Source organism: Stenotrophomonas sp. YJH_SMC_69 (assembly GCF_059370495.1).
In genome coordinates, this window is sequence record NZ_JCAFTS010000009.1 from 1 (window position 1) to 57,671 (window position 57,671).

At 68.1% G+C, this 57,671-nt stretch carries 44 protein-coding genes (1 of these 44 running past the window's edge); 24 read left to right on the plus strand and 20 right to left on the minus strand.

Annotation, left to right across the window (positions count from 1 at the left end; genetic code table 11):
- The 4 genes from AC5P8F_RS15340 to AC5P8F_RS15355 form a co-directional block, all read right to left on the minus strand.
- A partial coding sequence (locus tag AC5P8F_RS15340; RefSeq protein WP_495228509.1) for an RHS repeat domain-containing protein occupies positions 1-3,285 on the minus strand: 3,285 nt, incomplete at its 3' end.
- A 317-nt stretch (positions 3,286-3,602) separates the two neighbouring features.
- Positions 3,603-4,958 (minus strand): Gfo/Idh/MocA family protein, encoded by a 1,356-nt coding sequence (locus tag AC5P8F_RS15345; protein ID WP_075076247.1) that lies wholly within the window; start codon positions 4,956-4,958, stop codon positions 3,603-3,605.
- Between the two features lie 65 nt (positions 4,959-5,023).
- Positions 5,024-7,999: a TonB-dependent receptor domain-containing protein gene (locus AC5P8F_RS15350; protein WP_495228511.1), complete on the minus strand. Its 2,976-nt coding sequence runs from the start codon at positions 7,997-7,999 to the stop codon at positions 5,024-5,026.
- A 134-nt stretch (positions 8,000-8,133) separates the two neighbouring features.
- Positions 8,134-11,493: a TIM-barrel domain-containing protein gene (locus tag AC5P8F_RS15355; protein ID WP_495228512.1), complete on the minus strand. Its 3,360-nt coding sequence runs from the start codon at positions 11,491-11,493 to the stop codon at positions 8,134-8,136.
- 322 nt (positions 11,494-11,815) lie between these two features.
- Between AC5P8F_RS15355 and AC5P8F_RS15360 the strand changes: the two genes are divergently transcribed.
- From AC5P8F_RS15360 to AC5P8F_RS15385, 6 genes are all read left to right on the plus strand, one after another.
- Positions 11,816-12,970, plus strand: coding sequence for an SIS domain-containing protein (locus AC5P8F_RS15360; protein WP_046433031.1), 1,155 nt, complete (start codon positions 11,816-11,818; stop codon positions 12,968-12,970).
- On the plus strand, positions 12,963-13,901 hold the full coding sequence (locus tag AC5P8F_RS15365) for an ROK family protein (RefSeq protein ID WP_197556618.1): 939 nt from the start codon (positions 12,963-12,965) through the stop codon (positions 13,899-13,901). Before AC5P8F_RS15360 ends, AC5P8F_RS15365 begins: the two co-directional genes overlap by 8 nt.
- Before the next feature lie 16 nt (positions 13,902-13,917).
- Complete coding sequence (locus AC5P8F_RS15370; protein ID WP_478488887.1) at positions 13,918-15,252, plus strand: D-tagatose-bisphosphate aldolase, class II, non-catalytic subunit; 1,335 nt, start codon at positions 13,918-13,920, stop codon at positions 15,250-15,252.
- Positions 15,253-15,285: 33 nt separating this feature from the next.
- Positions 15,286-16,062, plus strand: a complete 777-nt coding sequence (locus AC5P8F_RS15375) for a DeoR family transcriptional regulator (RefSeq protein ID WP_014038836.1) — start codon at positions 15,286-15,288, stop codon at positions 16,060-16,062.
- Positions 16,059-17,174 carry an N-acetylglucosamine-6-phosphate deacetylase gene (nagA, locus tag AC5P8F_RS15380; protein WP_046433040.1) on the plus strand — a complete coding sequence of 372 codons (1,116 nt, stop codon included), beginning with the start codon at positions 16,059-16,061 and terminating at the stop codon, positions 17,172-17,174. Before AC5P8F_RS15375 ends, nagA begins: the two co-directional genes overlap by 4 nt.
- 192 nt (positions 17,175-17,366) lie before the next feature.
- A complete protein-coding gene (locus AC5P8F_RS15385) occupies positions 17,367-19,145 on the plus strand; it encodes an MFS transporter (protein ID WP_049442013.1) in 1,779 nt (592 codons plus the stop codon).
- Between the two features lie 52 nt (positions 19,146-19,197).
- Here AC5P8F_RS15385 and AC5P8F_RS15390 read toward each other — a convergent pair whose 3' ends face one another.
- The 6 genes from AC5P8F_RS15390 to AC5P8F_RS15415 form a co-directional block, all read right to left on the minus strand.
- Positions 19,198-19,668: a SecDF P1 head subdomain-containing protein gene (locus AC5P8F_RS15390; protein ID WP_032957521.1), complete on the minus strand. Its 471-nt coding sequence runs from the start codon at positions 19,666-19,668 to the stop codon at positions 19,198-19,200.
- Positions 19,665-20,216, minus strand: coding sequence for an HdeD family acid-resistance protein (locus tag AC5P8F_RS15395; RefSeq protein ID WP_014648758.1), 552 nt, complete (start codon positions 20,214-20,216; stop codon positions 19,665-19,667). The genes AC5P8F_RS15390 and AC5P8F_RS15395 overlap by 4 nt, the downstream gene beginning before the upstream one ends.
- A 58-nt stretch (positions 20,217-20,274) precedes the next feature.
- A complete protein-coding gene (locus AC5P8F_RS15400; protein WP_049442014.1) occupies positions 20,275-20,970 on the minus strand; it encodes a ComF family protein in 696 nt (231 codons plus the stop codon).
- A 93-nt stretch (positions 20,971-21,063) separates the two neighbouring features.
- A complete protein-coding gene (locus tag AC5P8F_RS15405; RefSeq protein ID WP_495228516.1) occupies positions 21,064-22,404 on the minus strand; it encodes a chloride channel protein in 1,341 nt (446 codons plus the stop codon).
- Between the two features lie 123 nt (positions 22,405-22,527).
- Positions 22,528-23,088 carry an HAD family hydrolase gene (locus AC5P8F_RS15410; protein WP_197607933.1) on the minus strand — a complete coding sequence of 187 codons (561 nt, stop codon included), beginning with the start codon at positions 23,086-23,088 and terminating at the stop codon, positions 22,528-22,530.
- Positions 23,089-23,203: 115 nt separating this feature from the next.
- Positions 23,204-23,767 carry a DUF3658 domain-containing protein gene (locus AC5P8F_RS15415; protein WP_049442015.1) on the minus strand — a complete coding sequence of 188 codons (564 nt, stop codon included), beginning with the start codon at positions 23,765-23,767 and terminating at the stop codon, positions 23,204-23,206.
- Positions 23,768-23,927: 160 nt separating this feature from the next.
- On the opposite strand from AC5P8F_RS15415, the gene bioB reads away from it, so the two are divergent.
- The 5 genes from bioB (at position 23,928) to bioC (ending at position 28,766) form a co-directional block, all read left to right on the plus strand.
- Positions 23,928-24,971 (plus strand): biotin synthase BioB, encoded by a 1,044-nt coding sequence (bioB, locus tag AC5P8F_RS15420; RefSeq protein WP_014648762.1) that lies wholly within the window; start codon positions 23,928-23,930, stop codon positions 24,969-24,971.
- Between the two features lie 67 nt (positions 24,972-25,038).
- Positions 25,039-26,262, plus strand: a complete 1,224-nt coding sequence (bioF, locus tag AC5P8F_RS15425; protein WP_014648763.1) for an 8-amino-7-oxononanoate synthase — start codon at positions 25,039-25,041, stop codon at positions 26,260-26,262.
- 18 nt (positions 26,263-26,280) lie between these two features.
- Positions 26,281-27,060 carry a pimeloyl-ACP methyl ester esterase BioH gene (bioH, locus tag AC5P8F_RS15430; protein WP_049442018.1) on the plus strand — a complete coding sequence of 260 codons (780 nt, stop codon included), beginning with the start codon at positions 26,281-26,283 and terminating at the stop codon, positions 27,058-27,060.
- Between the two features lie 29 nt (positions 27,061-27,089).
- Positions 27,090-27,869: an SDR family oxidoreductase gene (locus AC5P8F_RS15435; RefSeq protein ID WP_014648765.1), complete on the plus strand. Its 780-nt coding sequence runs from the start codon at positions 27,090-27,092 to the stop codon at positions 27,867-27,869.
- Between the two features lie 12 nt (positions 27,870-27,881).
- Complete coding sequence (gene bioC / locus AC5P8F_RS15440; protein ID WP_014648766.1) at positions 27,882-28,766, plus strand: malonyl-ACP O-methyltransferase BioC; 885 nt, start codon at positions 27,882-27,884, stop codon at positions 28,764-28,766.
- A 77-nt stretch (positions 28,767-28,843) separates the two neighbouring features.
- On the opposite strand, the gene AC5P8F_RS15445 is transcribed toward bioC, so the two are convergent.
- Complete coding sequence (locus tag AC5P8F_RS15445; RefSeq protein WP_032957535.1) at positions 28,844-29,488, minus strand: YdcF family protein; 645 nt, start codon at positions 29,486-29,488, stop codon at positions 28,844-28,846.
- Entirely contained in the window at positions 29,473-30,435 is a 963-nt protein-coding gene (locus AC5P8F_RS15450) for a pyridoxal-phosphate dependent enzyme (RefSeq protein ID WP_014648768.1), read from the minus strand. Before AC5P8F_RS15450 ends, AC5P8F_RS15445 begins: the two co-directional genes overlap by 16 nt.
- Before the next feature lie 160 nt (positions 30,436-30,595).
- Between AC5P8F_RS15450 and AC5P8F_RS15455 the strand changes: the two genes are divergently transcribed.
- Both AC5P8F_RS15455 and mnmG read left to right on the plus strand, forming a co-directional pair.
- The gene (locus tag AC5P8F_RS15455) at positions 30,596-31,087 is read left to right on the plus strand and encodes a hypothetical protein (RefSeq protein ID WP_032957537.1); all 492 of its coding nucleotides are present in this window, start codon (positions 30,596-30,598) and stop codon (positions 31,085-31,087) included.
- A 547-nt stretch (positions 31,088-31,634) separates the two neighbouring features.
- Positions 31,635-33,524, plus strand: coding sequence for a tRNA uridine-5-carboxymethylaminomethyl(34) synthesis enzyme MnmG (gene mnmG / locus AC5P8F_RS15460; RefSeq protein ID WP_227864355.1), 1,890 nt, complete (start codon positions 31,635-31,637; stop codon positions 33,522-33,524).
- A gap of 112 nt (positions 33,525-33,636) precedes the next feature.
- Here mnmG and smeC read toward each other — a convergent pair whose 3' ends face one another.
- From smeC to smeA, 3 genes are read right to left on the minus strand one after another with little or no spacing between them, the layout of a single operon-like run.
- Positions 33,637-35,052 carry a multidrug efflux transporter outer membrane subunit SmeC gene (gene smeC, locus AC5P8F_RS15465; RefSeq protein ID WP_262225235.1) on the minus strand — a complete coding sequence of 472 codons (1,416 nt, stop codon included), beginning with the start codon at positions 35,050-35,052 and terminating at the stop codon, positions 33,637-33,639.
- Entirely contained in the window at positions 35,049-38,198 is a 3,150-nt protein-coding gene (gene smeB, locus AC5P8F_RS15470) for a multidrug efflux RND transporter permease subunit SmeB (protein WP_262225233.1), read from the minus strand. Before smeB ends, smeC begins: the two co-directional genes overlap by 4 nt.
- A gap of 12 nt (positions 38,199-38,210) precedes the next feature.
- Entirely contained in the window at positions 38,211-39,407 is a 1,197-nt protein-coding gene (gene smeA, locus AC5P8F_RS15475) for a multidrug efflux RND transporter periplasmic adaptor subunit SmeA (RefSeq protein WP_197575366.1), read from the minus strand.
- A gap of 128 nt (positions 39,408-39,535) precedes the next feature.
- Between smeA and baeS the strand changes: the two genes are divergently transcribed.
- From baeS to AC5P8F_RS15525, 10 genes are all read left to right on the plus strand, one after another.
- The gene (baeS, locus tag AC5P8F_RS15480; RefSeq protein ID WP_049442029.1) at positions 39,536-40,927 is read left to right on the plus strand and encodes a sensor histidine kinase efflux regulator BaeS; all 1,392 of its coding nucleotides are present in this window, start codon (positions 39,536-39,538) and stop codon (positions 40,925-40,927) included.
- A complete protein-coding gene (locus tag AC5P8F_RS15485) occupies positions 40,924-41,613 on the plus strand; it encodes a response regulator (protein ID WP_014648775.1) in 690 nt (229 codons plus the stop codon). The genes baeS and AC5P8F_RS15485 overlap by 4 nt, the downstream gene beginning before the upstream one ends.
- Positions 41,614-41,748: 135 nt before the next feature.
- The gene (locus AC5P8F_RS15490; protein ID WP_262225228.1) at positions 41,749-42,570 is read left to right on the plus strand and encodes a nucleotidyltransferase domain-containing protein; all 822 of its coding nucleotides are present in this window, start codon (positions 41,749-41,751) and stop codon (positions 42,568-42,570) included.
- A gap of 141 nt (positions 42,571-42,711) precedes the next feature.
- Positions 42,712-43,242, plus strand: coding sequence for a gamma carbonic anhydrase family protein (locus tag AC5P8F_RS15495; protein WP_075075641.1), 531 nt, complete (start codon positions 42,712-42,714; stop codon positions 43,240-43,242).
- Positions 43,243-43,365: 123 nt separating this feature from the next.
- A complete protein-coding gene (locus tag AC5P8F_RS15500) occupies positions 43,366-44,055 on the plus strand; it encodes an RDD family protein (protein ID WP_014648778.1) in 690 nt (229 codons plus the stop codon).
- The gene (locus AC5P8F_RS15505) at positions 44,052-45,044 is read left to right on the plus strand and encodes a stage II sporulation protein M (protein ID WP_014648779.1); all 993 of its coding nucleotides are present in this window, start codon (positions 44,052-44,054) and stop codon (positions 45,042-45,044) included. The genes AC5P8F_RS15500 and AC5P8F_RS15505 overlap by 4 nt, the downstream gene beginning before the upstream one ends.
- Positions 45,034-46,650, plus strand: a complete 1,617-nt coding sequence (locus AC5P8F_RS15510; protein WP_227864353.1) for a DUF4129 domain-containing protein — start codon at positions 45,034-45,036, stop codon at positions 46,648-46,650. Before AC5P8F_RS15505 ends, AC5P8F_RS15510 begins: the two co-directional genes overlap by 11 nt.
- Positions 46,647-47,831, plus strand: coding sequence for a DUF4350 domain-containing protein (locus tag AC5P8F_RS15515; RefSeq protein ID WP_049442036.1), 1,185 nt, complete (start codon positions 46,647-46,649; stop codon positions 47,829-47,831). The genes AC5P8F_RS15510 and AC5P8F_RS15515 overlap by 4 nt, the downstream gene beginning before the upstream one ends.
- Positions 47,828-48,814: an AAA family ATPase gene (locus AC5P8F_RS15520; protein ID WP_014648782.1), complete on the plus strand. Its 987-nt coding sequence runs from the start codon at positions 47,828-47,830 to the stop codon at positions 48,812-48,814. The genes AC5P8F_RS15515 and AC5P8F_RS15520 overlap by 4 nt, the downstream gene beginning before the upstream one ends.
- Positions 48,811-50,109 (plus strand): DUF58 domain-containing protein, encoded by a 1,299-nt coding sequence (locus AC5P8F_RS15525; RefSeq protein ID WP_014648783.1) that lies wholly within the window; start codon positions 48,811-48,813, stop codon positions 50,107-50,109. Before AC5P8F_RS15520 ends, AC5P8F_RS15525 begins: the two co-directional genes overlap by 4 nt.
- 338 nt (positions 50,110-50,447) lie before the next feature.
- Here the strand turns inward: AC5P8F_RS15525 and AC5P8F_RS15530 are convergent, their stop codons facing one another.
- The 3 genes from AC5P8F_RS15530 to AC5P8F_RS15540 are packed head-to-tail and all read right to left on the minus strand — an operon-like array spanning position 50,448 to position 52,865.
- The gene (locus AC5P8F_RS15530) at positions 50,448-51,107 is read right to left on the minus strand and encodes a hypothetical protein (protein ID WP_032957033.1); all 660 of its coding nucleotides are present in this window, start codon (positions 51,105-51,107) and stop codon (positions 50,448-50,450) included.
- Positions 51,107-52,285 (minus strand): glutathionylspermidine synthase family protein, encoded by a 1,179-nt coding sequence (locus AC5P8F_RS15535; protein ID WP_032957032.1) that lies wholly within the window; start codon positions 52,283-52,285, stop codon positions 51,107-51,109. Before AC5P8F_RS15535 ends, AC5P8F_RS15530 begins: the two co-directional genes overlap by 1 nt.
- Before the next feature lie 7 nt (positions 52,286-52,292).
- The gene (locus AC5P8F_RS15540; RefSeq protein ID WP_495228521.1) at positions 52,293-52,865 is read right to left on the minus strand and encodes a DUF1190 domain-containing protein; all 573 of its coding nucleotides are present in this window, start codon (positions 52,863-52,865) and stop codon (positions 52,293-52,295) included.
- A gap of 409 nt (positions 52,866-53,274) precedes the next feature.
- Between AC5P8F_RS15540 and ilvD the strand changes: the two genes are divergently transcribed.
- Positions 53,275-55,113, plus strand: coding sequence for a dihydroxy-acid dehydratase (ilvD, locus tag AC5P8F_RS15545; protein ID WP_032959069.1), 1,839 nt, complete (start codon positions 53,275-53,277; stop codon positions 55,111-55,113).
- 105 nt (positions 55,114-55,218) lie between these two features.
- Here ilvD and dinG read toward each other — a convergent pair whose 3' ends face one another.
- Entirely contained in the window at positions 55,219-57,321 is a 2,103-nt protein-coding gene (dinG, locus tag AC5P8F_RS15550) for an ATP-dependent DNA helicase DinG (protein WP_049442037.1), read from the minus strand.
- Positions 57,322-57,488: 167 nt separating this feature from the next.
- Positions 57,489-57,671: the 3' portion of a hypothetical protein gene (locus AC5P8F_RS15555; RefSeq protein ID WP_014648789.1), read on the minus strand. 171 nt of this gene lie beyond the right edge of the window; only the last 183 of its 354 coding nucleotides appear in the window; its start codon lies off the right edge, out of view — the gene reads right to left on this strand; the stop codon is at positions 57,489-57,491.

The window sequence follows — 57,671 nt, forward strand, 5'->3', positions numbered from 1 at the left end:
CTGGCGGCCGTTGCCGTAGGTCCAGCCGGTCGCCGGGCCGAAGGCCGCATAGGTCACGTTGTTCACCACGATCTGGCGCGCCTGGCCGGGGCGGGTCAGGCCGATCTGGCTGATGCGGCCCTGGGTATCGCGCACGTAGTCGGCCACGCTGCCGTCGGGGTAGGTCAACGCAGTCAGGCGACCCGACTTGCTGTAGGCATAGCGCAGTGTGCTGGCCACACCATTGACGGTCTGCACCTTGCGGGTGACCTGGCCGAAGCGGTCATGGCAGTACTGGGTGCTGCCATTGGCATGCAGCACCTGCCCCAGGCGTCCCTTGGCAAAGCGCTCGTCGGTGGCACAGACCGCTGGCGCCACGTCATAGCTGTAGCCCACGTCCAGATTGGGGTCCGGGTAGCCAATGCCGATCAGGCGGTTGAGTGCATCGTAGTGATAGGTAGCGGTGACGCCGCGCGCATCGGTGGCCGTCTTGCGATTGCCTGCCGCATCCACGGTGAAGCTGCTGGCGCCACTGTCCGGGCTGACCTGGCCGGTCAGGTCACCGAAACCGTTGTAGGCATAGGTGGTATGCAGGCCCTTCGGGTCAGTGACCTGGGTGACCTGGTCCAGCGCGTTGTACTGACTGCGGATCTCCGCCGCGACGCCACCCACATCCTGCAGGGACTGGGCCAGTCGGTTGAGCGGGTCGTACTGCTGGCTGGTCACGCGCTGCAGGGCGTCGGTCACGGTCTGCGGGTTGCCGTTGGCATCGTAGGCGAAGCCGGTGGCGTGATTGCCTGCGTCCTTCAATGCGGTCAGCTGGCCAAGCGTGTTGAAGGTCCGTGCCAGGGTCCGGCGCAGGGTGCCGCCAGTGTCCAGCGTGTCCTCCTTGAGGCGGTTGCCGGCGTTGTCCAGCGCATAGTGAATGGTGTTGCCGCTGTTGTCCGCAATATCGGTCAAGCGCTGGGCGGCGTCATAGACATAGGTGACACTGCTGCCGTCCGGCTCGGTGACCTGCTGCACCTGGCCGGTCGGCCAGTAGCTGATCTGGGTCACCCGGTCCTCGGCTGTGGTGGCACCGCGCACGGTGACCGAGGTCGGCCAGCCACGGGCATGGTAGGTGTAGGCGGTGATCACGCCATTGGCATCCTTCGCCGACAACGGCCGCCCGAGTGCGTCGTAGGCCAAGGTCTCGACCGTCTGGCCCAGCGCATTGGTCACACTGCGCAGGTCACCCTTGCGATAACTGCAGGCACCATTGGTCGCGCATCCCGCGTCGTCCGCGGTGTAGTAGGCATAGGTGGAGATATCCGCCACATCACTGCGTGGGCCATCCACGCTACGCAGCAGTCCCACCAGCGGGCACTCCGGCCCTTCGGCCTCACAGTAGGTCTGCGTGGTGATGCGGGTATCACCGGTCACCCTGTCGCGCACGGTGATGGTGGTTGGCTGGAGGCGCGCATTGCGTGCGATGCGGACCTCACGGTTACCGACGGTCTGCTGCACCAGCCGATTGCTGTCCATGGCCACGCGCGTTTCGCTGACGCGCTGATCCGGAGTACCGGCCGCTTCGGTGGTGGTGGTCACGCTGACGGCGCCTGCGGCAGCATCGCTTGCCTCGGCATAGGCGTAGCTGGTGACGACACCACGGCGATCGGTCACCGACTGCAGCCGACGCCGGAAATCGGTGCCCTCGGGCAGATAGGAGCGAGTGATGCTGCCGTTGCTTTCGGTGATGCCATTGACCTTGCGCGGAAGGCCGCTGGTACCGCTGGCGGTCAATGCGTACGTACTCTGCTTGCCCAGTGCGTCGGTGACGATGGTGGTGCCTGCCGGGGTGTACTCCAGGCGCACGCCATCAATGCCCACGTCGGCTTGACTGCAATCACCGGAATGGCGGCTGCAGCTGACCCGCCCCTTGGCGTCATAGCCAAACCAGCTGTAGCGCCGGGTGTCTTCGGCGGTCACGCCCGTCAGGTAGCCCGGGAAACGTGTGTCCTCATAGTGGTATGTACGGCTGGCGCCGTCTGCATAGGTCGCGGTGATCAGTTCCCCGGCCGGAGAATAGGCGTAGCTCACCACAGGCTGGCCGGCGATCACCAGGGCCGAGATCAGTGAATCGTCGCCCGGCGCGAGGTACTGGACATCCACGCGCCGACCGGTAGAATGGGTGATGCTGAGCAGGCGGCCGCGGCTGTCGTGTGCATAGGTCAGCGAAGTACCGTCTTCGAAATCACGGCGCTGCATCAAGCCATCAGCATCAAAATAAATGCGCTCTTCGGCACGTGAAAGTTGCCAGTTGGTGCCCTGCTGGACCGCGCGATCGCCGCTTCCGTCCATGGCTTCGTAGCTTGCCCCCACTTTCTGGAATGCGGTCTGCCCGCCATCGGCGCCGATCAGCCCAACTTTCAGTTCGGAGCTGGGAGGGAAGGTGGAATCGTCTACGCCTGTGGTAAGCCGCAGATTGTGGGAATGGGTCCAGCCCGTACCCAACGCGCCACCCGCCGTGCTCGTCAGGGAGTGATAGTGGCGTTGGAAGCTCACCCATCCAAGGTTGAAATCCGGCTCAGGCTGGGATTTATCGCCAGTGGTCGGATCACACGGGTTACCAACAGGACACTGCTGCGGCGGCAGCGGCCCGCTTGTGTAGGAGAGCATGGGCGACATGTGCGGCTCGTCCTGCTGGACCAGAGAGCACATCTGCAGGGCCTCATTCCACGTCAGGGACGGTCGATTCGGACAAAGCGCCGTTCTGGCCCGGCGCACATGCTCCCACCCCACTATCGACGAGCATTCTTGAGTGCTCTGATGATAGAAGTTCAAGGTGTAATGGAAATCCTTCTCCTCGTTGGTCACGCTACCGTCGTCGCCCCTGCCAAGTCCAAGGAGCTCCACCCAAGGATCCTCCGTGAGTGAAGTCGCCGGGCACTGCGGGTCGCTGACGCGGGTAGCGAGGATCACGCTACGAATCTGATCTTCGGAGGAGTACTCCTGCCCTGAGTGGATGTAGACCCAGTCGGTAGTAACGATCTTCTCGGGTCTCACCCGGTAATCGTAGATGACCTTCTTTCCAAGGACGCGTTGGCGTTTGACATGCCAATTGAAGGGTTTGTCCTTTTCGTACTGGGAAAAGAGCGACTTGATGTCCTTCTGCACCGCCGCTTCGGTGGCTCGCGGCTGGCCCATCGACAGGTAGCTCTCCCACTTCTTCTGCACCTCCTGCGCCTGCGCAGCCCAAGGAGCCAAGCTCCCCAGCGCGATCATCGCCAGTGCGGCACACGAAATGGTCTTCAGTCGTTCCAACATCCCTGTTCTCCTTCCTGGACGAACACAGCTCCGGCGGGAACGAGAACGTGGGGCAGCTGCCTCACCACGTCATGCTTCGGATCGTCCCTGGTCCGGAATGCGGCCATGACCGCACGGGGAACGTTATCTCCGATGTGGTTTACACATTCAAGTCAGAAACTGTGGAGTGGGTCGGATTTCAGAGTTTTCTGATAAAGCGAGCGACCGACCGAACAAGCAGCCGGGCGTGGGCTCGGCTCTACAAGGCGAATGCTTCCAGAAACGGAAACACCGGGCAGTGCCCGGCGTCTCCGTCACAGCGTGGAAGGGTGTAAACCTCAATACTTACCGTCGAACGCGAAGATCGGCTTGCGCGTCTTCCACGCACCAGCAGTAAAGTCCGGGAACTCCAGCGTCTGGAAGCTGTTGGCGATCGACTGCTCGCTCAACGGGGTGATCGCACTCCAGGTCACCGCGTCGTAGATGTCGATCGGCATCGGTGCCTTGGCCTTCAGTGCTTCAACAAATGCATGGATGACGAACCAGTCCATGCCACCGTGGCCGGCGCTGGCGGCGGTGTCGGCATTCTGCTTCCACAGCGGGTGTTCGTACTCATCCTGGTACTTCTTGAACTCCTCCCACTGGTGCGGCGGGCTGCGGCCTTCGATGTGGATCGAATGGTTGACGTCCATCCACAGGCCCTTGGTGCCCTGCACGCGGAAGCCCATCGAGTACGGGCGCGGCAGCGAGGTGTCGTGCTGCAGCAGGATGGTCTCGCCGTTCTCGCAGGCCAGCGTGGTGGTCACGATGTCGCCGAGCTTGAACTTCACCTTGGTGCTGGGGTGGGTGGTGCCGCCACTCTTGGCCACGGTGTATTCGTGCAGGCCGCGTGCCTTGGTCGCGAAGGCGTTGATGTGGGTGAAGCGGTTGCCACGGTTGATGCCGGTGTACATCGCGCACGGGCCGATGCCGTGACTGGGATACAGCTCGCCGTTGCGCTCCACCGAATGCTCGGTGCGCCAGCGTGCTTCGCTCCAGCCCTTGGGACCGAACTCCACGCCGCTGTCGTAGGGCTGGTTGGGATCGCCGGAATTGAACTTCACGCCGCGCAGGTCGTGCTGGTAGCCGGCCTGCAGATGCACCAGTTCGCCGAACAGCCCCTGGCGCACCATCTGCAACGCCGCCATCACGTCGCGACGGTAGCAGACGTTCTCCAGCAGCATGTACGGGGTGCCGGTGCTCAGCTGGGTCTTCAGCACGTCCCAGTGGTCCTGCAGGGTGATGCCGGCCACCACTTCGCAGCCGACGGCCACGCCGGCCTGCATCGCGGCTATCGACATCGGTGCGTGGTATTCCCACGGCGTGGCGATGATCACGCCATCGATGCCCTTCTGTTCCAGCAGGCGCTTCCACGCGTTGGTGTCGCGGTCCTGGCCATAGGTCTTCGGCGCGGGCTTGCCGGCCTTCGCCACCATCTCTGTGGCACGGCCCAGCATGATCGGCTCGATGTCGCACAGGGCAACCACTTCGACGTCGTCGCGACGCACCAGTTCCTTCAGCAGCACCAGCCCGCGCATGCCGGTGCCGATCATGGCCAGGCGCACCTTGCGCCCGCGTGCCCAGGCGGGGGTCTGAGGCAGCAGGCTGCTGGCGGCGACAGCGGCGCTGGCCGCGATGAATTCCCTACGCTTCATGGCAAACATCTCTCCTCTTGGCAGCGTGCCGGCCGCAGCCGGCACGCCAGGTCACGCAAACGGAATTACTTGAACCGGTAGCCGATGGTCACACTGTAACCACGGCCGAAGATGGTTGCGTAGTCACTGGAGTCACCCAGGAAGCTGTTCGGATCGTAGAACGGCAGGCGGTTGAACAGGTTCTTGACGGTGAAGCTCAGGTTCCACGCATCGTCCGGGCGCCAGGTGACGCTCATGTTGGCGGTCCACCACGACGGTGCACCATCGCACTTGCTCTTCTGCAGGGCCAGGTAGCCGCCGGTGCAGGTTTCCTTGTTGTTGCTCTCTTCGTCGATCTGGTCGGTGGCCCACTTGGTGCCGCCCACGTAATTGACGAACATGCTGGTGGTCACCTGCTTGTAGGTCCAGTCGGCATTGAGCGTGGCGCGCAGGCGCGGATTGTTGTAATAACCCACCACGTCGCCGTAGTACCAGCCGTTCTCGGCGTCCATGTAGAAGCGGTTGCGGTTGGCGATGGTGGCGGCCAGGCCGATGTTCAGGTTGCCCCAGTCGCCCAGCGAGAAGCGGCTGCGCGCATCGATGTCGAAGCCGTCGATCAGGGTCTTGCCGCGGTTCTTGTACTGGCCGACCACGCTGGCCACGTTGCCGGCGGAGTAGCCCGGCAGAGTGGCCGGGCAGCTCACGCCGCTGGCCGGATCGGCGCACATTGCCGCCAGCTGGGCCAGGTTGGCACGGTCACTGTCGGTGATCGGCGAGCGCGACATCGAGATGATGTCTTCCATGCGGCGATAGTCCGGCGCGACGATTTCATTGTTGCGGTAGATGAACCAGTAGTCGGCCGACACCGACAGCCAGCTGGCCGGCTCGTAGACGAAGCCGAGGGTGGCGATCTTCGCCTTCTCCGGCTTCAGGTCCTTGTTCGGCTGGGTCATGCGCGCCACGGTGCGGCTGCAGTCGACGTTCAGCAGGGTCTTGCCGAGGTCGACGTCACCCGGCCGCTGCGACTTCAGCAGCAGGTTGGCGATGGCGTTGGTCTCGCCGCAGCGCAGTTCGTCACGGAAGCCACCGAGCTGGGCGAACACGCCGCCGTTGCCGGACTCGGCCAGGCTCGGCGCGCGGAAGCCGGTGGAATAGGTGCCGCGCAGCATCAGCTGATCGAACGCCTGGTACTTGAAGCCGATCTTCGGCGCGATGTTGGCGCTGAAGTTCGGGTACTTGTCCACGCGCACCGCCGCATCCAGTTCCAGCTTGTCGGTGATCGGCGCCACGGTCTCGGCGAACAGCGCGTAGGTGTTGCGCTTGCCGTCGAACCACGAGCCGCCCTGCTGGGTGATCAGGCCATTGGCCGCATCGGCGTTGCCCGGGGTGTAGAAGGTCTCACGGCTGGCGTTGAAACCGAACGCGGCGCGCATCTCGCCGGCCGGCAGCTGGAACAGCGGGCCTTCGATCTTGCCGTCCAGGGTGTGCAGGCGGGTCCACGACTGGATGTCGAAGGTCGGGAACGCTTCACGGATCAGCGCGGCGTTGGCGTCGCTGATCTCGCCGAACTTGTACGCCGGATGGTCGGAGATGATCACCCGACCGGTACCTGGATCGATCGTGTACGGGCCGAAGGCCTTCTCGAAGCCCTTGGTGTTGACGTTGATCGTCTGGTAGGTGGTGGAGTGGGTACCCGCGCTGGCGAAGGCGGTTTCCCAGTTCCAGTCACCCCGGTTGCCACGCGCACCGGCCAGCACGCGGTAGCTCTTGTCGGTATTGCGCTGGCCGAAGTAGTTCGGACCGGCATCCTGCAGCAGGTAGTTCAGGCCAACCACCCCGCCCATCATGGCCTTCAACTGCGGACTGGCATGGTTGTATTCGTTGTTGGGGCCCAGGAACGGGTACAGGAACTGGTTGACGGTGTTGCCGGTGTTGCGCGAGAACCAGCTGGTCGGGTTGCCGGTCGTGGTGCCATAGGTGCGCGGCGTGCCGCCGTTGGCGCGCAGGTCGATGTCGGTATAGGTCGCCTCGGCGAAGATCTCGGTGTTGTCACCGACCAGGAAGGTGCCGTTGAGGTAGGCGGTGTTGCGCTCGGACTTGGCGCCCGCATCGATCTCGTTGTTCATCCAGGTTTCCCAGACGCAACGCGGGCCGGCCGCTTCACTGGTCAGCACGTTCCTGCAGCCCGGCGCAGCTTCCTGCACGCGGCGGCCGGTGACCGGATCGAAGGCGAAGTAGGTGCCCGGGTTGAACTCGCCCGGCTTGCTGCCCACGCCCAGGCGCAGGTTGTTGAGGTAGTTCGGGTTGTTGACGTAGTACTGGTCCGGACGCTTGTCGTAGAAATCGCTCAGCGGAATCGCGTCGCGACGGTACATGTTGACCGCGCCATAGATATTGAAGCGGTTCTCGGCCAGGTCACCGAAGCCGGCGGTGATGCTGGCCTGGCGCTCACCGTAGGAATCGATGCGCGAGGAGGTGTCGTTGGTGAAGCTGATCTCGGCACCCTGGAAGTTGCGCTTGGTGATCACGTTGATCACGCCGGCCACCGCGTCGGTACCGTACACGGCCGACGCGCCGTCGGTCAGCACTTCCATGCGCTCGATGGCCGCGGCCGGAATCGCATCGATGTTGACGAACTGGGTCTGGAACCCGGCCGGTGCACCGTAGTACGACAGGCGGCGACCGTTCAGCAGCACCAGCGTGCCCTGGGCACCGAGGCCACGCAGATTGGCCTGCGAGGCACCGTCGGAACCGGTGAACAGCGAGCGCGCGTCCTGCTGCGCCGGGCGGGCGGCCGGCAGGTTGTCGAGCACCTGCAGCAGCGTGCGCGCACCCATGTTCTGGATGTCCTGCTTGCTGATCACCTGCACCGGCGAGGCGGTTTCAACGTCGGTGCGGCGGATGTTGGAGCCGGTGACCTCGATGCGGGCCAGGTCGGTGGCGTTGTCCTTGCTCTCCTGGGCGAAGGCAGGAGCGGCAAGCGAGAACAGCGCGCCGGCAATGGCCAGCGTCAGCGGAGCGATCGGGCGGCAGGGGGGGCGGTGGTGGCGGGCGGGCAACATCGGGGTTCTCTCCTGGCAAGGGTGCGGCGCAACTGAGTGAGCGCGTGGGCGTTCGGCGGGCAAAACGCTCCCGGGCCACGGCCATGAGGGCCGTAGTCGGGATGGGGCGGGGGAGGAGCGGTGTTACGTGGGGGTCATGGGGCGACGATGCTGGCGGAGTCGCCCTCCTGGCCGATCAGTACGGCGTTGGCCCAGTTGGCACAGACCTGGGCGGGTTGGCTGCCCTGCGCACCCAGCGTGCGCAGGCTCAGGGTGGAAAGGCCACGGATGTCCAGCTCCGGCTTGACCACGCCGGGCGCCTTCACCAGGCCGCTGTCGTACAGCAGGCGGTTGTCGCCCCATACCTGGAACTGCAGGCCGCCGGCGTTGCGGCAGGCGTCGTCGATGCCGAGGTCGGCACGCAGCAGGTGCCAGCCGCCCTGCAGGCGCAGGTCGATGCGGCTGCTGGCGCCGACCCCCAGGCCACGGCGGAACTGCAGGCCGTTCATGCGCATGCCGGCGTCGCCATGGAAGGACTGGTCGGTACGCAGCTGGCTGGCCAGCGCGGCCGGCACCGGCAGCTCGGAGAGATAGCGCTGCCGGGCCGGTCGCTCCGGTTCCTGGTGTTCGAGAATGTGGAAGGTGGACAGGGCGATCGGGCCGACATCGCGCGGCTGCAGTGCATCGAACGCGCGGGCGCTGCCCTGTGCGGCGGTGACCATCGGGTCGGTGCTGCTGGCGCCGTCGCCTTCGGGGTTCTGCACGCTCAGCACGCGGAAGCGCAGCAGGCGGCCGGCGTGGGCCGGGAAGGCGATGCGCTGCACGCCTTCCTTCAACTGCAGGCGGCCACGGGCGATCGGCTCGCCCCACTCACCGTTGCTGTCGCCCAGGTAGACCTCATAGTCACGTACCTGCCCGTGCTTCCAGTTCTTGTCATTGCGTGGCGCGATGTCGATGCCATCGATCATCTTCCGCTCGCCGAAGCCGATCACCCACTCGTGGGCGCCGGTGCGCACGGCCTGGTTGCGCACGCTGCGGAACCAGGTGGCCGGATCGTCGTCGAAAGCATTTTCCAACGCATGGCCAGGCTCTTCGGCCGGGCGGTTGACCACCAGCAGGCTGTCGGCCGGCAGTTCGCGGCCCAGCACCGGTGCGGCCGGATAGGCATCATCGGTGGCTGCGGCAGCGACTGCGAAGTCCAGCTGCAGCTGCAGTGGCTGGCGGATATCCTGGGTGGCAGTGCGCACATGCACGGTGCCGCGGCGGTCCTTGGCATCGAAGTACCAGCCCTCGTTGGCGCTGTTGAAGGCGGCAGCATCGGCCAGCGCCGGCAGCGCGCGGCCACCGGCCTGCACCGCACGTGGTGCCTGCCGGCTGAGTACGCGCAGGCCGTAGCGGCGCTGCGCCAGCTGGCCGTTGTACTGGCCCTGCACGGCGTCGATCTGCACCTGCACCGGGCCACTGCCCTGCGCCGGCGCCTGCACGCGGATTACCTGCGTGCTCGACTCGCCCTGCTGATAGCGGCGCGTGTTGCCATCGTCTTCGTACAACGTGTACTGCGAGTCGCCCTGCGGGTACAGGTCGAAGCTCACTTCATCGAGCGGTTTTTCGCCATCGAACAGCATCGACGGGTACATCGGCAGGATCGCACCGGCACGCACGAACACCGGCAGCGTGGCCAGGTCCACCTGGCGGTCGAGCTGGCGGCCATCGGCGGCGGCCTGCACGCGACGGCCATCCCAGTAGTCGATCCAGCCGCCGGCCGGCAGGTGGATGTCGCGGCGCCAGCCACGGCTGGCGGCCTGGCTGCGGTACACCGGCGCCACCAGCAGGTCGCGGCCGAGCAGGAACTGGTACTTGTAGGTTTCATCCTGCGCATGCGGATCGCGCGGGTTGTCCCACATAAGGCCACGCACCGGCGGTGCACCGGTCTGCGCGGCCTCGTGCACCAGCCCATACATGTATGGCGTCAGGCGCATCTTCAACTTCAGGTAGTCGCGGTTGATGCTGCGGTAGGGCTCGTCGTACCACCACGGGTGCTTGCGCGCGTTCGACGACCAGCCGCTCATGCCCATCAGCACCGGCGTGAACGCCTTCCACTGCAGGTCGCGGGTGAAGGTCTCGGCGCTGCCGCCGAAGATCGCATCGACGTCGCCGCTGGCGTATGCCATGCCGGACAGGCCCGAACCGACCAGCGTCGGCACGTGCCAGCGGATGTAATCCCAGCTGCTGCTCTGGTCGCCGGTCCATGCCACCGCGTAGCGCTGGATGCCGGCCCAGCCCATCACCGTCCACAGGAACGGGCGCGAATCGGAATTGTCGAGGATGCCGTTGAATGCCTGGCGGTTGGCGTCCATCGCGAACTGGTAGCCCTTGCCGGTCCAGGCCACGTCCAGCTTCTGCACGCGGCTGCCGGCCTTGCCCACTTCCCACGCGATCTTGTCGACGCCGTTCTCGGTCCACAGGCCGGTGCGGAAGCCGTAGCCGGCCAGCCCCTTCACCGTTTCCGGCAGCTGCTTGTAGCCGCAGCCGTAGCCATCGTTGGGCAGGATCCAGCCACCGGGCATGTCGTGGGCGCGGTACTGCTTGGCCACGCTGTCGATCACATCGGGCGTGGTGCCGGTCGGGCCGTCGCTCCAGCCTTCGGGCACGGTGCCGGGCTTCCTGCTGTTGTCGCCGTCGTTGTAGCAATCGGCATCGCCGTAGGACAGCGCCCAGCGCGCGACCATGTTGGGGCGGCCGGTCAGCTGGGTGTAGCGTTCGATCAGCTTGGGCAGGTCGGCGCCCACGAAGTAGTACGCATCGAAGCGGTCTTCGCGATGCAGCAGCGTGGCCTGGTCGCTCTGGCGCAGGTCGTAGCTGCCATCGCTCCATGTATTGCGCAGCATGCCCCAGCCACGGCTGCTCAGCAGCATCGGCGCCGGGCTCGGCCGATCACCTTCTTCCCAGCCACCGGAATAGGACACCTCCAGCTCGCGGCCCTTGAACTGGTAACGGCCGTTCTGCTGGCCACCACCGAAGTAGCCCTCATCGGCCTGCGAGGACAGCACCTGCACGCTCTGCGTGGCATCCAGGTCCAGCGGTTGCAGTTCCTGCCACAGCGCGGTGGGCTGGCCATTCTCCAGCCGCTCCAGGCGCAGGCGCAGCGGCTGCCGCTGTACATGCAGTACCAGTGCCTCGGTACGCACGCGGATTTCCTGTGCGTCTTCTTCCAGCTGCGCCTGCACGCTCGCCTTGGGCTGCGGCAGCACGATCGGCGCGGCCTTGTCGCCGGCGCCGGTCAACGTGCCGTTGCGGCCGGCCTGCACGCGGATGATGTCGGTCGCCGGCAGTTCAATGCGGATGCGCGCGCCCTTGTCGGTCTGCAGGTCCCAGCCCTGCACGCCGTCGCGGCTGGCGCTGGCGCTGACCGTACGCAGGTTGCCGACCGGCTCGGCGCGGGCCGTCATGGACGCCAGCATCAAGGCCGGCACCAGGGCCAGCATCAGCGGCGAGCGACGAACGCAGTTTTCCACGCGGACTCCCAACCCGTTCACCGGGCGTTTCGAAAGCGGTTGGGCCGACTCTAGGGCAGCGATTCGAAAGATGTCAACAAATTGAAAGGAAAAAGGAAGATATATTCCATTGAAACGAAAGTTGCTGCGCCGCAATACTTTGTGTAAACGCTTGCAGGTGCCTGTTAAGCATTGTGCGATACGGCATTCAGTCGGTCCTTTCGTTTTTCCCGGCATCGCGCGCAAGGCAAAGCCACCCACCTTTTTTCTTTCTTTTTACTTTCGATGTTTGACATTTCGAAAGAAAACGCAGATGGTGCGCTGGCCCAACTGGAACCTCCGAATGGACGTCACCCTGCTTTCCGATGTGTCCGCCTGGCAGCGCCTTGGCGGAGCCGATACCGCTACCGAAATCGCCCAGCAGCCTGCGCTGTGGGACGCCCTGGCACAGGACCTGTCGCGTGCCCGCGACCGCCTGCAGGCCTTCCTCGGCGACAGCCTCAACGATCCCAACCAGCGCGTGCTGTTCACCGGCGCCGGCAGCTCCGGCTTCATCGCCGAAATGGTGGCCGACGCGATCAACGCGCAATGGCCCGCCGAGGTGCGCGTGGTGCACACCACCAGCCTGCTGACCCACCCGGCGCTGTACCTGCAGCGCGACCGTCCGACCCTGCTGGTCTCGTTCGGCCGCAGTGGCTCCAGCCCGGAGAGCGTGGCGGCGGTGGACCGCGTGCGCAGCGACGTGGATGACGCGCGCTTCCTCGACATCACCTGCAACGCCGATGGCGAGCTGGCCCGCCGTGGCGCCGGCCGCGCCGACACCTGCACCCTGCTGATGCCGTCGGCCAGCTGCGACCGCGCCTTCGCCATGACCAGCAGCCTGACCTGCATGCTGCTGGCCGCGCTGACCGTGTTCGATCGTTCGCCGTGGGATGCGCGCGTGACGCGCCTGAAGCAGATCGCCGCACTGGCCCGCGAAGGCCTGGCGCAGTGGGATGCACCGGTGGCGACACTGGCGCAGCGCCCGTTCAACCGCATCATCTACCTCGGCAGCGGCCCGCTGGAAGCACTGGCACGCGAGTGCGCGCTGAAGGTGCTGGAGCTCACCGCTGGCCGCGTGCTGGCGCTGGCCAACACACCCCTGGGCTTCCGTCATGGCCCGAAGTCGACGCTGGATGGCAACACCCTGGTGGTGGTGCTGCGCAGCGTGCAGCCGCTGGCGCGCCGCTACGAACAGGACCTGCTGGAAGAACTGCGCCGCGACGGCGTGGCCGGCCAGGTGCTGGCGATCGGTCCGCATTCGGACATCGGCGCCGACGACGAATACACCCTCACCGTGCCGGCACTGGACGATCCGTGGCTGGCACCGGTGTGGCTGGGCTTTGCGCAGCTGTTCGCACTACAGCGCTCGGCCGCGCTGGGCCTGACCCCGGACAACCCGTTCCCGGACGGCACCGTCAACCGCGTCGTCAAGGGCGTCACCATCCACCATGGCTGAGCTGATCGCCCACGCCTGCTACGGCATCGACATCGGCGGCACCAAGATCGAGCTGGTGGCGTGCGATGTGGCGATGCAGGTTACCTGGCGCCGCCGCGTGGCCACCCCACAGGGTGACTACGACGGTTTCCTGCAGGCAGTCGTGGCGCTGGTCGCCGAGGCCGATGCCGCACTGGGCCGCAGTGATGCGGCGATCGGCATCGCCCTGCCCGGCGTGCGCGACCGCCGCAGCGGCCGCCAGCTCAGCGCGAACGTGCCTGCGTTGACCGGCCACAGCGTGGCCGCGGACCTGCAGGCGCGGCTGCAACGCCCGCTGCATTTCGGCAACGACCTGCAGTGTTTTGCCCTGTCTGAAGCACACGGCGGTGCCGCCGACGGCTACCACAGCATGTTCGGCGCCATCCTCGGCACCGGTGCTGGCGGTGGTTTCTGCGTGCAGGGCCGCCTGCTGACCGGTTTCAACGGGCTGGCCGGCGAATGGGGCCACTGGAGCGTGCCCGGTCATCTGCTGCAGCGCCACGGCCTGCCGCTGATCGACTGCGCCTGCGGCCTGCAGGGCTGCGTGGAGCGTTATGTGTCCGGCAGTGGCGTGGCGATGATCGAGCGCCACCTTGGTGGCAGCGCCGCCGACGCCAGCGCGGTGATCGCCCTGGCCGAAGCCGGTGATGCCCGCGCGCGCAAGGCGCTGGACATCCATCGCGACCTGCTCGGCCACAGCCTGGCCGCGCTGGTGCTGGCGCTGGACCCGCACGTGATCGTGCTCGGCGGCGGCCTTTCGCAGTACGCGCCGCTGTACCAGCACCTGCCCGCCGCCATCGCCGCCCACCTGTTCAAGGGTGTGCAGGTGCCACCGATCGTGCCGCCACGCTTCGGCGATGCCGGTGGCGCACGTGGTGCCGCCCTGCTCGCCTGCCAACCCTCGTTTTCCTGATGTCCGGAGCCTGACCATGTCCCCGTTGCAGACCCTGCTTGCTTCCCACCGCGCCGGCGCCAATGTCGGCCTGTACAGCGTCTGCTGCAGCAACGAGCAGGTGCTGCGCGCGGTCATGCACGTGGCACAGGCACATGGCACCGTGCTGCTGGTCGAGGCCACCTCCAACCAGGTCGACCAGTTCGGCGGCTACACCGGCATGACCCCGCCGCAGTACCGCGATTACGTCGGCGCCCTGGCCGATGAGGAAGGCTTCCCACGCGAACGGCTGATCCTGGGCGGCGACCATCTCGGCCCGAATGCCTGGCAGAAGCGCCCGGCGGCCGAAGCGATGACCCACGCGCGCGTGCTGATCGAAGCCTACGTCGCCGCCGGTTTCCACAAGATCCACCTCGACTGCAGTATGTCCTGCGCCGATGACCCGGTGCCGCTGCCCGATGCCATCGTCGCTGCACGTTCGGCCGAGCTTGCCGAGATCGCCGAACGCACCGCCGCCGAACACGGCCTGCCGCCGCCGGTCTACGTGATCGGTACCGAGGTGCCGATTCCCGGCGGCGAAGCCTCGCTGGCCGAAGGCCTGCAGGTGACCACGCCGGCTGCCGCCGCGCAGACCCTGGCCATCCACCAGCAGGCGTTCGACACGCCACAGCTGCGCGATGCGTGGCAGCGCGTGATCGCGATGGTGGTGCAGCCGGGCGTGGACTTCGACCACAGCAGCGTGCATGAGTACAACCCGGACGCCGCCCATGCGCTGGCCGACTTCCTCGAGCGGCAGCCGCGCATCGTGTTCGAAGCACATTCCACCGACTACCAGCGCGAAAGCGGCCTGCATGCGCTGGTACGCGACCACTTCGCCATCCTCAAGGTCGGCCCGGCGGCCACCTTCGCCTACCGCGAGGCGCTGTTCGCGCTGGCCGCGATCGAGGCCGAACTGCTGCCGGCCACACAGTGCTCTCGCCTGCCGCAGGTGCTGGACGAGGTGATGGTGGCGCAGCCGAAGTACTGGCAGTCCTACTACCAGGGCGATGCCGCCGCGCTGCGCCTGCTGCGCCGTTATTCCTTCAGCGACCGCTGCCGCTACTACTGGGGCGAGCCGGCGCTGGTACAGGCGGTGCAGACCCTGTTCGCCAACCTGGAGCAGCATGCGCCGCCGCTGGTGCTGCTCAGCCAGTACCTGCCGGAGCAGTACCGCGCCGTGCGCGAAGGCAGCCTGGCCAACACCCCCACCGCGCTGGTGCAGCACCGCATCGGCCTGTGCCTGGGTGAGTACGCCCGTGCCTGCAGCGCCAACCAGGCCGGACCCCGCACGCAGAACGCAGGTTCGGCTGCCGGCGTTCCTGCGAACGGCTAATCTCTACCTTTTCCCGCAAAACCGAGAATGGCCATGCGCAACACCCGCTCCCGCCGGCAACAGATCCTGCAGCTGCTGATCGAGCACGGCTCGGTGCAGGTGGCCGATCTGGTCGAGCGCTTCGGCGTGTCGGCGGTGACGATCCGTGCCGACCTGACCCACTTCGAATCGCAGGGCCTGGCCAACCGCACCCACGGCGGCGCGACCCTGGTGCGCACGCCGCCGCAGGAACAGGACATCCATGAGAAGGACGCGCTGAACCTGCCACTGAAGGAATCGATCGGTGCGCGCGCTGCGCGCCTGGTGCAGCCGGGCGACAACATCATCATCGATTCCGGCTCGACCACGATGACGCTGGCCCGCCACCTGCGCGCGCATCGCGACGTGACGGTGATGACCAACGGCCTGAACATCGCCTGGGAACTGGCCAATGCCGCGGGCATCACCGTGCTGCTGACCGGTGGCCTGCTGCGCCAGCAGTCGCTGTCGCTGCAGGGCAGCCAGGCCGAAGCCAGCCTCAACTCGTACAGCTTCGACACCCTGTTCCTGGGCGTGGACGGCCTGGACCTGCAGTTCGGCCTGACTACCCACGACGAGGCCGAAGCCCGCCTCAACCACCGCATGGTCGAGCGTGCGCGCCGCATCGTGGTGCTGACCGATGCCTCCAAGTTCGGCCGCGTCAGCCTGCACCGCATCGCCCTGCTGGACCAGATCCACGCCATCATCACCGACGCCGGCATCGACGATGCAACCCGCGAAGGGCTGCAGCGGCTGGGCATCGAAGTGATCATCGCCGAGCCCACCGCATGACCGACACCCGCACCCTGCATGGCCGCATCCTCACCCCGCTGGGCTGGCGGCGCGGGCACGTCCACTTCGATTCACGCGTGCGCCGGCTGCAGGTGGACGACCACAGCGGCGCCGACGACCTGCAGCTGCCGGTGATCCTGCCCGGCTTCGTCGACCTGCATGTGCATGGCGCGGCCGGCGTGGACCTGATGCAGGGCGGCGACGTGGCACGCACCATCGCCCGCACCCATCTGCGCTTCGGCACCACCACGCTGCTGGCGACCACCATGACCGCCGGGCTGGACGAGATCGAGCACGCGCTGCACGGCGTCGCTGCGGCAATGGCGGCGCCTGATACCGACGCCGCCAGCATCGTCGGCGTGCATCTGGAAGGACCGTTCATCAGCCCGCAGCGGCTGGGCGCACAGCCCAATCGTACGATCGAGGCGACGGTGGCACTGGTGCAGCAGCTGCACGCGCTGGCGCCGATCCGGGTGATGACGCTGGCACCGGAGATCGGCGAGCACACCGCGTTGATACCCGCGCTTTCGGCGATGGGCATCCGCGTGCAGCTGGGCCACAGCGCCGGCACCTACGAGGAGGGCGTGGCGGCGCTGCAGGCCGGTGCCTCCGGTTTCACCCATCTGTTCAACGGCATGACCGGCGTTGACCACTATCGCCCGGGCATTGCGGCGGCGGCGCTGGCGCATGCGCAGTACGCCGAGATCATCCCCGACCTGCAGCACATCCACCCCGGCGTTATCCGGCTGGCCGCGCGCGCGATCCCGCGCCTGTACGCGGTGACCGACGCGACTGCCGCCACCGGCATGCCCGACGGCGAGTACGCGCTGGGCGAGCAGCGCGTGCACAAGTGCGGCGGCTGCGTGCGCCTGGCGACGGGTTCGCTGGCCGGCAGCGCACTGACCATGGACCAGGCGCTGCGCAACCTGGTGCGCGTCGGCCTGGACCTGGCCGACGCCTCGCAGCGGGTTTCCACCTTCCCGGCCGACTATCTGGGCCTGGGCGATCGCGGCCGCATCGCGCCCGACGCCCGCGCCGACCTGGTGGTGCTGGACGCCGAACTGCGCCTGCAGCAGGTGGTCATTGGTGGGCGCGTGGTCGATCTGACCTGACGCAAGCGATGCGGCCCGGATGCCGCATGGGCTCCCTGTAGAGCCGAGCCATGCTCGGCTCACCGCGCGAAGCGCGGCATGGGGAACCTCGATATCGGAACGGAAAGCAGCCGAGCATGGCTCGGCTCTACAGAATGCACTCTGCGACGAACCGCCGCCGGGCCTGGCCCGGCGCTACCACAGGAACTGCCGATGACTGCAAGCACCGCCCCGCGCTGGCCCGTACGCTACCTGCTCTTCATCGGCGGCCTCGGCGGCCTGCTGTACGGCATCGACATCGGCATCATCGCCGGTGCCCTGCCCTACCTGGAGGCAACGGCCAGCCACGCCTGGCAGCTCAGCAGCCAGCAACTCGGCTTCGTGGTGGCGGCGGTACTGCTGGGCAGCGTGCTGTCCTCGCTGTTCGCCGGCATGGTCGCCGACCTGATCGGTCGCCGCGGTGCGATGCTGCTGGCCGGCCTGCTGTTCACCGCGTCGATTCCGATCATGGCGCTGGCCTCGGGCTACACGCCGCTGCTGCTCGGGCGGCTGCTGCAGGGCATCAGTGGCGGCCTGATCGGCGTGGTGATTCCGCTGTACCTGGCCGAAGTGCTCAGCCCCGAGCGGCGTGGACGCGGTGCGGCGATGTTCCAGCTGCTGCTGACCATCGGCCTGGTGTTGGCGGCACTGATCGGGCTGTACCACGCACATGCGGTGGATGCCGCCGCCGAAGCCGTGCGCTCGCTGCCACTGGCGCAGCAGGCGCAGGAACTGTTCACGGTGAAGGACCAGGCCTGGCGCACCATCTTCTGGAGTTGTCTGGCGCCCGGCCTGCTGTTCTGTGCCGGCATCTTCTGGCTGTCCGAATCGCCGCGCTGGCTGGTGCGCCGCGGCCGCGTCGATGATGCCCGCCGCAGCCTGCAGCGGGTGCTGCCTGCTGCCGACGTGGAACCCACCCTTGCACAGATCCAGGCGCCGGAATCGAGCAGCAGCGACGGCAAGCGCGACCCACTGCTCAGCCGACGCTACGTGGTGCCGTTCGTGCTGGCCTGCGTGGTGCTGGCCTGCACCCAGGCCACCGGCATCAATTCGGTGCTGGCCTACGCGGTGAACATCCTCAACCAGGCCGGCCTGTCCGGCTCGGTGGCCAACGGTGCCGACGTGGCGATCAAGCTGCTCAACGCGGTGATGACCGTGGTCGCGCTGCTGCTGGTCGACCGCAAGGGCCGCAAGTTCCTGCTGATGCTCGGCAGCGGCGGCATCTGCGTGGCCCTGCTGGCCGCCGCCACGCTGTTCTTCCAGGCCGAGCGTGGCCGCGCCGACGTGCAGCCGCAACTGCAGGCGGCGGTCAGCGCCGATGGCTTGCAGCTGGTGCTGGACGACGCACAGTGGCAGCGCCTGGGCGCCGGCATCGACAGCGAAGGCCGGCCGATGCAGCTGACCGTGTCGTACGCCTACGGTGACTTCACCAATGTGCGCGCCCTGCGCAGCGACAGCCTGACCGACCGCGAGCTGCGCATCGAGCGTGCCGGGACCGTGCAGCCGGACAGTGTGATCGGCGCGTTCTTCCGCAAGCTGCATCTGAACCCGTTCGCCGACCCGGCCAAGGCCGCACAGGCACCGCTGCGCATCGAGCAGGCCCGCATCGGCCCGGTGCCGCCGCCGGCGCATGGCTGGGCGGTAGCCGCCTGCATCCTGGTATTCGTCGCGTTCTTCGCGGTCGGCCCCGGCGTCTGCGTGTGGCTGGCACTGTCGGAACTGATGCCCAATCGCATCCGCTCCAACGGCATGAGCATCGCCCTGCTGATCAACCAGTTCGTGTCGACCACCATCGCGGCGATCTTCCTGCCCACGGTGGGCCACTACGGCTACGCCAGCATGTTCCTGTTCTGGGCGGCGTGCACGTTCGTGTTCTTCCTGGTAGCCGCGTTCTGGCTGCCGGAGACCAAGGGCAAGTCACTGGAGGAGATCGAGGCACGGTTCGCACGGTAGCGGTCGACCTTGGTCGACCTCCGCGCGTAGCGTGGTGGTGTTGGCGCGCCCGTCACTGACCGGTGATGTGCCTGGCCAGCGCCTGCGCCTCGGCAATGCTCGGCAGCCCGCTCAGCATCATCGATTCCCCGAAGGGGCCTTTCACCGTCGCCACCATCAGCACGCGGCCGTCCACGCTGATCGCCGCGCGCTGGCCCACCAGGGCCGAGGTGCCATCGTGGATGCGCTGATGCGCTTCTGGCCGATAGCGGATCTGCAGGCCTGGCTGCTTGGCATCGTCCAGCACGTAGCGCACATCGGCGATGTCCGCACTGCCGGCAATCGGCGGCTCGCGCAGGGCCAGGGTTTCACCTTGCCAGTGCGCCGGAGTGCCGTTGCCAGCCGCATCGACCGCGCTCAGGCGCACGTCCACGCCGGCGCGCGGCGCATGATCCTTGCCTGCCAGCGCACCGGGCGCGGCACCCGGCATGCATCCGGCCAGCACCAGCGCCGCGCCGAGCAGGAGCGGAAGCGCGCCCCTCATTTCAGCTTCCGCAGCTTGAACGCCACCAGCACCTGCAGCAGCCCGTACAGCAGGCTGCCAATGCCGATCCACAGCGTGGTCACCGCCACGCCTGCGTATGGATTGGCCGCGAACAGCAGCCCCAGCACCACCGCCAGCACGCCACTGAGGATCAGCAGCCACTCGCCCTGGATCTGCTTGCGCACGCGGATCGCGAAGACGATGCGATAGATGCCGGCTACCAGCAGCCACGCCGCCAGGAACAGCACCAGCACGCTGGCGGTGGCCAGCGGGTTGATCACCGCCAGGATGCCGAAGCCCAGCGAAGCGATGGCATACAGCGCCAGCCAGCCGCGCGAGGCGCCGCTGCCACCACTGATCAGTGCGAACAGGCTGATGACCCCTTCGATGATGGCCATCACGCCCAGCGTCCAGGCCAATGCCATGGCTGCGGACAGCGGCCAACCGATGGCGATGATGCCGAAGCCGAGCGCGACCAGGCCATACAGCAGCAGGATCCACCAGCTGCGGCCAACCGCTGACAACAAGGGAGACAAGGGGGAATTCATGGTCACTCCTTCGATCCGGAACCGGGTTCATCCTAGCCCGTTGCGATGAAGGGAGCGATCACGGCACCCGCGCGCACACCCATACCCGCACCTCTCTGGCGCCCACGCAGCGCAGGGTTTCGGCGATTTCCATCACCGTGCTGCCGGTGGTCATCACGTCGTCGACCACGGTCAGATGCGTGGGCACCGGCCCGTGGACATCGAACGCATCGAACAGGTTTTCCCTGCGCTGTTCGGCCGTGCGTTCGGACTGCGGTGCGGTGTGCCGCCGCCGGTACAGCCCCTGCCAGACCGGCAACGGCAGCAGCCGGCAGAGCTCGGCAGCCTGGTTGTAGCCGCGCTGGCGCAGGCGCCGGCGGTGCAGCGGCACCGGCACCAGCGGCGGGCAGGACCAGGGCGGTGGTGCGCGCTGCATCAACTGCGCCAGCAGGCGACCGGCCGCCAGGTCCTGATGGAACTTGTAGCGCAGCAGCAGCTGGTCCACCGGCGGCAGGTACAGCAGGCTGGCGTGCGTGGCCGTCTGCGGTGGTGCTTCCTCGCGGCAGCTGCCGCAGACGATCAGGGCCTCATCCGGCAACGGCAGTGCACACCGCAGGCAGGCGCGACCGGCCCAGGGCAGTCCGGCGAGGCAGGCGCGGCACAGATCGAGATCATCATGGCCCGGATCGCCGCAGACCAGGCAGCGCAGTGGCAGCAGGACACCCAGCAGTGCGCGGGAGACACGGGTTGCCGAATGCAGGAGATCAATACGCATTGCCCATGCTTCATCGCGCTGCCCATGTGCGGCCATCGGCGAAGCACCGATCGCAGTGTCGGGACTGCCCGCAACTGCAGAGGGTGCTGCCGATCAGGAAAGGCGTGCGCCCTGCCCAGGCCCGGTTGATGCAACGGCCGACGCCGTCAACACCTCCGCCAACCCACGATAGATCGGCACCCGGCATACCAGACCGGACACGCCCCGCGCGATCAGCACCGTGGCCAGGATCGGCAGGAGCAGATCGCCGCTGTCGGTCAGCTCCAGCGAGATCACCGCCGAGGTCAGCGGTGCCTGGGTGACGCCGGTCAGGTAGGCGCACATGCCCAGCAGCACGAACGCGCGCGGATCCACGCCCGGCATCAGCACCGCCAGGTTGTGGCCCAGCCCCGCACCGACCGCCAACGCGGGCGAGAACAGGCCGCCGGGTATGCCGGCCACGTACGATGCCAGGTTGGCCAGCAGCTTCATCAACCCGAACTCGTGGCCGACCAACGCCTGCCCCTGCACCAGGCTGCGCGCCTGCTCGTAGCCGGTGCCGAACGCGCCGTCGCCGAACGTCAAAGCCAGTGCCACCACCGCCAGGCCGCAGCCTGCGGCCAGCAGCACCGGATGCCGCTGGCGCAGCTGGCCCAGCCAACGCGGGCGGCCCGCCGCACTGGCCAGCACCGCGCGCGCGAACAGGCCGCCCAGCAGCCCGGCCACCACGCCGCACAGCAGGATCGCCAGCCAGCCCTGCCCCAGCGGCAGCCGCGCGCTCACATGGCCGAAGTAGGTGTAGTTGCCAAGCAGGCCCAGCGACACCACGCCACCGACGATCACCGCCGTCAGCAGGGTGCCGGAGAAGCGATGCTCGAAACGGCCGCTGAGCTCCTCGATGGCGAATACGATGCCAGCCAGCGGCGTGTTGAACGCCGCGGCAATGCCCGCTGCACCACCGGCCAGCAGGAAGTGCGAGAGCTCGCGAGGATCCTTGAAGCCGAACCAGCGGCCGAACAGGTACATCAGGCTGGCACCCACATGCACCGTGGGACCTTCGCGTCCGACGGACGCGCCGCCGAGCAGCGACAACGAGGTCAGCAGCAGCTTGCCGGCTGAGACCGCAGGCGAAAGATTGGTCTTCCGGAATGGCTCATCGGGCTTGTCCAACGCAGCGATGACCTGCGGAATGCCGCTGCCCCGCGTGGGCTTCAGCACGCCACTGGTCAACCAGGCCAGCAGCGCGAAGATGCCCGGCGTGAGCAGCAGGGCCCACCACGGCGAGTGCGCGGTGATGCGCTGGAACAGATGGAAGGCCGCGTCGCTGGCCTTGGCGAACAGGATGGCCACCAACGCCACGGCCACCGCGCCGCCCCAGAGCGCGGCACGGCGGCGCCAGGCCTCGCTGAGAACCAGCGCGGTGATGCGGCCGCGGAGGCGATGGAGATCGGTCATGGGGCACAGTCTGCGCGCCAGCGCTTGCGTTGGGCAGCGGTTATTGTGGCTGCAGGCCTTGCAGGATGCGGTGAAACGCGCGAGTGCGGGTGCTCGCCGATAGCACCTGCCCTGTGCAGCTACCTATGCCTGCAGGCGCTCCCGCCACCGGCGCTTCTCCACCGCACGCACGTTGGGCTGCTGCCGCAGCCACTCCAGATACAGCTGCAGATGGGCCAGCTCGTCATCAGCCGGATCACCGGTGAACTCACGCACCGCGACCAGATTTCCGTAGTTTCTGGCGTACTTGCCGGGCGTGTCATCGATACCGATCATCTGCTCCAAACGGAAGCCGTGGCGCTTCAGCTTGCCCAGCCGCTTCTGCGAGGTGTAACCGCCGGTTTCCCAATCACGGGCCGTGCTGCACCGCGGCGCGGACCACAGGAACGCCAGCGGACGCCCCGGCATCAGCCGGTCCACCAGCGGTTCGGCGTACAGTTGCCCGGACGACGTCCACACACCCACCGTGAAATGGGCAAAGGCATAGTCGAGGAATGCCTGCAGATGGGGCCGCAGGTAGACGTGGTAGCCGACGAGGCGGAAATCTGCGGGTCGCTCCAGTTCACGCTCGCTGGCATGCACCAGCGTCTCATCCAGATCGAGTATCAGCAGCTTCCCGCCCTGCGGCATCGTGTCCGGTTCCATGCGCATCCTTCTTTCATTGCCTCGGCTGCCGCCATCTTCTGGATGGACTTCAGCATGTGTCCTTCCAGCAGGTAGATGTAAGCACAGTTCCAGCCAGGTCCTGGTGGGCGCAAGCCTACTGCCGGACGCGCACTTCGCAACAGCCCATCCGCGTGAGGTCGCCCTGTGCCTGCAACATGCCCCGTTCCACCAGCATGCGTACACGCCCTGCATAGAACACATCGGGAATTCCCGATCGGCACTTCGGCTGCAGCGACATGACCATGCCCACAATGTAGGCGATCTTTCGGAACTGCCCGTCGCAGAGGGAGAACAGCTGCTCATCGATCGAGGCGATGTCCTCGCTGGTCAGCGCGGCGATGTTCTGCCGCGCCAGGTCAGTGAGATGGGCATCGTTGTCGGAGCGCTCGTCCGTATCGCGCAGGCAGCCATTGATGGCCAACAGGCGAACCAGCACATAGTGTCCGAAAGCCTCGAGCTCCTCCTTGGGCAACGTCGCCGGATCGAGCTGCCCTGCCGGGTAGTCCTTGAAGGTCACGAAGACGTGGTTCTTCCACTGCCCTGGCGTGTCGGACTGGCGCAGATCATCCAGCACCACGCGCAGGCCGCCGTCGGGCAGCTCGGCAAGGCTGCACAGCACCGCGTCGCGGCGGATCGGGTAGGACTGGTAGCTGTTCATGGCACGTGCTCGCGCGTCCGTATGCAGCAATGAACTTACACCGCAGCGCCCATTCATGGCGGTCAACCGATGTAAACCACATGGGAAGCAATCAAGTTGACAGGGCTCGCCAACCCACCCACACTGCCGCCCTCGCTCCACTCGTACCCAAGGTCCCGCCATGGCTGCTGCCATCCGCCACGACTGGCAACACGACGAACTGCAGGCGCTGTTCGATCTGCCGTTCCCCGAGCTGCTGTTCCGCGCCGCCGCAGTCCATCGCGAGCACTTCGACCCAGCGCAGGTGCAGGTGTCCACGCTGTTGTCGGTGAAGACCGGCGGCTGCCCGGAAGACTGCGCGTACTGCCCGCAGGCACAGCGCTACAGCACCGGGGTGAACGCGCAGAAGCTGATGGACACCGACGCGGTGCTGGCCAAGGCACGCCAGGCCAAGGCTGCCGGCGCATCGCGCTTCTGCATGGGTGCCGCGTGGCGATCGCCGAAGGACCGCGACATCCCGAAGGTGGCGGCGATGATCGCCGGGGTGAAGGCGCTGGGCCTGGAAACCTGCGCCACGCTGGGCATGCTCAGTGGCGAGCAGGCGCGTGCGCTGAAGGACGCCGGCCTGGACTACTACAACCACAATCTCGACACCGCGCCGGACTACTACGATTCGATCATCCACACGCGCCAGTACCAGGACCGCCTGGACACGCTGGCGCACGTGCGCGATGCCGGTCTGAAAACCTGCTGCGGCGGCATTGTCGGCATGGGCGAGACGCGCGCGCAGCGCGTGGGCCTGCTGCTGGCGCTGGCCACGCTGCCGGCGCATCCCGATTCGGTGCCGATCAACAAGCTGGTGCAGGTGGCGGGCACGCCACTGCATGGCAGTGCCGAACTGGATCCGTTCGAGTTCGTGCGCATGATCGCGGTGGCACGCATCGCCATGCCGCGTTCGATGGTGCGGCTGTCGGCCGGTCGCGAGGCGATGAGCGACGAACTGCAGGCGCTGTGCTTCGTGGCCGGTGCCAACTCGATCTTCTACGGCGACAAGCTGCTGACCACCGGCAACCCGGAGAGCGAGCGCGACCTGGCCCTGTTCGCGCGGCTGGGGTTGCAGCCGATGGCGGTGCAGGTGGATGCCGAGGGCCACGACCACGGCGGCACCGTGCACGCTGATATCAGCGCCGATGCGCCCGCCTGTGGCTGCGCTCACGCGGCCTGAGACGGGCCGCAAGCAGGCGCCGCGGCAACGCGCTACCCTAGCCGCCCCGTCGCCGCATTCAGCCGCCATGGCCCGCCCCGACCTGACCGCCCGCCTCCACGCCCAACGCGCCCTGCGCGATGCCCAAGGCCGTCGCCGCACGCGGCGCACGGTCAGCCGTCGTGATGGCGTCCGCCTGGAGGTGGACGGCCAGTGGCTGACCGGCTTCTGCAGCAACGATTACCTGGGCCTGGCCCAGCAGTTCAGCGTGGTCAACGCATTGCAGGATGCGGCCGCACGCGAAGGCTCCGGCGCGGGCGCCTCGCATCTGGTCTGCGGCCACCACGCTCTGCATGAGGCACTGGAGCGCGAAGTGGCGGAGTGGCTGGGCTACCCGCGCGCGCTGCTGTTCGGCAGTGGCTTCGCCGCCAACCTGGCCGTGCAGCAGGCGCTGCTGAGCGAAGAGAACGATGTGTGCGTGCAGGACAAGCTCAACCACGCCAGCCTGCTCGATGCGACGAGGCTGGCGGGTGCGCGCCTGCGCCGTTATCCGCACCTCGACGCCGAAGGCGCGATGCGCCAGCTCAAGCACGCGCCCGATGGCGCGGCGATGCTGGCCACCGACGGTGTGTTCAGCATGGATGGCGACATCGCACCGCTGCGTGCATTGTCGCTGGTGGCACGCCTGCAGCAGGCGCTGTTCTATGTGGACGATGCGCACGGCGTGGGCGTGGTCGGTGATGGCCGTGGTGCCGTGGCCGCCGCCGGGCTGGGCGTGGACGATGTGCCGCTGCAGCTGGTCACGCTGGGCAAGGCACTGGGCGGTTCCGGCGCGCTGGTGCTGGGCCGCGACGACCTGGTCGAGCACCTGGCCGAAACCGCGCGCCCGTACATCTACACCACTGCGATGCCGCCGGCGCTGGCCGCCGCAGCACTGGAAGCGGTGCGCCTGGCGCGCCGTGACAACTGGCGGCGCTCGAAACTGACCGATCTGATCGCGCTGTTCCGCGGCGAAGCCCGCCGCCATGGCCTGGACCTGATGGCCTCGGAAACGCCGATCCAGCCGCTGCTGTGTGGCGACGACCATCGCGCCGTGGCGATGTCCCAGGCGTTGGAACAGGCCGGTTGGCTGGTCGGCGCGATCCGCCCGCCCACGGTTCCCGAAGGCAAGGCGCGCCTGCGCGTCACGCTGTCCGCGCTGCACACCCCCGAGCAGGTGCGTGGCCTGGTCGAAGCCATTGCCAGCGCGCGCGATCGCGTCGACCTGGCCGCGCGTGAGGCCGCGCCACCGCCGCTGCCTGTCTTTGCCTGAGCCTGTTGCCGTTTCCCCATGCATATCGACGTCACCGGCCAGGGGCCGGACCTGGTACTGATCCATGGCTGGGCCCTGCAGGGCGGCGTGTTCGCGCCGTTGGTGCAACGCCTGGCCGGTCACTTCACCCTGCATCTGGTTGATCTGCCGGGCCATGGCCACAGCCGCGATGACACCACGCCGCTGCGCCTGCCGTTCGTGGTCAATGCCATTGCCGCGGCCACGCCGCCTGCGGTGTGGTGCGGCTGGTCGCTGGGCGGCCTGTTCGCGCTGCACGCCGCCGCGACACTGCCGAAGGTGCGCGGGCTGGCGATGATCGCGGCCACGCCGCGCTTCGTGCGTGGCGACGACTGGCCGCATGCGGTGGAGCCGGCGGTGTTCGAGCAGTTCGGGCGCGAGCTGGCCACCGACTTCGGTGGCACCCTGGAACGCTTCCTGGCGTTGGATGTAATGGGCTCGGCACACGCCCGCGAGGAGCTGCGCACGCTGCGCCAGCGCCTGGTCGAGCGCGGTGCACCCACCGAACGCGCCCTGCTGGAAGGCCTGCGCCTGCTGGAAAGCACCGACCTGCGTGGCGCACTGCCGACGCTGGCCAAGCCCAGCCTGTGGATCGCCGGCCAGCGTGACCGGCTGGTGTCTCCGGCGGCAATGCAGGCCGCCGCGGCACTGGCCCCCGGTGCGCAGGCGCTGACCATCGCCCACGGCGGCCATGCGCCCTTCCTCGGCCATGCCGACGAGGTGGCCGCCGCCCTGCAACACTTCGTTGCCGGCCTGTCACCGGCCGATGGCGGACAATGAGCGCCTTCCTCATTCCGCAGGATTGATGCATGGATCTGGGTATCAACGGCCGCTGGGCACTGGTCTGCGGCGCAAGCAAGGGGCTGGGCCTGGGCTGCGCGCGTGCGCTGGTGCGCGAGGGCGTCAACGTAGTGATCGTGGCCCGTGGTGAGGCTGCGCTGCAGGCCGCCGCCGAAGCGCTGCGCGCCCTGCCCGGCGCCGCCGAAGTCCGCGTGGTCGCCGCCGACGTGACCACCGAGGCCGGTCGCTCCGCAGCGCTCGCCGCGTGCCCGCAGGTGGACATCCTGGTCACCAATGCCGGTGGCCCGCCGCCGGGCGACTTCCGCAGTTTCGAGCGCGACGACTGGATCGCCGCACTGGACGCCAACATGCTGGCGCCGATCGCGCTGATCCGCGCCACCGTGGACGCGATGATCGCGCGTGGCTTCGGCCGCATCGTCAACATCACGTCCTCGGCGGTGAAGGCCCCGATCGACATCCTGGCGCTGTCCAACGGCGCGCGCAGCGGCCTGACCGGCTTCGTCGCCGGCCTGTCGCGCCGTACCGTGGCGCACAACGTCACCATCAACAACCTGCTGCCCGGCCAGTTCGACACCGACCGCCTGCGCGCCAACTTCGCCCACAGTGCGGGCAAGGACGGCAATGCTGCCGAAGTGGCCGAACGCCGCCGCCAGCAGATCCCGGCCGGCCGCTTCGGCACGGCGGATGAATTCGGCGCGGCCTGCGCCTTCCTGTGCAGCGCACAGGCCGGTTACCTCACCGGGCAGAACCTGCTGATCGACGGCGGCGCCTACCCCGGTACGTTCTAAGAGACTTTCGCAATGCCGTCCCACTTCGATGCCCGCCATGTCCGCCGCGCGTTCGCCCGCGCCGCCAACAGCTACGACGCCGCCGCCGCCCTGCAGCGCGAGGTGCAGGCGCGGCTGGTGGAATCGCTGGACTACCTGGAGGCACGCAAGCCCGAGGTAGTGCTGGACATCGGCGCGGGTACCGGCCACGCCAGTGCGCTGATGAAGAAGCGCTGGCCGAAGGCGCAGGTGATCGCGCTGGACGTGGCGCTGCCGATGCTGGATCAGGCCAAGCGCCAGGCCGGCTGGTGGAAGCCGTTCCAGCGCCTGTGCGGCGACGCCGCCGCGCTGCCGCTGGCCGACAACAGCGTGGACGTGATCTTCAGCAACCTGTGCCTGCAGTGGGTGGACGACCTGCCGGCGGTGTTTGCCGGCTTCCGCCGCGTGCTCAAGCCCGGCGGCCTGCTGCTGTGCTCCACCTTCGGCCCGGACACGCTGGTCGAACTCAATGAGGCCTTCGCAGCCGCCGATGATCGCCCGCACGTGAGCCGCTTCGCGCAGATCGCCCAGTTCGGCGATGCGCTGATGATGGCCGGTTTCCGCGACCCGGTGCTGGACCGCGACCTGTTCACCCTGACCTACGACGACCTGCCCTCGTTGATGCGGGAGCTGCGCGCGATGGGCGCGACCAATGCGCGGGTGGACCGCCGCCACACGCTGACCGGGCGTGGCCGCTTCGCCGCGGCGGCAGCGGCGTATGAACCGATGCGACGCGCCGACGGCAAGCTGCCCAGCAGCTGGGAAGTGATCTACGCCCACGCCTGGGCACCGGACCCGGGCGCACCGATCCGCGAAGGCGGGCATGACGTGGCCTCGGTGCCGGTGTCGGCGATTCCGATCCGGCGCAAGCAGACCTGATCGTCTGGTCGTGCCGGCCGCTGGCCGGCAACCTCACGTTTCCACGATGGGCGTCTGCCCAGATCAGGTTTCCGCCCTCAGGTATTGGCCGGCGAACTCAGCGGCGGCCGCACCAGGTCGCGGTGGAAGAAATAGATTTCCTGCACCAGGAAGCGCCAGCTGGTGTGGAAGCTGCGGAAGCGCGTGCTGGGCGTGGACGAGGCCAGCGCATCGATGCCCAGCGCCTTGCTCAGGCGCAGCGCGCGCGCCATGTGCAACGGGTCGCTGACGATGATCACCCGGTGCAGGTCGCGCTGGTCCATCAGCCGCTTGGCCTCGACCAGGTTCTGCACGGTGTTGCGCGAGGCGGTCTCGATCAGGATCGCATCGTCCGGCACGCCATGCTTGAGCGCATAGCGCCGCGCCACCTGCGATTCGGAAAAGCGCGCGCCGGTGCCACCGTAGCCGCCGGTGAAGATCAGCAGTGGCGCGTACCGGGCTTCATAGAGATCCAGGCCATGACGGATGCGTTCTTCAAAGACCGGCGACGGCTTGGCGTCATAGGCCGCCGCACCGAGCACGATGATGGCGTCGGCCTTGGCTGCCTGGTCGCGCTCCCCCACCCAGACGATCCAGGCGGTCACGCCCAGCAGCCAGACCACCAGCAGCACGAACAGCCGCCACAGCCAGCCCAGCAGGCCGGTGCGGGGCCGGTGCCCGTCGCGGCTCAAGGCGCCCCCCAACGCAGCGCGGGCAGGTCGACATTGCCACCGGACAGCACCAGGCCCACCCGCAGGCCGGCGAACCGCTGCGGCTGTGCCAGCACCGCGGCCAGCACGGTGGCCGAGGACGGCTCGACCACCTGCTTGAGCACCTCCCACAGCAGGCGCATCGCGGCCATGGTGGCGGCGTCGTCGACCACGATCACCTCGACGCCGGCCGCGCGCAGCAGCGCGAAGTTGGGGGCGCCGATCAGGGTACGCAGGCCGTCGCAGATGGTGTCAGGGGTGAACGCGCCCTGGCGCTCGCCTGCGGCCAGCGAGCGCGCGGTGTCGTCGGCACCGGCCGGTTCGGCCAGCACCAGCCGGGTCTGGGGACTGGCGAACTGCAGGGCCCGGGCGGTACCGCTGGCCAGGCCGCCCCCTCCGACTGGGACTACCAGCACGTCGAACGGACCGTCGCTGTGCAGCAGCTCCAGGGCCGCGGTGCCCTGCCCGGCCATCACCGCCGGGTCCGCATAGGGATGGACCAGGGTCGCGCCGGTATCGGCCTGTACTTTGGCGCAGGCGGCCTCGCGGTCGGCGATGGTCGGCGGGCAGCGCCAGAGCGTGGCACCGTGGCGGGCGATGTTGGCCAGCTTGGCCGCCACCGCACCTTCGGGCACCACCACGTGGCAGGGAATGCCACGGGTGCGCGCGGCCAGGGCCAGGGCAGCGCCGTGGTTGCCGGACGAATGGGTGACCACGCCGGCACGGGCGCGATCGGCATCCAGCGACCACACCGCGTTGCAGGCCCCGCGGAACTTGAATGCGCCGCCGCGCTGCAGGTGCTCGGCCTTGAACGCCAGCTGCGCGCCGGCCAGCGCATCAAGCGTGCGCGAGCGCAGCACCGGGGTCACGCTGGCGTGCGGCGCGATCCGCGCAGCGGCAGCCAGGACATCGTCGGCACGGGGCAACAGTGAATCGCTCATGACGCAAGATTAACGTATGGCCCCACGCTGGCGACCCCGGCACAGGTCATGCCAGCATGAGGGCCTTCACCTCCATTCATCCTGGGCAGTGAAGTTAAGGGCCGATTCAACGCCTGCGCACGAAGCTGACTGCACAACCCGTCCTCTGGGGGGACCCACCATGAAAACGCGCCTGATGCTTGCCGGTGGCCTGTTGCTGGCCCTGACCGGCTGCACCACCTACGACTATGTCGGCGGTGGCCGCAGCGGCAGCTACTACCACGGTGCGCCGTCGGTGGAGTACCGCTACCCGGCCGGCTATCCCTACAACTACGGCTACCCTTACTACGGCGGCTATGGCGGCTACTACGGCGGCTATGGCAATCCGTACTACTCGCGCCCGATCTACCGCCCGCCGCACAACCACCGTCCGCCACCGCGCCCGCCCGGCAACGGTGGCGAGAACCGTCCGCCGCCGCCGCCGCGGCCGTCGTACAACGGCGGTTCGCCGTGGCGGAACATGGACTCGATGCGTCGCCCGCCGCAGTCGAACATCCAGCCGTCGGCGCCGCCGCCGCCGGCCCGTCCGACCCCGGCGCCGAGCGCGCCGAGGATGAACGGTTCCCCGTGGCGCAACATGGATCGTGGGACGCAGCGCACAGTTGAGCGCTGAACCGTCTTGCATTTCACCCGGTCCAGGTTGCACTCTACGGAACCGGTGACGGCCCGCGTCACAAAGTGACAAAAAGCGAGACGGGCCGCCGCAAAAATCTCTACGTCGATATCCGACAGGAACATCTGGATCCCCCCTGTTCCGGCCCTGTCGGATGTCGGCACCTCTGAAGACAGACGGCCCCGCACTGCGGGGCCGTCTGTTTTGCCGGGTCGCCAACCGGAGAGAGCCCCAGCGTCGGTAGATCCACGCCATGCGTGGTCGGGCCTTTCCCGGCAATCCCAAAAAAACAGGGCCGGACAGTCCCCCGACTGCCGGCCCTCTGCTCCCCCACCGTGCGCCTGTACCGGCCCCTGTTCCAATTCCGGTCACGGGCGCCTGCGGCGCCAGCCACGGTGGGTGCTATTGGGTTATCTGCAATAATCCTGCCAACTTTAGGGCTGATTTCGACGCCGGCCGGCCGGCACCGACGCCGCGGCCCCGAATGGCGCTAAAATCGCCACCCCGGCGCCGCCCCGGCCGCGCCTGCCCCCAGCTGAACAGCCCCATGAACCCGTCCTTCCATCGTTACGACGTCATCGTCATCGGCGGTGGCCACGCCGGCACCGAAGCCGCGCTGGCCGCGGCCCGTACCGGCGTGCGCACCCTGCTGCTGACCCACAACATCGAAACGGTGGGCGCGATGAGCTGCAACCCGGCCATCGGAGGCATCGGCAAGGGCCACCTGGTCAAGGAAATCGACGCCCTGGGCGGTGCGATGGCGCATGCCGCCGACCGTGCCGGCATCCAGTGGCGCACCCTCAATGCCTCCAAGGGCCCGGCCGTGCGCGCCACCCGCTGCCAGGCCGACCGCAACCTGTACCGCATGGCGATCCGCGCCATCGTTGAAGGCCAGGCCAACCTGACCGTGTTCCAGGCGGCCGTCGATGACCTGGTCATCGACGGCGACGCCGTGCGCGGGGTCATCACCCAGACCGGCCTGCGCTTCGATGCCGAGGCCGTGGTGCTGACCGCCGGCACCTTCCTGGCCGGCAAGATCCATGTCGGCCCGACCCAGTACGCCGCCGGCCGCATGGGCGACCCGCCGGCCACCACGCTGGCGGCGCGCCTGCGCGAGCGCCCGTTCCAGGTGGACCGCCTGAAGACCGGCACGCCACCGCGCATCGACGGCCGCTCGCTGGACTACAGCGTGATGGACGAGCAGCCCGGCGATTCGCCGCGCCCGGTGATGTCCTTCCTGGGTTCGGTGGACGAGCATCCGCAGCAGGTCAGCTGCTGGATCACCCACACCACCGAACAGACCCACCAGATCATCCGCGACGCGCTGCACCGCTCGCCGCTGTACAGCGGCCAGATCGAAGGCATCGGCCCGCGCTACTGCCCGTCCATCGAGGACAAGGTGGTGCGCTTCGCCGAGAAGGCCAGCCACCAGATCTTCGTCGAACCCGAAGGCCTGGGCATCGTCGAGATCTACCCCAACGGCATCTCCACCTCGCTGCCGTTCGACGTGCAGCTGGAGATGGTGCGCAGCATCCGCGGCTTCGGCAACGCGCACATCACCCGCCCCGGCTACGCGATCGAGTACGACTTCTTCGATCCACGCGGGTTGAAGGCTTCGCTGGAAACCAAGCTGGTCAACGGCCTGTTCTTCGCCGGCCAGATCAACGGCACCACCGGCTATGAAGAAGCCGCCGCGCAGGGCCTGCTGGCCGGCCTCAACGCCGCACGCCAGGTGCGTGGGCTGGACGGCTGGTGCCCGCGTCGCGACGAGGCCTACCTGGGCGTGCTGGTGGATGACCTGATCACCCACGGTACCAACGAGCCGTACCGCATGTTCACCAGCCGCGCCGAATACCGCCTGCAGCTGCGCGAGGACAACGCCGACCAGCGCCTGACCCCGGCCGGCCGCGAGATGGGCCTGGTGGATGACCAGCGCTGGAGCGCGTTCGAGACCAAGCAGGCCGCCGTCGCCGCCGAGCGCGCGCGCCTGGGCGCGCTGTGGGCGACCCCGGCCAATGCGCTGGGCCGCGAAGTGCAGGACACGCTGGGCGTGGCGGTCAGCCGCGAAACCAACGTGCTGGACCTGATCAAGCGCCCCGAGCTGGATTACGCGCAGCTGATGCAGGTGCCGTCGCTGGGCCCGGCCGTGGCCGACGCCAAGGTGGCCGAGCAGGTGGAGATCGGCGTGAAGTACGCCGGCTACCTGGACCGCCAGCGCGAGGAGATCGAGCGCCAGCAGCGGCATGAAGCCACGCCGATCGCCGAAGGCTTCGACTACGCCACGGTGCGCGGGCTGTCGGCCGAAGCGCTGCAGAAACTGGAGCGCGTGCGCCCGCAGACCATCGGCCAGGCGCAGCGCATCCCGGGCATGACCCCCGCGGCAATCTCGCTGCTGCTGGTGCACCTGGAGCGTGCACGCCGGGGCCGCGTGGCGTAGGCAGCACCGTCCGCTTCTGGTGGGTGCCGACCTTGGTCGGCACGAATCATCAGATCGCGACACTCCATGCTTCCGTGCCGACCAAGGTCGGCACCTACCAGAGCAGGGCGCGTTACCGTGCGTCTGCGCCACCGCCCAGCACCTTGAACAGCGTCACCCGGTTTCCCGCTTCCTGCTGCTGCAGCGCGATCAGGTCCTGCTGCGCGGCAAACAGGCTGCGCTGCGCATCCAGCGCCTGCAGATAGCCGTCCAGCCCGGTGCGATAGCGCGCCTCGGCCAGCGTGTAGCTGCGCTGGCTGGCGGCGACCAGTGCCCGTTGTGCCTCCATCTGCGCGCCCAGGTGATCGCGCGTGGCCAGGGCATCGGCCACTTCACTGAAGGCCTGCTGGATCGCCTTCTCGTACTGCGCGATGCCGATGTCCTTGCCAATCTTCGAGGCATCCAGTGAGGCCTTCAACGCACCGGCGTGGAAGATCGGCGCCGTGATGCTGGGCGCGAACGACCAGCCGCGGGTGCCGGCCGAGAACAGCGTCGACAACGCGGTGGAGCTGTGGCCGTAGTTGGCAGTCAGCGTCAGCGTCGGGAAGAACGCGGCGCGCGCGGCGCCGATATCGGCGTTGGCCGCCTGCAACGCGTGTTCGGCGGACAGCACGTCCGGACGCTGCAGCAGCACGCTCGAGGGCAGGTTGGAAGGCAACGGCGCCAGCCCCACGGTGCCGTCCAGTGCCTGTGCGCTGGGCAGCAATGCCGCGTCCAGCGGAGCACCCACCAGTAACTGCAGCGCATCACGATCCTGCGCCTGCTGGGTCTGCAGCCTGGCCAGCGCAGCGCGCGCGGCGTCCACACTGGTCTGCACCTGCGACAGGTCCAGGCCCGAGGCCAGGCCTTGTGCATGGCGGGCCTCGGTGCGCTGCAGGGTCTGCTGCTGACTGTCCAGCGTCTGCCGGGTGAACGCCAGCGACTGCTCGTCGGCCGCCAGCGCCAGCCAGGCCGTGGCCACTTCGGCGACCAGGCTGGTGCGCGCCGCACGCTGGTTCTCGGCACTGGCCAGCCAGTTCTGCAGAGCCTCGTTCTTCAGGCTGCGGATGCGCCCGAACAGGTCCAGTTCCCAGCTGCTGAAGCCCACCTGCACGGCATCGGCTTCGGTCACCTGGCTGACGCCGATCTCGCTGTTGGCATCACTCACCCGCGAGCGGGTGATGCTGCCGCTGGCATCCACCGATGGCAGCAGCGCCGCACGCTGGATGCGGTACTGCGCGCGTTCCTTCTCCACCTGCAGCACCGCCACGCGCAGGTCGCGGTTGTTCTGCAGTGCCAGCGCGATGACCTGCTGCAGGCGCGGTTCCAGGAACACCTCGCGCCAGGCCGGCATCGCCAGTGCTGGCCCGGTCTCGCCGGTGGCGGCATTGGCGAACTGTGCCGGCACCGGCGCCTCGGGGCGCTGGTAGTGCGGGGCCATGCTCACGCAGCCGCCCAGCACGGTGGTCATCGTTGCGGCCGCCAGGGCGCGCAGCAGCATCGGCTTCATGGGCGTGCCTCCGGGGCAGTGGCGTCGGCCGGCGCACGGCCCGGGAACAGGCGGCGCACCAGCAGGTAGAACAACGGCACGAAGAACATGCCCAGCACCATCGAGGCAACCGTGCCGCCGGCCACGCCGGTACCCAGCGAACGGCGCGCGGCCGAACCGGCGCCGGTGGCGAACACCAGCGGCAACACACCCATCAGGAACGCCAGCGAGGTCATCACGATCGGGCGCAGCCGCAGATAGACCGCCTGCAGGATCGCTTCGCGGGTGCGCTTGCCCTGCTGCTCGAGGATGCGCGCGAACTCGACGATCAGGATGCCGTTCTTCGCAGCCAGGCCAATCGTGGTCAACAGACCGACCTGGAAGTACACGTCGTTGTTGAGGCCACGCAGGTTCATCATCAGCACGGCGCCGAACACGCCTACCGGCACCGCCAGCATCACCGCGAACGGTACCGCCCAGCTTTCATACAGCGCGGCCAGGCACAGGAACACGAACAGCAGCGAGATGGCGTACAGCATCGGCGCCTGGTTGCCCGACAGCTGTTCCTGGTAGGCCATGTCCGACCAGGCGTGGCTGAAGCCATCCGGCAGTGTGTCGGCCAGGCGCGCGATCTCGGCCATCGCCTCGCCGGAACTGACGCCTGGCGCCGGCTGGCCGGTGATCTCCATCGCCGACACGCCGTTGTAGCGCTGCAATGCGGCCGGTGCACTGGTCCAGTGCGCACTGACCAGCGACGACAGCGGCACCATCTGGCCGGCCTGGTTGCGCACGCTCCAGCGCTCGATGTCCTGCGGCTGCATGCGGGCTTCGGCCGTGCCCTGGATGAACACCTTCTTGATGCGGCCCTTGTAGATGAAGTTGTTGACGAAGTCGCCACCCAGCGCGGCGTTCAAGGTGTCATTGATGTCCTGCGGATTGACGCCCATCGCCTGCGCCTTGGCGTCGTCCACCTTCACCGCGTACACCGGCGCGTCTTCCAGGCTGGCGTAGCGCACGTTGACCAGCTTCGGATCCTTGGCAGCGTCCTTCAGCAGCGTGTTGCGCGCGGCCACGGCGGCGGCATGGCCGGCACCGCCTTCGTCCTGCAGTTCCAGGGTGAAGCCACCGGCATCGCCGAGGCCGAGGATGGCCGGTGGCGAGGTGATGAACACCTGCGCATCGGGCACGCTGGCCATGGCCGCGGTCAAGCGCGCGGCGATGGTATCGGCATCGTCCTTGCGGTCGTCCCAATCCTTCAGCCGGATGAAGGCCTGGCCGACGTTCTGGCCACTGCCGCTGACACTGAAACCTGCGGTGGCCTGGATTGACAGTACGCTGTCGTCCTTCACCGCGGCGGCGCTCAGGCGATCCATCACGGCACGGGTCTGCTCCAGGGTGGACCCGGCGGGCAGCTTCACCAGCGCGTTGAGCATGCCCTGGTCTTCATCGGGCAGGAACGCGCCCGGCAGGTGCCACAACAACAGGCCGGTGGCCACGCTCAGCACCAGGTAGAACAGTACGCCCAGCGTGCGCCGGCCGAGGAAGCGGTCGACGCGATGGCGCAGTCGGTTGGAGGTGCGCTCGAAGCGATGGTTGAACCAGATGAAGAACTTGCCCAGCAGGCCCGGCTCGCCAGCGTGGTCGCCATGCGGATGGCCGCCCTTGGGAATCTGGTGCAGGATGCTGCCGCACAGCGCCGGGGTGATGGTCATCGCCACCAGCACCGACAGGATCATCGCAGCGGCGATCGTCACCGAGAACTGGCGATAGATCACGCCGGTGACACCGCTGAAGAACGCCATCGGCAGGAACACCGCGGTCAGCACCAGCACGATGCCGACCAGCGCGCCGGTGATCTGGCCCATCGCCTTCAACGTGGCTGGCTTCGGTGCCAGCCCTTCGAAGGTCATCACCCGCTCCACGTTCTCCACCACCACGATGGCGTCGTCCACCAGCAGGCCGATGGCCAGCACCAGCGCGAACATGGTCAGCGTATTGATCGAATAGCCGAAGGCGGCCAGCACGCCGAAGGTGCCCAGCAGCACCACCGGCACCGCGATGGTCGGGATCAGCGTGGCCCGCCAGTTCTGCAGGAACAGGTACATCACCAGCACGACCAGCGCGATCGCCTCGATCAGGGTGATCACCACTTCCTTCAGCGAGATGGTCACGAACGGCGTGGTGGTGAACGCCACGTGGTAGGTGTAGCCATGCGGCCAGTACTTCTGCAGCTGCTGCAGTCGTGCCTCGACGGCCTTGGAGACGGCGATGGCGTTGGCACCGGCGTTGAGCTCGATGCCCAGCGAGGCCGACGGCTTGCCGTTGAACGTGCTGATGCTGTCATAGCTTTCCGGGCCCAGGCCGATCGTCGCCACGTCGCCCAGGTGCACCACGCTGCCATTGGCATCGGCCTTGAGCACCACCTGCGCGAACTGCTCGGGCGTGTGCAGGCGGCTGCGCGCGGTCACGGTCGCGTCCAGCTGCTGGCCCTTCAGCGCCGGCTGGCCACCGAGTTCACCGGCCGACACGTCGGTGTTCTGCGCCTGCAGTGCGGTCTCGATGTCCGACGGCATCAGCGCGTACTGGCGCATCTTTTCCGGGTCCAGCCAGATACGCATGGCGTATTCCTGGCCGATCGGCTGGATGTTGCCGACACCGCTGACGCGGCTGATCTGGTCGTCGATGCGCGCTTCCATGAAGTTGGCGACATCGAAGTTGTCCATGCTGCCGTCTTCGCTGGTGAACGACAGCACCTCGAAGATCGAACCGCTGGACTTGGTGATGGTCAGGCCGTTCTGCTGCACCGCCTGCGGCAGCGTCGCCATCGCGGCCTGCAGCTGATTCTGCACCTGCACCTGCGCGGTGTCCGGGTTGGTGCCGGTGGCGAACACCAGGTTGACCTGCGCCGAGCCATCGGAAGCACTGGTCGAGGTCATGTACATCAGGTGGTCCAGGCTCTGCTGGGACTGCTCGATGACCTGGGTGACCGCGTTTTCCACGGTCTGCGACGAGGCGCCGGTGTAGGTGGCGCGGATGGTGATGGTGGGCGGGGCGATCTGCGGGTAGCGGTCCACCGGCAGGATCAGGATCGCGAGCAGGCCGAGCAGGCTGACCGCGATGGCGATCACCCAGGCAAAGATCGGCCGGTCGATGAAGAAACGAACCATGCGCGGCAGGCCTCAGTGCGACTTTTCGTCGGTGTTGCCGTTCGGGTCGACCGCCGGCATCGCCGCCAGCTGCGCCGTGGTGGCCGCCACCGCCTTCACCTGCTGGCCCAGCGCTACCGCACTGCCGTTGCTGACGATCACCCGCTCGCCAGCCTTCAGGCCCTGCGTGATCTGCCACTGGTTGCCCACCACCTGGCCGGTGCTGACCCGCCGCTCGACCACGCGATCCTCTGCGTCGAGCAGGCGCAGCAGCGGCTCGCCACGTTCATTGCGCAGCACCGCCTTCTGCGGCACCAGCAGGGCACGCGCATCGGTGGCCATCGGCAACACCGCCTTCAGGTACATGCCCGGCAGAAGCAGGCCCTCCGGGTTCGGAATGACCGCGCGCAGCACCACGTTGCCGGTGCCTGGATCGACTGCGCTGCCGACGAACTCCAGCGTGCCCTCATGGGCATAGGTGCTGCCGTCCTCCAGCAGCACCTTCACCTGGGCCTTGCCATCGATGGCCTTCACCAGGCCGGCGTCGAGCTGCTTGCGCAGCGCCAGCATCTGCGTGCTGGACTGGGTCACATCCAGATAGACCGGGTCCAGCCGTTGAATGGTCGCCAGCGCCGCGTCCTGGCCGGCGGCGACCAGCGCGCCGGCGGTGACGCTGGAGGTACCGATGCGGCCGTCGATCGGTGCGGTCACCCGGGTGTAGTCCAGGTTGATCCGCGCGGCCTGCAATGCCGCGCGCGCGGCAATCACGTTGGCCTGGGCCTGCTTCAGTGCCGAGGTGGCATCGTCGGCGTCCTGCTTGCTGGCCGCGTCCATGCCCAGCAGCGTACGGGTGCGCTCGGCCTTCGGCTGCGCCGACAGCACAGCGGCCTCGGCCTGCGCCAGCTGGCCACGCGCGGTATCGAAGGCGGCCTGGTACGGCGCCGGATCGACCTGGTACAGCAGCTGCCCGGCCTTGACCTGCTGGCCTTCGGTGAACAACCGCTGGCGGATCAGCCCACCGATCTGCGGCCGCACCTCGGACACCTCGAACGGCACCGCCCGGCCGGGCAGGGTCCGCTGCAGTGCCAGCGGTTGCGCGCGGGCGGTGATGACGCCGACTTCGGGGGTGGCCGGGGCCTCGGTCCTGCCCGCCGAGCAGGCCGCCAGGCCCAGCAGCAGGGGCAACAACAACGCACGGGGGGAGCGGAACAGCGGACGCAGGAGTGACATGGGGGGCGTGGGGGCCTTTCGTTGACCCGTGCACGCTGCCGTGAAAGTGTGCAGAGAATATGGAGATTGTGCGACCGGCTCAGCGGGCGCTTGCTTTCGGCGCCGCATGCGCCGCTAATGGCCCGGCGATGGCGAAGATTCGATTCAAATTCGGCCTGACCGCGAAGACCTTCCTCGCGATCTTCACCGCCTGCCTGCTGGTGCTGGCAGTGAACGGCATTGCCAGCCGCGTGGCGTTCCAGACCGGCTTCCTGGACTACCTCAACGACCAGGGCGACCTGCGCATGCAGCGCGTGATGCCACACCTGCAGCGCGAGTACCGCACGCAAGGCGGCTGGGAGCATCTGCGCGGTGACAGTGACCGCTGGGCGCGGCTGCTGCGCCCGGACCTGGGCCATGGGCACGAGGGGCCCGTGCCGCCGCTGTCCGACCAGACCGGCGTTCCCTCGCGGCTGGGCCTGTTCGATGCGCAGCATCGGTTCGTGGCCGGCAACCCGGACGCGATCAGCGACGACGAGCCGCACAGTGTGCAGGTGGACGGACACACCGTCGGCTGGCTGGGCATGGTGCCGTTCCAGACCGTCATCGCTACCAACGACCTGAATTTCTACAACACCCAGATGCGCGCATGGTGGGTGATCGGCATCTCGCTGCTGCTGGTGACCGTAGTGCTGGCCTGGCTGGTGTCGCGCGCGCTGCGCCAGCGCCTGGCCAAGCTGGCCGCCGCCACCCACCGGCTCGCCGCCGGCGACTACGCCACCCGCATCGAGCGCACCAGCGATGACGAGCTGGATGCACTGGTCAACGACTTCAACCGGATGGCGCAGGCGCTGGACGACACCGAGCGCAACCGCCGCGCCTTCATTGCCGACATCTCGCACGAACTGCGCACGCCGCTGGCGGTGGTGCGCGCCGAACTGGAGGCGATCGAGGATGGTATCCGCCCGCTGGACCGCGCCAACCTGGGTGCCCTGCAGGGCGAGATCCGCCAGCTGGGCAAGCTGATCGACGACCTGCACGACCTGTCGATGACCCAGTCCGGCGGCCTGGCCTACCGCTTCGCCCCGCTGGACCTGGTGGCGCTGGTGCGCAGCGAGCTCAATGGCATGCGCGTGCGCTTCTCCACGGCGGGGCTGGCACTGGAAGAAGCGCTGCCCGCCACACCGCTGCAGGTGTCCGGTGACGAGCGCCGCCTGCAGCAGGTGCTGGCCAACCTGCTGGAAAACGCACTGCGCTATACCCATGGCGGCGGCCGCGTGCGCGTGCAGGCTGCGCGCGTGCCCGCCGGCGTGCAGCTGATCGTGGAAGACACCGCGCCGGGCGTACCGGCCGACAAGTGCGCGCTGCTGTTCGAGCGCTTCTACCGGGTGGAGAGTTCGCGCAACCGCGCCAGCGGCGGCAGCGGGCTGGGCCTGGCCATCAGCCACAACATCATCCTCGCCCACCACGGCCATATCCACGCCGAGCCCTCGCCGCTGGGCGGGCTGCGCGTGGTCGTCACCCTGCCGGAGTCCGCATGAGCCTGTCCCCCGCCGCGTCCGCGAAGATCCTGATCGTCGAGGATGAGCCACGCCTGGCCTCGGTGCTGCGCGACTACCTGGCCGCCGCCGGCATGACCAGCGAATGGGTGGACGATGGCGGCCAGGTGATCGACGCATTCGCGCGCTACCAGCCCGACCTGGTGCTGCTGGACCTGATGCTGCCGCAACGCGATGGCGTGGACCTGTGCCGCGAACTGCGCGCCGGCAGCGACGTACCGGTGATCATGGTCACCGCGCGGGTGGAAGAGATCGACCGCCTGCTGGGCCTGGACATCGGTGCCGACGACTACATCTGCAAGCCGTTCAGTCCGCGCGAGGTGGTGGCGCGGGTGGTGGCAGTGCTGCGCCGTTACCGCCCGGACCCCGCTGCACGCGCCAACAGCGGGCTGCACATCGACGAACCGGCGGCACGCGCCACCTGGAACGGCAAGGGCCTGGACCTGACGCCGGTGGAATACCGCCTGCTGCGCACCCTGCTGGCCACGCCCGGCCGGATCTGGGCGCGCGATGAGCTTCTCGACCGCCTCTACCTGGACCACCGCGTGGTGGTCGACCGCACCGTCGACAGCCATGTGCGCAACCTGCGCCGCAAGCTGGCCGACGCCGGCATGGAAGGCGAACCGATCCGTTCGGTGTACGGCATGGGCTACAGCTACGAACCCTAGCCGGTAGTGCCGGCCGCTGGCCGGCAACCGCAGAATTCCAGGTGCGCCCATTGAGGTTGCCGGCCAGCGGCCGGCACTACCCGTGCGCAACTGCGCTACAGTCGAGCACGCTCGACATCAACGGATCACGACTGCATGGACGACATCCACCCGATCGCGCCGGGCAAGCGCGCCGCCATTCTTTCCAGCCTCGCCGACATCGAACGGCGACACGACGTGCGCGTTCTGCTGGCGTGCGAGTCCGGCAGCCGTGGCTGGGGCTTCTCTTCGCCGGACAGCGATTACGATGCACGCTTCATCTACGTGCATCGCCAGCCGTGGTATCTCACCGTCAACGAGAGCACCGGCCCCGGCGATGCGCAGCGGGACGTGATCGAACTGCCGATCGACGATGAGCTCGATGTCAGCGGCTGGGACCTGCGCAAGGCATTGCGCCTGGTTTCAAAATCCAATCCGACACTGATTGAATGGCTGCGCTCGCCGATCATCTACCAGCAGGATCACACCGCAGTGTCGCAGCTTTGGAAGGCAGCTGAGTCGTTCTATTCACCACTGGGCACGTGGTGGCACTACTTCAACATGGCGCGCTCGAACCATCGCGGTTACCTGCGTGGCGAAACGGTACGCACGAAGAAGTACCTGTACGTGCTGCGCCCACTGCTGGCCTGCCAGTGGATTGAGCACGAACAGACCCCCCCGCCGATGGCCTTCGAGGACCTGCTGGACCGGCTGCTGCCGCACGGCCCGGTGCGTGAAGCCATCGATGGCCTGCTGGCGGTTAAACGCGCCAGTGCCGAGGTCAGTGCCGGACCACGCATCGCGGCGATCAGCGATTTCATCGATCGTGAACTGGCCATCCGGACTGCGCAGGCGCCGCAGCTGCCCGCTGGACACGGTGATGCGGCATGGCTGGATGAGCTGTTCCGGCAGATGCTGGCCGAGCACGCGCCGATCTGAGCGGCTGCACCTGACTCGGGTAGTGCCGGCCGCTGGCCGGCAACCGCAGAATTCCAGGTACGCCCATGACGTTGCCGGCCAGCGGCCGGCACTACCACGCAGGTATCATCGCGGTGAACGCCCTGATTTCCGGAGACACCGATGAACCCGCTGCGCCCCTTCCGCGACAAGATGCCCGTCCTCGGCCAGCGCGTGTACATCGATCCGGCCTGCACCCTCATCGGTGACGTGGAACTGGCCGAGGACGTATCAGTGTGGCCGGGTACGATCATCCGCGGCGACGTCAATTACGTCCGCATCGGTGCGCGCACCAATGTGCAGGACGGCACCATCATCCACGTCAGCCACCACAGCCCGTACAACAAGGCCGGTTACCCGACCCTGATCGGCGAAGGCGTGACCGTCGGCCATGGCTGCATCATCCACGCCTGCACCATCGGTGATTACAGCCTGATCGGCATGGGCGCCTGCATCCTCGATGGCGCCCGTGTGGAACGCCATGGCTTCGTCGGTGCCGGAGCGGTGGTCGGCCCGGGCAAGGTGGTCGGTGAAGGTGAGCTCTGGGTGGGCAACCCGGCCCGCCCGGCGCGCACGCTGAGCGACAGGGAGATCGAGTCGCTGCACTATTCGGCCGACCACTACGTGCGGCTGAAGGACGAATACCTGGGCTGAACGGCCAACGCCGCCATGCGGCTCTGCTAAAGTCTGGGCCCGACCAGGACCTGTCGAGACCCCCATGCCTGTGGCTGCCTGCCGGAGAGGACTCCGCCGCCCACAACGAAGGCCATCGCACTGATGGCCGCACCGATGCTCGATACCTACCGCGAGGTGGTGACGCCGGAGGGTGTGCCGCTGCAGTTGCCGGCGGCCGGCCCGGTGCCCCGGGCGATGGCCTGGCTGATCGATCTGGGCGTGCGCATCGCGGTGCTGGTGCTGATGTCGATTCCGCTGGCACTGCTGGATTCGTTCGGCTCCGGGCTCGGCCTGGTGCTGATGTTCCTGGTCTACTGGGCCTACCCGATCGTCTGCGAAGCGCGGTGGGGCCGCACCCTGGGCAAGCGCGCACTGGGCCTGCACGTGCTCGCGCGCGATGGCGCGCCGGTGGGCTGGATGGCCGCCATCACCCGCAACCTGCTGCGCACCGTGGACATGCTGCCGTTCGGCTATGCACTGGGCCTGATCAGCAGCCTGTTCGATTCCCACGGCCGCCGCCTCGGCGACCTGGTGGCCGGTACCGTGGTGGTGCATGCACCGGTGCTGTACCTGCCGCCTCCGCCCACCATCGACAGCGTGCTGGCCCCGCCGCAGCCGCTGCGACCGGAAGAACAGGCGGCGCTGATGGCCTTTGCCGAGCGCGCGCCGCGGCTGTCGGCGGCACGCCAGCAGGAACTGGCCGGCATTGCCGAGCCACTGACCGGCACCCACGGCCAGGTCGGCGTGCTGCGCCTGTATGCCATGGCCAACTGGCTGCTGGGGCGGCGATGAAGCAGGAACAGTTCGTCGCCCGCTACCAGCAGGAATGGCAGGACCTGGAACACTGGCTGCTGCTGCGCGCCGGTGCTTCGCGCCGCACGCGGCGCAAGGCCAGCGCGCTCGCGCTCGACGATACCGCCTTCCCGCAGCGCTACCGGCGCCTGTGCCAGCAGCTGGCGCTGGCCCGCGAGCGCGGCTACAGCCCGCAGCTGGTGCAGCGCCTGCAGCAGTTGATGCAGCAGGGCCACAGCGTGCTGTACCGCACGCCGCCGACGCGCTGGCGCGGTGCGCTGGAATTCCTGGTGGCCGACTTCCCGTTGCTGGTGCGCAGCCAGGCGCGCAGCATGTGGGTGGCGCTGGCGATGTTCGCGCTGCCGGCGCTGGCCTGCTTCGTGCTGGTGCAGGTCTATCCGGACCTGATCCACATGGTGATGGACAACCGCCAGATCGCCGAGATGGAGCGCATGTACGATCCGGCCGCCGAGCGCCTGGGACGCGACAGCGGCACCGACTGGATGATGTTCGGCCACTACATCCTCAACAACATCAGCATCGCCCTGCGTACCTTCGCCAGCGGCCTGCTGGCCGGCCTGGGCACGCTGCTGGTGCTGCTGTTCAACGGCGTGATCATCGGTTCGGTGGCGGGCCACCTGCAGCACATCGGCCATGGTGATCCGTTCTGGCGCTTCGTCGCAGGCCATGGTGCCTTCGAGCTGACCGCGATCGTGATCGCCGGCGGTGCCGGTCTGCAGCTGGGCATGAAACTGCTGGCACCCGGCCGGCGCAGCCGCCTGGATGCACTGGTCGAGGGCGGCCGCATCGGTGCGCGCCTGTGCCTGGGCGTGGCGTTCATGCTGCTGGTGGCCGCGTTCATCGAAGCCTTCTGGTCGTCGATTGCCGACGTGCCGGCGTGGGGCAAGTTCAGCGTGGCCGGCATGCTGTGGGCCGGCGTGCTGCTGTGGCTGTGGCGCGGCGGACGCGGAGGCGGCCATGCGCATTGATCACCTGGACGTGGTGCTGCGCGCGCGCAGCGGCTGGGAAGCAATGGAGCTGGGCAGCGCCCTGTCGCGCCGCCACGCACGCGCGGTATGGGGCAGCTGGCTGCTGGCCAGTGCGCCGCTGTTCGTGGTCTTCAACGCGCTGGGCTGGTGGCTGGATGCATTCGGCTGGGCGTGGCTGGCGATGTGGTGGTGCAAGCCGCTGTTCGAACGGGCGCCGCTGTACGTGCTGTCGCGTGGCATCTTCGGCGAGCCGGTCGGTACGCTGGCGGCCCTGCGCGCGCAACGCAGCTGGGGCAATGCAGGTTTCTGGGGCTACCTGGGCTGGCGCCGTTTCAGCGTGCTGCGCAGCCTGTGCCTGCCGGTGAACCTGCTGGAGGGCAATGCGCCGGCCCAGCGCGGTGCACGCCGCCGCGCTGTGGCCGCTGGTGCGGCGGGTGCCGCCGCCGTGCTGACCGTGGGCTGCATGGCGTTTGAAGCGGTGCTGGTGTCCGGTGCGATCGGCGCGGTGTTCATGTTCATGCCGCTGGAGCTGATGTCCGAATCATGGCGTGCCGCGTGGGACATGATCGGCCAGGACACACCCGCCTGGGCGCGGGCCGGCTTCAACCTGGCGTGCTGGCTGGCCTCGGTGCTGATCGGTCCGTTCTACGTCGGCGCCGGCTTCGGCCTGTACTTGAACCGGCGCACGCAGATGGAAGCGTGGGACGTGGAGATCGCCCTGCGCCGCCTGCGCGAGCGGCTGCTGCCGGCGGCATCCACGCTGGCCCTGCTGCTGTGCCTTGCCCTGCCGCTGGCCTACGCGCCAGTGCATGCGCAGGACGCGCAGACGGCCGCAGAACAGGCAGACGATGCCGGAGAGGACGAGGACAGCGCGGAGGAACCGGCCACTGCGGCGAACGATCCGGCCAATGCACCGGCCATGATCTTCGGTGCAGCGCCAGTGGACACCGCCGGCTTCCGCCAGGCGGTGAACCGCGCCTATGAAGATCCGCTGCAGCGCCCGACCCGCCAGGTCACGCGCTGGAAGCCGATCGAGCAGGCCGAGGAAAAAAAGAAGGAAGACAAGCAGCTGCAGCGTGACACCAACAGCAAGGGTGAACGCAAAACGCGCAAGGACGGCATCGCCTGGCTGGCACGCCTGGCCGAGTGGGGCCTGTGGGGCCTGCTGGGCGTCCTGCTGCTGGTGCTGCTGCTGACCGCACGGCTGTGGCTGCCGTGGCTGCGCGGCAGTGGCCGGCGCAAGGCCGAGGCCACACCGCAGGTAGTGGAAGAACCGGTGGAACTGCCGGTCGTGCTGCCGCCGGACGTGGCCACCCAGGCCGGCCTGCTGTGGGACCAGGGGCGGCCGCGGCAGGCGCTGGCCCTGCTGTACCGCGCCAGCGTGCGCACGGTGGGCGAGCGCAGCGGCATCGCGCTTCCGCCCGGTGCCACCGAAGCGCAATGCCTGCGCGCGTCGCGGCGCATGCCCGATGCCACCGACCGTGACCTGTTCGCGCGCATCGTGCGCATGTGGCAGTACGCCGCCTACGGTGGCCGCCTGCCCAGCCGCGCCGATTTCGATGCATTGGCCGATACCCTGCGCCGGCAGTACAGGTGGCTGGCATGAGTCCGCGCCTGTTCTGGTCGCTGCTGCTGGGTGGGCTGGTGCTGTTCGGCGTGCCGCTGACGATCCTCTACCTGCGCACGCACGAACGCGTGACCGAGACCGTGCAACTGCCGCCGCAGGGCGAAGCTGGCTACAACCCGCTGTACGTGCTGGGCCAGGCCCTGCGTGCCGATGGCATCGAGGTGCACTCGCGGCCGCGGCTGGACCTGCAGCAGATGGCGCTGGGCCCGCACGATACGGTGGTGCTGCTGCAGGACAGCAGCGAACTGCCGGCACCGGCGGCCAGGGCCCTGCTGGCCTGGGTTGATGGTGGTGGCCATCTGCTGGTGCGTACGCCGCCGCCCGCCGAGGACGACGCCAGCAGCACGCAGGGGCCCCTGCTGGACCAGCTGGGCGTGGACAGCCTGTATCAGCAGAGCGACTGCCAGCCATTCCACGTCATCGATGATCCCAGCCACGTCGAGTTCTGCGGTGGCCGTCGCTTCACGCTGGGCTTTGCCGCCAATGCGCGGGCCGAACGGCGCTGGGGCAACGAGCACAGCCTGGTGTTCGCACGCCTGCACCATGGCCAGGGCAAGGTGAGCGTGCTGGCCGACATGGAATTCATGCGCGGCGAGGTGGATTCGCCGGCGGCACGCCTGGCGTCGGCCGCAGGCAAGGCCAGTGATGGCCTGCACGATCTCTCGCACCGCGACCTGACCCGTTATCTGCTCGACCCGAATTACGGCAAGGGTGCGTTCTGGCTGGTCTATGCCAGCCGCCCGCCGTCACTGTGGGCGCGCCTGTTCTACCAGGGCTGGCCGCTGTGGGCGCCGCTGCTGCTGGCCCTGCTGGGCTGGTTGTGGGGCCGCTCGCAGCGCTTCGGCAGCCTGCTGCCGTCGCCGGTGCTGGAACGCCGCTCGCTGCTGGAGCACGTGCGTGCCAGTGGCGAGCTGCTGCTGCGCTTCGGCCACGGCACGCGCCTGTACGACGCCGTGTTCGCCCTGTTCCTGCATCGCCTGCGCCTGCGCGCACCGGTAGCCGCTGCACTGGACGGTGCGCCGCGCGATCAGGCCATCGCCGAACTGCTGAAATGGCCGCAAGGCCGTGTTGCCAGCGCGCTCACGCCCCCGCCACCGCACGATTCCTCCGCCCTGCGCGAGCGCATCCGCTTGCTGCTCCAGATGAGATCCCTGCTATGACCGAAGTCCCCGAGCTGCCGGCGGCCGCCAACGCCCGCCTGATCGAACGCGTCGATGCCATCCGCACCGCCGTTGGACACGCCTTCATCGGCCAGGCCGATGTACTGGACCAGATCCTGGTGGCGCTGCTGGCCGGTGGCCACGTGCTGATCGAAGGCGTGCCCGGTCTGGGCAAGACCCTGCTGGTGCGTGCACTGGCACAGGCCCTGGAGCTGGACTACGGGCGCGTGCAGTTCACCCCCGACCTGATGCCCAGCGACGTCAGTGGCCACGCGGTGTACGACCCGAAGAGCGAGAGCTTCAAGATCCGTCGCGGCCCGGTGTTCACCAACCTGCTGCTGGCCGACGAGATCAACCGTGCCCCGGCCAAGACCCAGTCGGCCCTGCTGGAAGTGATGCAGGAAGGCCAGGTGACCATCGAAGGCAAGGCCTTCACCCTGGCGCCGCCGTTCATGGCGCTGGCCACGCAGAACCCGCTGGAACAGGAAGGCACCTACCCGTTGCCGGAAGCACAGCTGGACCGCTTCCTGCTGAAGGTGCTGATCGACTACCCGCAGCTGGAGGACGAGAAGCGCATGGTGACCGCGATCACCAGTGGCCGTGCCGCCAGCGATTTCGACCTGAGCCAGGTGCCGCGTGTATTGGGGGCCGGCGAGCTGCTGGAACTGCAGCGCGCGACCGCGGCGATCACCGTCGATGACGAAGTGATCGACTACGCGGTGCGGATTGTGGCGGCCACGAGGCAGTGGCCGGGCATCGCGGTCGGCGCTGGCCCGCGCGGCAGCATCGCGCTGGTGCGTGCCTCGCGCGCTCAGGCGGTGCTGGCCGGCCGTGACTTCGTCACGCCGGACGACGTGCGCGACATTGCGCGCCCGGCGCTGCGCCACCGCATTGCACTGGCCCCGGAGCTGCAGATCGAAGGCCAGGACGCCGACGACGTGCTGGGCGCGCTGCTGGCCAAGGTGGAAGCACCGCGCCGATGAGACCGGCCCCGCTGCTGCTGGCGCTGCTGCTGGCCTGGGCTGCCCTGGGCGGCCTGGTGCTGGGCGGGTGGCTGCCGCGCTGGAGCTGGGCGCTGGCAGCCGTCGTCATCGCGCTGCCCGCCTTGTGGGATCTGTGGCGGCAGTCGCGGCGTCCGTCGCCGCAGGTACAGCGCGAACTGCCCGAAGCGCTGGCGCTGGGCGTGCGCCGCGAGGCGGCGCTGCGCCTGCAGGCCGAGCAATCGATGACGGTGCAGGTGTTCGACCTGGTGCCCGGCGGCTGGCCGCTGGAAGCGCTGCCGCAGCGCGTGCGCCTGCAGGCCGGTACGGCGTCCACCCTGCACTACCACCTGCAGCCGCTGCAGCGTGGGCACTTCCGCTTCGAGGGGGTGCACCTGCGCATGCGTTCGCCGTGGCGCCTGTGGTGGCAGCAACGCACGCTGCCGCCGGCGCTGGAGGTGCGGGTCTATCCGAACTTCGTGCCGCTCACCCGCTTCGCATTGTTCAGTGCCGACCAGGCCTCGCGGCTGGTTGGTGCGCACGTGAAGCGCCGCCGTGGCGAAGGCACCGATTTCCACCAGATGCGCGAGTACCGCATCGGCGACAGCCTGCGCCAGCTCGACTGGAAGGCCACCGCGCGTGCGCGCAAGCTGATCTCGCGCGAATACCAGGACGAGAAGAACCAGCAGCTGCTGCTGATGCTGGACAGTGGCCGGCGCATGCTGGCCAGCGAAGGCGGGCTCTCGCACTTCGACCATGCCTTGAATGCCTCGCTGGTGGTGGCTTACCTGGCGCTGCGCCAGGGCGACGCTGCCGGCCTGTACGCTGCCGGTGGCGAACGCCGCTGGGTGGCACCGCAGCGCGGCATGGGTACGGTCGAGCACCTGCTGCGCGCCAGCTACGACCTGCAGCCACGCGCGGTGGCCACCGATTACCTGGCCGCCGCCACCGAGGTGTCGCTGCGCCAGCGCCGGCGTGCGCTGGTGATGCTGGTCAGCAACGTGCGTGATGAGGACATCGAAGACCTGCTGGCGGCAGTGCGCCTGCTGCAGCGGCGCCACCTGGTGTGCGTGGCCAGCCTGCGCGAACGCGAGCTGGACGGCGCACTGGAGGGCGAGGTGCAGACACTGGAAGACGCCACCCAGGCCGGTGCCGCCGCGCTGTACCTGCAGCAACGCGCGAAGGCGCATGAGGCCCTGCGCAGCGAAAAGGTGATGGTGCTGGACGTGACCGCCGATGCCCTGCCCGGCGCGCTGGTGGAACGCTATCTGGCGGTGAAGCGCGAAGGGCTGCTCTGATACCCGCGATCGCTCTGGTAGGTGCCAACCTTGGTTGGCACGGAATCCACAGCGCCGACCAGGGTCGGCATCTACCAAAACCGGTTGCCGGCCAGCGGCCGGCGCTACCCCCTGCAACAACCGCCGCATCGCCCTGGTAGGTGCCAACCTTGGTTGGCCCGCCCACAGCGCCGACCAAGGACGGCATCTCCCAACGGCGGTTACCGGCCAGCGGCCGGCACTACCCCTGCGGCAACCGATGCATCGCCCTGGTAGGTGCCAACCTTGGTTGGCACGAAATCCACAGCGCCGACCGAGGTCGGCATCTACCAAAACCGGTTGCCGGCCAGCGGCCGGCACTACCCCTGAAGCAACCGACGTTGCAACCGCTCCACCGCACGCTGCAGCAGCACCCGGTTGCGGCCCAGCTTCATCCACTGCGGCAGGCGCGAGAACATCGAACCGTTGGTAACGCCCGCGCGCTCGCGCAGAGGCGCGGCAGCGTAGTCGTGCAGTGCCTGCAGATGGGCTTCGTTGTAGGCCCACAGCACGCCGGCCGCAGTCTTTTCGACCAGCCGCAGCGGCAAGCCAAAATGCGGATCGATCGCCTCATTGCCACGCCATCGCGACAACGTGACCTCCACCTCGCTGCTGCGTCCGCACTGACTGCAGTCCGCCGCCAGCGTCCGCAACGGCGACACTGCACGCGCACGGTGCAGCTCGGCGCGGACCCATTTGTGCCCGCAGTATCCGCAGGGACGATAGCCGCTGTAGCGCACGGGCCCGACCCAGTCGCCCGCGGCACAGCAACCGCAGCCGCATCCACTGTCGAGGGCTGCGCTGCAGCCCAGGCAGCGGAAACGTCGCGATTCCGGCGTCCGCACCACCCAGCCGGGCGTATCGCAGCGGTGGCAGCGCACCGCGATGCGGTCCGAATAGCGCCACAGGGCGTGGCCGTCATCCAGATGCCGGCCCGGCAGCGGCGCAGGCCGCAGGTCGCGATTGCGCCGCACCGTCATCAGACGTAGATCCGCGTCGGCGCCTCGTCGACGATCGCGTGCGGCACGAAGCGCGCACTGTCGCGGGTGATCGCGCTGTCATCCTCGCGGATGCCGATGCCGCAGGCATGGTCACCGATCACCCAGCTGCCGATCAGCGGATAGCCGCCTTCGAAGCGGGTGAGAGGATGCGCACGCTGGATGATCGCCGGGCCGTCGTAGGGACCGTCGCTGCGTTGGGTGCTGCCATCGGCCAGGTGCATCTCGATGTTGGCGCCTTCGCGCGAGAACAGCGGTTTGCGTACCCAGCCCGACGCCAGCGTGCTGCCGTCATCGAAATGCGCTTCCAGCAGGTTCGGATGGCCCACGTTGCGCTGCCACAGCAGCGGCAGGATGCCCTTGTTGCTCAGCACCGCCTTCCAGGCCGGTTCCAGCAGCTGCACGCCCGAACCGGGCAGCGCGCGGCCGAATTCCTCGGCCATCAGGTCTTCCAGCGGATACAGCTTGAACAGCGTGCCGATCACCGAATCGTCCAGCGCGGTGAAGCGTCCGTCCTCGGACAGGCCAATGTCCTCGATGGCGATGGCCTGGCCATGCAGGCCGGCCTGCGACGCACAGTCGCGCAGGTACTCGACCGTGCCGCGGTCTTCCTCCGAACTGCCGACCGCGCTGAAGTACAGCGGCGGCGGCAGCTGTGTGGCGAGGTCGCCGAAACGCTCGACCAGCGCTTCGTGGATGGCGTTGAACTGGTCGGCATGCTGCGGCAGGCGGCCGGCATTGCGCTGGTCTTCCAGCCACTGCCACTGGAAGAAGCTGGCTTCGAACAGCGAGGTCGGCGTGTCGTAGTTCAATTCGTACAGCTTGGCCGGGCCGGTACCGTCGTAGGCCAGGTCCAGGCGGCCATAGAGGTGCGGCTGGCGCTGGCGCCAGCTGTCGGCGATCCAGTCGCGGTAGTGCGACGGAATCGCCAGCTGGTCCATCAAGCGTTCGCTGCCGATGACATCACCGACCAGATCCAGCGCCATCTGGTGCAGCTCGGCGCTGGGGTCTTCGATGTCCTGTTCGATCTGGCGCAGGGTGAAGGCGTAATACGCGCGTTCATCCCAGTACGGCTGGCCGTCGATGGTGTGGAAGCGGAAACCCGCCTCTTCCGCGCGCGCCCGCCACTGGGCACGCTCGGCAATCCGGATGCGCTGCATGGGTTGATCAGCCGCCGTAGCTGCCGCTGGTGCTGCGGCGTGCGCTGGTGTTGCCGAAGCCACCACGGCTGGCAGTGACCGCACGGTTCGGCTCGCTGGTGACCGGGGCCAGGCCGGCCTTGCCAGCACCGATGCCGCTGGCGGTGTTCAGGCCACCGGTGCCGCCCGGTGCCGGGCGCGCCCAACCCGCATTCTTGTCCTGGTAAGCCGGTGCCGACGCCGGCGCCTGCGGGGCGAGGCCGCCGCGGTTGCTCAGCATCTGCGACATGAAGAAGCCCATCATCATCGGGCCGATGAACGAGGTACCGGCCGAGGTGTGCTGCTGCACGCACTGTTCCGGCTTGTAGTCCTTCTCGCAGGCTTCCTTGCTGGCGTACTTCGGCGCCGCATCGGCGGCCTGCTTCTGCGCTTCAGCGAACGCATTGCGGCACGACGACGGATCGCCGGTGTCCTCGGTGCAGGCCTCCACCGAGGTATACAGGCCTTCCTGCACCTTCACCTCCGGCTCCTTCTGGCAGGCGGTGAACAGCAGCGGCGCGGCGCTCATCAGCAGCAGCGCGGTGGTGCGGGAACGTTTCATGGCCTCATGCCCTGTCGACGGATCAATGCCCCAATGATGCCAAATCCGGGCCAGCAACCGGAATCGGCAAAGTGCGAAAGATGAACGGACTTTCATTTTCGTCGGCATTGGGGTCAGAGCCCATCGCGCCGCGATGGGATCCGACCCCAGGCGACGCACCGCTCTGGTAGGTGCCAACCTTGGTTGGCACACATCCCGCGGCGCCCGGTCATGCCCGGCGCGCGCAGCCAAGTCTCCGGCAAGAAGCCCCCTTGTTGTTCAAGGGGGGCGCGCCGAAGGCGCGGGGATAAGGGGAAATGCGCGGACCGCCAAGCCGCTGCAAGCGGTGAAGGTGGTTGCAGCAGCAACCGAAAAAATTGGCCATGATCGGCTGACCCCCACGTCGTACGGCCCGCCCGTTCCGCCCGCCATGCCCGAATACCGTTCCCGCACCTCCACCGCCGGTCGCAACATGGCCGGCGCCCGCGCCCTTTGGCGCGCCACCGGCATGAAGGACGGCGACTTCCACAAGCCGATCATCGCCATCGCCAACTCCTTCACCCAGTTCGTGCCCGGCCACGTGCACCTGAAGGATCTCGGCCAGCTGGTCGCGCGCGAGATCGAACAGGTCGGCGGCGTCGCCAAGGAATTCAACACCATCGCCGTGGACGACGGCATCGCGATGGGCCACGACGGCATGCTGTATTCGCTGCCCAGCCGCGAGATCATCGCCGACGCCGTGGAGTACATGGTCAACGCGCACTGCGCCGACGCGCTGGTGTGCATCAGCAACTGCGACAAGATCACCCCCGGCATGCTGATGGCCGCGCTGCGCCTGAACATCCCGGTGGTGTTCGTCTCCGGCGGGCCGATGGAAGCGGGCAAGACCAGGCTGTCCGAGCACAAGCTGGACCTGGTCGATGCGATGGTGGTGGCCGCCGATGACAGCGCCTCCGACGAGAAAGTCGCAGCGTTCGAGCGCAGCGCCTGCCCCACCTGCGGTTCCTGCTCGGGCATGTTCACCGCCAACTCGATGAACTGCCTGACCGAGGCGCTGGGCCTGTCGCTGCCCGGCAACGGCACCACGCTGGCCACCCACGCCGACCGTGAGGCGCTGTTCCGCCGCGCCGGCCGCCTGATCGTCGAACTCTGCCATCGCTGGTATGGCGGCGAAGACCCCAGCGCACTGCCGCGCGGCATCGCCACCCAGGCCGCGTTCGCCAATGCGATGACCCTGGACATCGCCATGGGCGGCTCCACCAATACCATCCTGCATCTGCTGGCCGCAGCACAGGAGGCGGAGGTCGACTTCGACCTGACCCACATCGACGCGCTGTCGCGGCGCGTGCCGCAGCTGTGCAAGGTGGCGCCGAACACGCCGAAGTACCACATCGAGGATGTGCACCGCGCCGGCGGCGTGTTCGGCATCCTCGGTGAGCTGGACCGCGCCGGCCTGCTCGATACCACGGTGCCGACCGTGCACAGCGCCAGCCTGGCCGACGCGCTGGAACGCTGGGACGTGGTGCGCAGTGACAACGACACCCTGCATGCCTTCTTCAAGGCCGGCCCGGCCGGCATCCCCACCCAGGAGGCCTTCAGCCAGGCCACGCGCTGGCCGACCCTGGACATGGACCGCGCCGAGGGCTGCATCCGCTCGCTGCAGCATGCGTACTCACTGGAAGGCGGCCTCGCCGTGCTGCGTGGCAATCTGGCCGTGGATGGCTGCGTGGTGAAAACCGCCGGCGTGGACGAATCGATCCACGTGTTCGAAGGCCCCGCGCGTGTCTATGAAAGCCAGGACGCGGCCGTCGCCGGCATCCTCGCCGACGAGGTGCAACCGGGTGAGGTAGTGGTGATCCGCTACGAAGGGCCGAAGGGCGGCCCCGGCATGCAGGAAATGCTCTACCCGACCAGCTACCTGAAGTCGAAGGGACTGGGCAAGCAGTGCGCGCTGCTCACCGATGGCCGTTTCTCCGGCGGCACCTCGGGCCTGTCGATCGGCCACGTCTCGCCGGAAGCCGCCAGCGGCGGTGTCATCGGTCTGGTGGAGAACGGCGACCGCATCCGCATCGACATCCCGGCCCGCCGCATCGACCTGCTGCTGGATGAGGCCACGCTGGCCCAGCGCCGCGCCGACGCCGACGCGCGTGGCTGGAAACCGCGCGCGCCACGCCCGCGCAAGGTCACCAGCGCGTTGAAGGCCTACGCCCTGCTGGCCACCAGCGCCGACAAGGGCGCCGTACGCAACACCGCCCTGCTCGGCGATTGATGCCGATCCGGTAGTGCCGGCCGCTGGCCGCCATCTGGGAAAAGGGGACGGAGGGGATTAAGTCGTTTGTGCCTCAAACGACTTAATCCCCTCCGTCCCCTTTTTTCAGCCGATCACGCGCTTGAACGGGGGCAGCGCGTCGATGATGCGCTTGCCGTAGCGGCGGGTCAGCAGCCGCGAATCAAGAATGACCACGCGGCCGGTGTCGGTGGAGGTGCGGATCAGGCGGCCGGCGAACTGGGTCAGCGTGCGCAGCGCATGCGGAATGGCGATCAGGTTGAACGCGTTGAGCCCGCGTCCCTCGAACCACTCGCTGAGGGTGGCGGTCTGCGGGTCGGTCGGCACGGCGAACGGCACCTGGGTGATCACCACCGTGGTGCAGGCCTCGCCGGGCAGGTCGAGGCCCTCGCCGAACGAGTTCAGGCCGAACAGCACCGAGCCCTCGCCTGCCTCGACACGCCGCAGGTGTTCCTCGATCAGCCGGGTCTTGGACATCTCGCCCTGCACCAGCACCTGCTTGCGGCGCGCGGCCGGCATCAGCCCGGCCACCTTCTCCATCTTCCAGCGCGAGGTGAACAGCACCATCGAGCCCTTGGCCCAGTCCAGTTCGGTGTCCAGGTAGCGCGCCACTTCGCGCGGGTGGCCTTCGCGGTCGTCCGGCGTGACCGGGAACTTCGGCACGATCAGTTCGGCCTGGTTGGGCAGGTCGAACGGCGACGACAGCGAGACCATCTCGGCCTCTTCCGGAATGCCGTTGTCGATCGCCAGCGCCTGGAAGTCGCCACCGCCGGTCAGCGTCGCCGAGGTCATCACCACCGAGTCCACTTCATCCCACAGCAGCTTGCGCAGCACGTGCGCGGCCGACACCGGCGAACCGTGCAGCACCAGGTCGCCATCGCGGGTGGCAGTCACCCAGCGCGCCATCGGCGGCGCGCCGTCCTTGTCTTCGCGGCGCCACGCCTGCCACAGGTTGTACTGCTGCTCGATCATCTCCAGCGCCATGCCCAGGTTGCGCTGCAGGCGCTCGCGCGCGGCATCGTCCGGCTTGCCCTTGGCCACCTGCGTGGTGGCCGCATGCGCCCAGTTGTAGAGGCTGCGGGTATCGTCGGCCAGTGCCTCGATCGGCTCGCGCCAGGCCTCGGGCAGGCGTCCATTGGCCGCGCGCCACATCGGCTCTTCGTCCGCCGGCGCCGGCATCCACACCCGCTCGATGTGATCACGAAACGCGCGCAGCTGCTTGGCCACGTTGCTGGCGACTTCGATCGCTTCGTTGGGCAGCAGGTTGCCCAGCCGGTCCTTGTCGACCGCGCGGTAGGCACCGGCGATCAGGATCTGCAGGCGGCCGGTGCGCTTGGCCATCTCGTCCAGCGCGAGGCTGGCCGCGCCCTGGTCGATCGCCACGTTGCCGATGTGATGGCCTTCGTCCAGCACCAGCAGCATGTCCGAGGGTGGCGCGATCAACGGCTGGCCGTTGTCGCTGTCACCGATCGACAGCGCCGACAGCAGCAGCGCGTGGTTGGTGACCACGATCTGTGCGTCGCGCACCGTATTGCGCGAGCGCAGCACCGCGCACTGCGCCGAATAGGCGCAGCGTCGCCCGGCACAACCCGAGGCCGGCGTGGTGATGCGGCTGCGCAGGCCGGGACTGATGGTCTCCGGCGCATTGTCGATATCGCCATCCCAGCTGCCGCTGGTGAAGGCGTCGGTCAGGCGTTTGGCGATGTCCATCTCGATCGGCGCCAGCGGCCGGTCGAACAGTGGCGCGTCATCGTCGAACATGCCGCCCTGCGAGCCCTCGCCCTGCGCCTCGGCGGCATTGCGCGTGCACAGGTAGCGGGTGCGTCCCTTGGCCAGCGCCACGGTCGCTTCCAGGCCGGTGGCCTTCAGGAAATTCGGGATATCGCGCTCGACCAGCTGCGACTGCAGCGCCACGGTGCCGGTGCTGATCACCAGCTTCTTCTTGGTGGCCAGCGCGATCGGCACGCCTGCGGTGAGGTAGCCCAGGCTCTTGCCGACGCCGGTCGGCGCCTCGACCACGCCAACGCCACCGCTTTTCGACAGCGCGCGCGACACCACGCCGATCATCTGGCTCTGCGAGCGACGGGTGGAGAAGCCGGGGGTGTTGGCCTGCAGCGTCGTGTACGCCTTGCGGATCGCGTCCTTCAAGGTGTCATCGAGCGTGCGCGGAGCGGCGACGGTTTCGGTCACGCCGGGAACTACCGTAGCTGGATCAGGCCGGTCATTGTCGCATGGCCGGCCGCGTTCACTGTTGCTGGCACCCTGAACGAGCCAGCGACGACGCCCGCCGGCGCGCACGGTCCGAAGCCCGCGCCGCACAGGGGCGAAACACGCCGGGCGTGGCCCGGCGCCAGCGCTCAGGCGACCGGGGCGGGACGGCTACGCAGCAGGCGCACCAGCGCCCACACCAGCAGCACCACGCCGATGGCCTCGACCATCGCCAGCGCGAAGTGCACCACGCCGAAGATGGCGCTCATGCCCGAGATGGCGCTGAAGTTGCCGCTGCTGACCAGCCACATCGGCAGCATGCCCGCCGCCAG

Bases quoted from the DNA above. Each gene is read 5' to 3' on its own strand.
- AC5P8F_RS15345 (WP_075076247.1), bottom strand. From the start codon at position 4,958: ATGAAGCGTAGGGAATTCATCGCGGCCAGCGCCGCTGTCGCCGCCAGC.
- AC5P8F_RS15350 (WP_495228511.1), bottom strand. From the start codon at position 7,999: ATGTTGCCCGCCCGCCACCACCGCCCCCCCTGCCGCCCGATCGCTCCG.
- AC5P8F_RS15360 (WP_046433031.1), top strand. From the start codon at position 11,816: ATGGACGTCACCCTGCTTTCCGATGTGTCCGCCTGGCAGCGCCTTGGC.
- AC5P8F_RS15365 (WP_197556618.1), top strand. From the start codon at position 12,963: ATGGCTGAGCTGATCGCCCACGCCTGCTACGGCATCGACATCGGCGGC.
- AC5P8F_RS15370 (WP_478488887.1), top strand. From the start codon at position 13,918: ATGTCCCCGTTGCAGACCCTGCTTGCTTCCCACCGCGCCGGCGCCAAT.
- AC5P8F_RS15375 (WP_014038836.1), top strand. From the start codon at position 15,286: ATGCGCAACACCCGCTCCCGCCGGCAACAGATCCTGCAGCTGCTGATC.
- nagA (WP_046433040.1), top strand. From the start codon at position 16,059: ATGACCGACACCCGCACCCTGCATGGCCGCATCCTCACCCCGCTGGGC.
- AC5P8F_RS15385 (WP_049442013.1), top strand. From the start codon at position 17,367: ATGACTGCAAGCACCGCCCCGCGCTGGCCCGTACGCTACCTGCTCTTC.
- AC5P8F_RS15390 (WP_032957521.1), bottom strand. From the start codon at position 19,668: ATGAGGGGCGCGCTTCCGCTCCTGCTCGGCGCGGCGCTGGTGCTGGCC.
- AC5P8F_RS15395 (WP_014648758.1), bottom strand. From the start codon at position 20,216: ATGAATTCCCCCTTGTCTCCCTTGTTGTCAGCGGTTGGCCGCAGCTGG.
- AC5P8F_RS15400 (WP_049442014.1), bottom strand. From the start codon at position 20,970: ATGCGTATTGATCTCCTGCATTCGGCAACCCGTGTCTCCCGCGCACTG.
- AC5P8F_RS15405 (WP_495228516.1), bottom strand. From the start codon at position 22,404: ATGACCGATCTCCATCGCCTCCGCGGCCGCATCACCGCGCTGGTTCTC.
- AC5P8F_RS15410 (WP_197607933.1), bottom strand. From the start codon at position 23,088: ATGGAACCGGACACGATGCCGCAGGGCGGGAAGCTGCTGATACTCGAT.
- AC5P8F_RS15415 (WP_049442015.1), bottom strand. From the start codon at position 23,767: ATGAACAGCTACCAGTCCTACCCGATCCGCCGCGACGCGGTGCTGTGC.
- bioB (WP_014648762.1), top strand. From the start codon at position 23,928: ATGGCTGCTGCCATCCGCCACGACTGGCAACACGACGAACTGCAGGCG.
- bioF (WP_014648763.1), top strand. From the start codon at position 25,039: ATGGCCCGCCCCGACCTGACCGCCCGCCTCCACGCCCAACGCGCCCTG.
- bioH (WP_049442018.1), top strand. From the start codon at position 26,281: ATGCATATCGACGTCACCGGCCAGGGGCCGGACCTGGTACTGATCCAT.
- AC5P8F_RS15435 (WP_014648765.1), top strand. From the start codon at position 27,090: ATGGATCTGGGTATCAACGGCCGCTGGGCACTGGTCTGCGGCGCAAGC.
- bioC (WP_014648766.1), top strand. From the start codon at position 27,882: ATGCCGTCCCACTTCGATGCCCGCCATGTCCGCCGCGCGTTCGCCCGC.
- AC5P8F_RS15450 (WP_014648768.1), bottom strand. From the start codon at position 30,435: ATGAGCGATTCACTGTTGCCCCGTGCCGACGATGTCCTGGCTGCCGCT.
- AC5P8F_RS15455 (WP_032957537.1), top strand. From the start codon at position 30,596: ATGAAAACGCGCCTGATGCTTGCCGGTGGCCTGTTGCTGGCCCTGACC.
- mnmG (WP_227864355.1), top strand. From the start codon at position 31,635: ATGAACCCGTCCTTCCATCGTTACGACGTCATCGTCATCGGCGGTGGC.
- smeC (WP_262225235.1), bottom strand. From the start codon at position 35,052: ATGAAGCCGATGCTGCTGCGCGCCCTGGCGGCCGCAACGATGACCACC.
- smeB (WP_262225233.1), bottom strand. From the start codon at position 38,198: ATGGTTCGTTTCTTCATCGACCGGCCGATCTTTGCCTGGGTGATCGCC.
- smeA (WP_197575366.1), bottom strand. From the start codon at position 39,407: ATGTCACTCCTGCGTCCGCTGTTCCGCTCCCCCCGTGCGTTGTTGTTG.
- baeS (WP_049442029.1), top strand. From the start codon at position 39,536: ATGGCGAAGATTCGATTCAAATTCGGCCTGACCGCGAAGACCTTCCTC.
- AC5P8F_RS15485 (WP_014648775.1), top strand. From the start codon at position 40,924: ATGAGCCTGTCCCCCGCCGCGTCCGCGAAGATCCTGATCGTCGAGGAT.
- AC5P8F_RS15490 (WP_262225228.1), top strand. From the start codon at position 41,749: ATGGACGACATCCACCCGATCGCGCCGGGCAAGCGCGCCGCCATTCTT.
- AC5P8F_RS15495 (WP_075075641.1), top strand. From the start codon at position 42,712: ATGAACCCGCTGCGCCCCTTCCGCGACAAGATGCCCGTCCTCGGCCAG.
- AC5P8F_RS15500 (WP_014648778.1), top strand. From the start codon at position 43,366: ATGGCCGCACCGATGCTCGATACCTACCGCGAGGTGGTGACGCCGGAG.
- AC5P8F_RS15505 (WP_014648779.1), top strand. From the start codon at position 44,052: ATGAAGCAGGAACAGTTCGTCGCCCGCTACCAGCAGGAATGGCAGGAC.
- AC5P8F_RS15510 (WP_227864353.1), top strand. From the start codon at position 45,034: ATGCGCATTGATCACCTGGACGTGGTGCTGCGCGCGCGCAGCGGCTGG.
- AC5P8F_RS15515 (WP_049442036.1), top strand. From the start codon at position 46,647: ATGAGTCCGCGCCTGTTCTGGTCGCTGCTGCTGGGTGGGCTGGTGCTG.
- AC5P8F_RS15520 (WP_014648782.1), top strand. From the start codon at position 47,828: ATGACCGAAGTCCCCGAGCTGCCGGCGGCCGCCAACGCCCGCCTGATC.
- AC5P8F_RS15525 (WP_014648783.1), top strand. From the start codon at position 48,811: ATGAGACCGGCCCCGCTGCTGCTGGCGCTGCTGCTGGCCTGGGCTGCC.
- AC5P8F_RS15530 (WP_032957033.1), bottom strand. From the start codon at position 51,107: ATGACGGTGCGGCGCAATCGCGACCTGCGGCCTGCGCCGCTGCCGGGC.
- AC5P8F_RS15535 (WP_032957032.1), bottom strand. From the start codon at position 52,285: ATGCAGCGCATCCGGATTGCCGAGCGTGCCCAGTGGCGGGCGCGCGCG.
- AC5P8F_RS15540 (WP_495228521.1), bottom strand. From the start codon at position 52,865: ATGAAACGTTCCCGCACCACCGCGCTGCTGCTGATGAGCGCCGCGCCG.
- ilvD (WP_032959069.1), top strand. From the start codon at position 53,275: ATGCCCGAATACCGTTCCCGCACCTCCACCGCCGGTCGCAACATGGCC.